Raw genomic sequence first — 50,856 nt, 5'->3', positions numbered from 1 at the left:
GTACCGCCGAAACCGCCGGTGCCTCCGCAACCCCCGACCCCGCCGGTCCCACCGGTACCGCCGAAACCGCCGGTGCCTCCGCAACCCCCGACCCCGCCGGTCCCACCGGTACCGCCGAAACCGCCGGTGCCTCCGCAACCCCCGACCCCACCGGTCCCACCGATGCCTCCGGTACCGCCGACTCCGCAGCCGCCGGTGCCTCCTGTGCCTCCGCAACCTCCGGTTCCACCCACGCCTCCGGTCCCTCCGGATCTGCCGGTGCCGCCGACACCTCCGCTCCCACCGACGGTGCCGGAACCTCCGACGGTGCCGGAACCTCCGGCGGTGCCGGAACCTCCGGCGGTGCCGGAACCTCCGGCGGTGCCGGAACCTCCGGCGGTGCCGGAACCTCCGAAACCGCCCGTGCCTCCGCATTCGCCAGTGCCGCCGACAACTCCGACGCATCCGTTGCCGCCGACACTTCTGACAACGCCTCCGGTGCTGCCAGTCGCGCCGACACCTCCTGTGTTCCCGGACCCACCGACCGCGCCGCACCTGCCAGCCCACCCGACCCCGCCGACTTTCCCGTGGCAGGATCCATCGACGCCGCCGGCTCCGTACGATCCAGCGCACCCGCAGTCGCCGATGCCACCGTCATCGCCTGCACAGCCCACGGAGCCCCCACGCCTGCCCCGGCCGATTGCACCATCCGACCCGTCTGGCTCTGGCTGGCCCGACTCGTCGCAGCAACCGGCGCACCCCCACATGCCACAGCAACCGGCACACCCCGATTCGATGCAGCACCAGGACCACTCCGGTTCCACGCAGCAACAGACCTACGCCGGTAACACGCAACAATCGGATCCGTCTTCGCCCCCGCCGATGATGCCCCCGCCGGTCAACCCACCACCATCGACAAATCGAAATCGGTCGACCAAGAACCTAATCCGGCATCGCGGCGTCCAAAATGGTGACGGCACTAGTCTCTTTGTACAGCCGTTCTCCGGATTCGGTGTGCCCGCGCACTTCGACCCGGAGACCGGCGCGCTGCGGGCGGTCGGCGGGGGTATCGGTCCGCAGGTCGGGGTGTACGGCGATCTTGGTGACGTATCCGTGGTGTTCTATCGCGGCGGATCCGGGCTTGCGCTGCGGGTCGGTGCGGACACGGTCAATCTCGACGACCCGCTGGTCGCCACCGAATGGGAGCCTCTCGGGAACCGACAAACCCGCTTCACCGTCACGGCCTCCGGCACTGTGGTCTGCCAGCTGCTGTACCGATCGCTCCCACCCGAACTAGACCTCGGCCGCCTGATCCACGACGTCTGCGCCACCCCGACCCGCCGCACCCAGATCTTCGCCCGCTGACCCACGTGCACCGGTCGAGCATGGGTGCTCGCCCGGATTCGCTGGTGGTGGGCAATACTCTCGGCGTGGGCGAAGCCGGCCCGGCTATAGCTCTCGCCAACTGCACTCGCGTCGGGCCAGCGGAGCTCACGCACACTTTCGACACCCTCATATGCCGACGCTCGGCACGACACGCCGGGCCGAAAACCAGAAGCGCTGCGCGAGAGCGGATTTGGAGCGGAAGTCGAACTCTCTCCGTCCGCGGCGTCGTCGATCCTCGCCCGCGCCTTACCCCGAATCCGTGGCTATATCGCGATGTGGCCGGGGGGAGTCGCGTCCTGTCCGAGTTCTACTCGACGTGTCTCGAGGTCGGGGTGGCGAAGAAGCTTGTCTACCAGTCCGGCAGGCCCGCCGACGCAAATCCAGTCGTCGTCGAACAATCGCGACACCAGCCAGCCGCGGTCGGTCGGAAAAATTAGGTCGGGCAGGCTACAGCGTTGACGCCAAGTCAGCTTGCGCCAGGTGAGCGCCTGCTCCGGCCCCGCCTCGACCAGCACGTAGTGCCAATTGGCATACAAGCTCACCCGGGGAGCTTCGGGGAAGACGACGTCGTCGGCGCCGTTATTGAGGTATCCCAACCACCAACGCTGGTTCGCCGACTCAGCGCGCAGAACCGACACCAGCGCTCGGTCCAGCGCTTGCCAGGCCACGTCGTCGTCCTCCGGCACGACAATCGTGGCGTAGCTGTCGAAGACCGGCGGGATCGCGGAGGTGATGGTCAGGCCGACCGACGTACCATCCGCGATCCATGCGCACTCCGCGTCGGTTCCGATTCGCCAGGAACCGCCGTCCGAGGTGGTGACTTCCACCCACCGATCATCGCCGGCTCCACGCGGAAGCGCCAACGAATTCGAGTGGGTCGGTCAGGCGGGTGCGGGGTTCGATGGAGCGGCCTGGTTGGAAGCAACTTCGTGATCGCCAAGCCCGTGCCTGCACTGCATCCCGGGTCGACTCGGAACCCAATTTGCGCGACTTCTTATGAATGCTGTTGGAAGACACGGAGTTCAGACCAGTACTCATGGCGTATCGCATCCCACAACCGCGAAAGTTTCGGGAACTGCTCGCGCATCTGGACCAGGTCCGGCGCGGTGGCCGAGGTAGGAGCAGACATCAGCGTTGTTGATTCCAAGATGTTGTGTACCAGCAATATTCGAATACCGTGCTGGTCAATCCGCCAGATTGCCTGCCAGTCGTCCACCTCGGTGTGATACTCGCTCATCTCGGAGTCCGGAATCGCCTACCAGTGGCCGCCGCTGTCAACGCCCGTACCTGTACCGGGAACTGGCAGAGCCAAACTCGGTGAGTTTGTCCAGCACCTCACGCAGCGTTTGTGCTGTCGGCCCGCCCTCTCCGCATAACTCGCGGTCCAGCGGTGGGAACTCGAGCCCTCGCGCGAATGCACGCTCGCGCGGTGTCAACGATTGCGGCGCGAGCCGACCCGCATGGACCAGCGTGTAGTACGCCGCCGTCTTCCACACGCATCGACCGACCTGGCAGGCGCGATGCTCGCGCATCTGCTCGTGCGCCAACTCGACATCGGCAGACGCGCAGACCCTCGGCGGCGTGACGATCGTGCGCTCGCTCATCACGCCGGTCCCATCTCGGCGTTGGCCCGGTGCGCGACCCTTGCCCATGTGGTTGCGGGGCAGACGGTTTCGAGATCGAAGTCCTCACACACCCGCGCCGGTTGATCGTCGACTTGAGCCAGGTCGTAGACCACGATCGCGGCCGCATCGAGCCCGGCCGCGATACCGAGGGCGTATCCGATCGGATCTGGGGTGTCATGCGGGGACCGCACCGTGTACACATATTGGTAGCCCAGCAACCGTGCGTGCCGCTGCACCGCTTCCGCATGCCGAGGCGCCTCCACGCCTGACACCTCGGCTCGCACGAGTCCGACCGCCTTCAGCGCGCCACTCTCGTTCCGCAATGTGTCTCGTTCTGTCGCATGCATTTTCGTCACCCTCGCGAACCGAAGGATTGTGCGACAGATCCAGATACTCGACAGTCCGGGAGTTCGGTAACCGCTGCGGGCGGTGTGGCGCGGGACGTTGTAATCGTTGAAGCGTTCAGGGGCATCGGCTCAGTCCTGTTCGTCGCACATCTAGGAGTATTGGTTTCCTCATTCCTGGTACGTATCCACCCTGGACCTGGGACGATGCGGAGCACAGAGCGGGAAGACGCAGGTTTGAGCGAGTTTTAGCGAGGGCGGCGGTGACCACGCAGTGGACCGGTGAAACTGTTCGAGCACTACGGACGGCGTTGCGCATGAGCCAGCGGGATTTCGCCCGACTGATTGATGCTGGGCAGCGGACGATTTCCGGTTGGGAGCGAGGGGAATCCAGCGTCAACGCTGCCGCGCAGCTTGCACTCGACACGCTTTGGGTGACACTGGACCCTGTGGCGCGGGCGCGCTTCGAAGTGTTGGCCGAGGAGACCGATGTGGACCGCAGACAATTCCTCATGACAACGGCAACGCTGGCCGCGACCGCCGGAACAGCCCGGCCGACGGTGTCCCCAGCGGCTATTGATCATCTTCGAACCACGGTTCATGCGGGAATGCTGCTGGACGATTCGCTCGGATCCGATGCTGCTAAGCCCCTGGTGGATGCGATGGCGCGTACCTGTCTGACTCTGTTGCCCACGTGTCCCGAATTACTGAAACCACAACTGTCTCAATTGACCGCCGAAGCTGTAGCATCCTCAGCCTGGGCCGCATGGGATCAGCGCGACGTGAAGTTGGCCGACGCACTATTCGCGCAGGCGTTCCAGCATGCCGAAAATGCGGGCGATACAGACGTCCAGGCCGGAATCTTGGTGCATCGCACCGACCTCGCCGTGTGGACCCGCCGCTACGCCGACGCGGCCGACTACGCCGATGCAGCATTGGATATCAAGGTCCGTGATCGCAGAATGGCGGACTACCGGGCGCTGCGATCTGCACAAGCGTTCGCACACGCCAATCGGCGACAAGACGCCCGAAGGCAATTGAAAGCCGTTTCCGGAGACCACATCACGGAGACAACACCGGACGATTCATACGCGTATTGGATGGCGGGATGGGTAACCAGCGATGTCACAGGCTCGGTACTGGAAGCGACGGGTGATCGGCGTGGTGCTGCGGAATCAGTCGAGGAATCGCTGCAGTTCATCCCTGAACACGCGAGGCGCCACCGAGCGTTGACGCTACTGCGCCTCTCCCGAATCGCCGCACCGCTGGATCTCGATCGATCTGTGGCAGCCGCGAAGCAGGCGTTGGCACTCTCCCGGACGAACACCTCACCGAGAGTTCGGGAGAAATATGCAGAGACTCGGCGGCTGCTGGCGCCCTGGAGCGACACCCGCGCAGTCCGCGAACTGGACTCCATCGCAACCCCCGCCTAATTATGCGCCGCTGGATTAGTGATTTGCACAGTAGGGTCTTTGCGATCAAGACGTATTATTGGCCGTGGTGAGGGGAATTGTGCAGTTGTCCACATTGTCAGAGATTGTCCGGTAGCCCGTGACGTCGTGGGTCGTTTCCCTCGCGACGGGTTCGAGTGGACGGGGCCAAGCGCGAGCCGGTCTGGTACAACACCTTTGCCGATTCCCAGCGTGGCTTCTGCGGTAGCTCCGGGAGTTCTGTTGCCGCCCAGGACGACGGTGACGCGGAGCTGGTTGGTGTCACGATGATGTGCCTCGATGATCGCAGCGGGTTGGTACCCGAGCGACAGAGGTTCCGCTCCAACGCCGTTGCGTGACTTCCGATCTCGGCGCACAGGACTGAGCAGGATATCGACGAATGTTTGCTACGCTGTGCGTGGTTCGCCTCGGGCGAGATCAGGTCGCGTAAGGAGTCTTGGGGGCGGGTCTCGTGGCGCGTGTCCAGTAGTTCAGGTTCACCTTCATTCGACGGGAAGTCTCGATGAAATCACATATGCGTTCAGCTTTATTCGGCATCGCAGCCGTCGGGTGCACAGCCTTGGCAACAGTTGGTAGCGCACCCGCAGCATTCGCGGTTCCGGCCCCCGGGGCTGTGGAACTTTGCCGGTTCACCTTCCTCACCCCCGATGATGCTCAGCGCACGGCATCCACTGTAGTGAGTGCGGAGCCCGGCAATTCAGGCATCCTGAACTTGTACGTTCACACGGACGCACAATCGGATACAGAGTACGAGCAGCGCTTCTCGTTCACTTGGTCCAACCTCGACACCGGTCGCAGCGGAAACGCGGAAACCACTACCCGCGTGCAGGGACCGGACAACGAGTACCTCCTGCGCAATACCTTGACGGAATCGGGCCGCCTCGCCTTGGTGCTGAGGTCGAGCAATCGGGGGCTGGGTGAGCTCAGCAACCACTCCACCAACGGCGATTGCAGCGCGGAATACACCGCGTAAGGAGTAGCCGAGTCCTGTTGGTCAACATGAGCATTGCCTTGACCGGCAGGACTCGATCGTCCAGCTGGTACCTGACCAGCTCCGCCATTTGCCAGGTGATCTCCGAGTTGGATTCCGGAGCGGATGGCATTTATTACAATTCCGATATTACAATTCCGAGCCGGTCTTCACCCCGGACGGAGCCGGAATCGTGTTCACCAGCAACCGAGGCGGGAAGAACCGGTCCGAGATCTATGAGATCGACGCCGACGGTAGCCACATCCGACCACTCACCGACGATTCGACCGGGCACCCGCCGTTCTGCCCCGACCACATGAGGATCCTCTTCACTCGTTTCACCCGTGATTCAGCGCCCTTCTTCATCTCCAGATCACACTGTCGCCGATGCCGGTGACTTCCCGAGGCTAGTGATGTTGTTCGCGAATCCCGGTGCGTTGCTCGACATTACGAACATGCCTGCCGGATGAACACGCGGGCGGCCAGGTCGGAATTGCCCATGAGCATCGTCCCGAGCGGCCTTCCAAAGCTCTACCTTCAGGATCGGTTAAGCCCCGGGCTTTCCGGAATCGTGTGTCGCGGCGCTGTGCCAGGATAGGAACGGTAATTGCTCGGGCACTGTGCGCGGTCCGCGGCGCGGTGCGCAGATGAGGGAGATTGCGGCGACGTGACCACACCTGACGGCGAGGCCCCCGACAACCGGGCGAACGAGACGAACCACGAGCAGGCCGTACCCGACGCTTCCGGCGACGCGGAATTCATGGCCGAGTTCATGAAGGCCTTCGAAGCCACCGACAACGACCGCACCGAAGACACCCACGGCGAAGACACCCCCGTCGACGAGGACGCCCCCGATATCGGCTTCACCCTCGACGAACCCCCGGTCGACGTGGCCGAGCAGGCTAAACAACTCATCCACCGCATCGCCCGCGCACTCGCCTCCGGTGGCCCGCAGGGCTGGCACCGCCTCGACGCCGTCTTCGTCATGACGACCACCGCCGAATTCGCGCTGGTCACCTTCGCCGACAACGAGCAGCGCGAGGCCCGTGCCCAGCCCGCTCCCGAGGTGCTCACACTGGTTCGGGAACAGCGGCACCTCGCGGCCCAACTGAGCGACGGCCCCTGGTGGCGGCTGCTGATCAACTTGGCGAGCACCGGCGAGATCGAGGTCGACTACGACTACGGCGACGAGCCCTTCCCGGACGACCACCTGTTCCCGCCCGAGGTCTATGCCGTGGATCTGCAGGCATATCCACGCCAAAAGCTGCCGGTATGGCTGGCGGCGTATGTCGGCCACGCCGACCGGCAGTCGCGCCCGGCGCTCATTGCGGCCGCCCAGGCGCGCGCGGACCGGGAAGCCGGCGTGCGACCGGTGCTGTCGGAGCAGGACTTTCCGGCCTTCCCGGTGATGTCGGCCCGCTGGGCGGTCATCGCGGCCGCCTTCGTCGCCGCCGGATCCCAATGGGGTCCAAGGGTTTTGCCTGCACTCGGCTGGTTCGAAGGGGCCAAACGCAGCGGGTCGACGCTGTACGCGTTGCCGGGCGGTCGCGCCGTACTTTCCGGTGGCGTGTGGAACGCGCCCGAACTCGATGCCGTCTACAACGCCGGTGCGCCGATGCCGCGGCTGTACGCCGGTGCGCCGGAGTGGATCGCCAATCCGGTGCTGAATCCCCGTGCGGCCAGCGGGTTGTTGTCGTTCTGCTATTGGTGGGACGGCGGCAGGTGGTATCGCGGTGACTCGCCGTCCGCGGTCGCGCTCAGCGATGCGGTGCCTGGCATCTGGACCTCCGATACCGTGGCCGGTGTGGTCGCCGGATTGGTGGCCGACGAGCCGACCGATGGGCAGCGCGCGGCGGTGGCCAACCTGGTGTCGGCCGCGGAAATCGGTGTCGTCACCCGCGATACGCTCGTCGAGGTCTTCGGCGACGATGGCACCTTCGATATCGACAGCGCCCTCTACCAGCTCACGCTCGCCGGTGTGACGATCACACTGCCGGAGCCGATTTCGCGGGAGGCCGCGATCGCCCAGGTGCGGCAGTACATCCTGGATCAGGAGATGGACACCACCGGCTATCCGCTGGAGAATCTGCGCGCGGATCGGATCAGCGTCGGCTGGATGGTGTACGTGCCGACCGAACCCGGTGAGATCTCGATCGGTCGGGCGATCTTCTATGTCGCCGATGACGGTGTGCTGGAACAGTCTTCGTCATCGGTCGCGCCGTCGGTCTATGCCGTCGAGTTCGAGCAGCGCTTCCAGCAGCGGCACGGATCCGTTCAGGCCTGAGGGCTGCCATCGGTGCTCCAGCGATAGCCGAAGCCGCGGATGGTGGTGATCAGACCGGGGCGATCGAGTTTCGCGCGCAGCCCCGCCATGTGCACATCCAACGCCCGCGATACCGAGGCCGACGAATCGCCCCAGATGCGGTCCATCAGCTCTTGGCGGCTCACGGCGGTGTCCGGCCGCTCCGCCAGGATCCGGACCAGCTGGAACTCCTTGTGGGTGAGCATGATCGGCACACCGGCCACTTCGACCTGCCGGGCCATCAGGTCAACTCGCACATCCTGGGAAACGACCGCCTCGACGGGGGAGGTGTGGATGACGACGCGCCGGGTGACCGTCTCCAGTCGCGCGACCAGCTCCGCGATGCGCGGCGGTTTCACCAGATAGTCGTCCGCACCGGAGCGCAGCGCGAGCACAATGGTGCGCTCCCCGGCCCGGGCGGTGAGGATCAACACCGGCACCGAGCTGACCTCGCGCAGTCGTCGCAAAACCTCCAGACCGTCCATATCGGGCAGTCCGAGATCGAGGATCACCGCGTCGTAGTCACGGTGGGTGCGCAGTAGGTCCGCGCCGCGGCGCTTGCGGTCGACGACGTAACCGCGGGCGGTGAGCGCGGCTTGTAGCGCGTCGCCCACCCCGTCATCGTCTTCCACCAGCACAAGCCGCACGCGCCGATCCTCGCAAAGCGAAGGTTCGACGCGCAGGCGTTTGCGCATTGCCATCCTCAATGGACGCTCACCTCGGCGCCGGTCTCGGCCTCGGCCTCGATCGCGGAGTTCTTCGAGGTCTCGCGCATGAAGTAGTAGATCGTCAGCGAGATCGCGATACAGGCCGCGACGTACCAGAAATACAGCGATTCGTGATCGGCCTTCTTCAATGCCAGCGCGATGGTTTCCGCGGTACCACCGAAGATCGCCACGGTCAGCGCATAGGGCAGGCCGACGCCGAGCGCCCGGATCCGGGTCGGGAAGAGTTCGGCCTTCACGATCGCATTGATCGAGGTGTAGCCGGTGATGACCACCAGGGCCAGCATCATCAGTCCGAATGCGCCGATCGGATTGCGGGTGTGCGCGAGCACGGTCATGATCGGCACGGTCAGCAAGGTTCCGGCAATGCCGAAGAAGATCAGCAGCTTGCGCCGCCCGATGCGGTCGGACAGCGCTCCGGCCAGCGGCTGCAGCACCACGAAGACCAGCAGTGCGATGAAGTTGATCCAGGCCGCGGTCGGCTTGGAGATATGCGCGGTATTGATCATGAATTTCTGCATGTAGGTCGTGTAGGTGTAGAACGCGACGGTGCCGCCGAGGGTGAGCCCGCAAACGATCAGACATTCGCGCGGATACTGCGCGAGCACGCGCAGCGAGCCGCGCGCCGGGCGATCGGATTCGGCCCGGAACTGTTCGGATTCGTCCATGCTGCGCCGCAGCCACATGATCAGCAGGGCACCGCCCGCGCCGATCAGGAAGGGAATACGCCAGCCCCAGTTGTTCATCTGCGCGTCGCTGAGAATGTGCTGCAGCACGATCTGCACGCCGAGTGCGACCAGCTGACCCGCGACCAGCGTGACGTACTGGAAGCTCGAATAGAACCCGCGCTTACCCGGCGACGCCACCTCGGACAGATACGTTGCGCTGGTGGCGTATTCACCGCCGAGGGACAGCCCCTGCAACAGCCGCGCCAGCACCAGCAGCACCGGGGCGGCCAGGCCGATCGTCTGATAGCCGGGCGTGCACGCGATCAGCAGCGAACCCGCGGCCATCACCGTCACCGAGAGGGTCAGTGCCGCACGACGTCCGAAGCGGTCGGCGTAGCGGCCCAGCATCCAGCCGCCGATCGGACGCATCAGGAAGCCGACCGCGAAGACGGCCGCCGAGTTGAGTAGCTGTGCGGTGGAATCGCCCTTGGGGAAGAAACTGTGCGCGAAGTACACGCTGAACGCGGCGTAGACATACCAGTCGTACCACTCGGCGAGATTGCCGAGGGAGCCACGCAGCACGTTGGCGATGACCCTGCGCTCGCCTACGGGTTGTGTCGTAGTCATTGTGAATCTCCTTCTGGCGCCGCACTTACCGGCGTAGTAATGGCGACTGTGAGCGCAGTCACAGCGCATTGCCAGGGGGCTGCCGATGTTCTAACGGTCCCTTAGGAAAAATGTTGCACCGTTTGCGTTCCGGTAATTCGGCTGTCGCGGTGGCAGATCCGCTGGTCGGAGCCTGGATCGAATTCTTAACAGTCCCTTTAGCCAGTCGCACTTGGTAGCCGGTTACGGATGGTGAGATGCGTGTCACTATCGGAAAGGGCTTAATGCTGCACAACAGGAATGAGAACGACAGCGATGAGCGACGAGCAGATCGGAGGCGCCTGTCGCGCGGACGTACTCACCGCCGGGACGGCCGGGCAACGCGCCGAGGCGCTGATCCATCGCATCGCCGACCAGCTGGGTGAATTGGGACCGCCCGCATGGCGGCAGCTGCACGCGGTATTCGCGCTGACGGTGACCACCGAGTGGGCGCGGGTGGAGTTCACCATCGCGCAGCGGGTGAGACGGGTCGAGGTGCCCGATGCCGTGCTCGAGCTGGTCCGGCAGCAGCGCGCCGAGGTGGCCGCGGCGGGAGCGGGAGCCTGGTGGCGACTGTTGTTGTGGTCCGACGCATCCGGTGAGCTCGAGGTCGAATACGACTACGGAGATGAACCTTTCCCGGCCGATCAGCTGTTCCGGCCCGAGGCGTATCGTGCCGACCTCGCGGTCTACCCGCGTCCGCGCCTTCCGGTGTGGCTTGCAGCCTATGCCGGTCATGCGGGCAGGCAGGCCCGTCCGCCGCGGCGGGCCGCGATCGGGGCGCGCGCCGATCTGGCCGCAGGGGTCGCCCAGCAGCCCGTCGAGGACGAACTCCCGCTCTTTCCGCAGTTGTGGGCGAGGTGGGCGACGATTGCGGCGGCGCACGTCGCCGTCGGATCCGATCACGGCCCGCGCATTGTCGCGACGAATGGCTGGTACGAGAGCGCCAGGAACGGCGGCAGCGGCTCCACCCTGTACGTTCTGCCGGACGGCCGTGCCGTCTTGTCCGGCGGGGTATGGAATGCGCCCGCGCTCAACGCGGCTTACAACGGTGGCATCGATCTGCCGAATCTCTATGCGGGCGCACCGGATTGGGTGACCAACGCCGTGCTGAGCCCACGCGCGGCGGTAGGGCTGCTCTCGTTCTGCTTCTGGTGGGACGGCTCTGGATGGTTCCGCGGCGAATCGCCGTCGGTATCGGAGTGCGGTGCGGCGATGCCGAATATCTGGACTGCGGGCACCGTGATCGCGACCGTGACCCGACTGCTGTCGGATGTGCCGGATGCCAATCACCGGGCGGCGGTCGCGCGGTTGCTGGCGAAGGCCGAGCGAACCATTGGGCCGGGTGGCGAGATCACCTATGAAGTTGTTGTCGACGGATTCGGCGCTGGTTGTGACATTGAAGGCGCGCTGAGACAGTTCGCTACGGCTGGATTGCTGGCCGAAAGCCAACCGCCGCATCGGGGCGTCGAGTTTGCTCGCGCTTCATGTGTCGGACGATCTGTATTCGTGTAATCATCGAATTACGTTGCGGCGGAGGACTCGAAGGAGGCTCGAGATGACGGACAAGGTGCGGGTGACCTCGAAGGGCCTGCGTACCACTGCGGGACACCTCGACGACATGGCCGGAAAGATCGAGGAGATCCGCGACCGACTGGTGGCGTCGAATACCGAACACTGGGGCAAGTGGGGCACCGACGATTTCGGTAGGGCCTTCGCCGGAGACAAGGGTTACAAACCCTCGCACGACAATCTGATGGAGAACCTCAACGGGAAGATCGAACTGCTGCAGAGCTATTCGAGCGGCCTGCGACAGAGCGCGGATCATCTCGACGCGATGGAACTCGACAACGAGGCGGGCTTCCAGTCCTGATCGTGGTGGGCGATGGGCTTCCGGGGCAGTGGGGTGAGTTAGAAAAGGGGTGCAGGGTGGACGAGCTGACGAGGGCGCATTTCGTCGATCTGATGGAGGATCTGAAGGCCAGCGTCGAATCGGTGGTGCGCGCGCAGCAGGAGCACGCGCTGCTCACCGCGACCGCCACCGCGGCGGGCAAGCGGGTCACCGTGGTCGTCAACGCCAACGGTGTGGTGATCCAGACCAAATTCTCCGCCGATATCGCCGAGCTCACCTATGCCGAAATCGCGACCGCCATCACCAAGGCCGCCCAGGACGCGGCCGCGCAGATGCAGCGCCGGACCCGCGAGATGATCACCGAATTGAAGAGGGACCAGGCACGGCTGCCGAAGCTGTCGGAATTCCTGCCGGGTGTCCCCGATATGGAGAATCTCATACCGCAACCACCGGAGGTCTCGACCGCGCCGCCGAGCGCACGCGCTGCCACGCCAGCACCCGAAAACCTCGGCGGGGGAATGAAATTCACTGATGTCGTGCAGTTGGACCACGGCTCGCAGGCAGGTTCCGGACCGGGTGTCGCCGAGACCGGCTGGTGAATTCCGTCGGAGCGAGGGGGGAGGCTGCTAGATGTCGAATGACGGCATTACCGAACTATGGGATTGGATGCCGCACTGGATTCTGTCCGCCCTCAACTTCTTTCAGGGCTACCCGGACGGCCACCAGGGTGATCTCTTCGATCTTGGTGATGACTGGCACCGGTCCGGTGACGCGCTCAAGGATCTGAAGCAGCAACTGAAGGATGTCACCGACGAGACCTTCAAGTGGTATGAGGACGGCGAGGGCGCCGAGCAGATCAAGAAGGAATTCGATTCGCTGTTCAACGGGCAGACCTCGGTCGATAAAACCGCCGAAGGGTTGCACGATCTCGGCAAGTACACCCGCCACGGTGGTACCGAGATCGAATTCACCAAGATGATGGACGCGGTCTTCGCGGGCATCACCGTGCGCGCGGTGTTCGAGCTGATGCCGGAGTGGCCGTGGGGCGATGCGCTGATTCCCGTGGTGATCGGTATCGGCCGCACGGTGCTCAGCGCGTTCAGCCGGGAGGCGCTCGGCAAACTGGCGGCCGCTGCGGCGGAGAACACGCTCAAGAACATCCTGGAGAACTACGTCAAGAAGATCGCCATCCAGACGCTGAAGGAATTGGCGACCAAACAGGGCCTCAAACAACTCGGGCTGGCCGCGGGCAAGGCTGGTCTGCAGGGCGCCCGGATCGATGCGGGCCTGCAGGCCTTGCAGATCGCGATGGGGCACCGCGACGACGGCTTCGATCTGAAGCAGACGCTGCGGACGGGTCTGGAATGGGGTGCGGGCGGACTCCTCGGCGCACCGGTGGGCATGGCGGTCGGCAACGCGATGGCCAAGGCCGCGCTCTCGGATGCGGTGCGCATGATGGGCCACGACAACCCTTGGGCGCGTGCGTTGTTGCGGCCCGAGGTTCGGTCCATGGCCAGCGGGGTGTTCGGCGGCGCCCTCGGGGGTTCGGCGGGCATGTACGGCGCCGGAATCGCGTGGCAGTTGGGGGAGCACCTGGCCAACCCCAACGATCCGAACTACAAGGGCATCGACTGGACCTTCCACCCCGGCCTGATCGCGGCGGGTGCGGGCATGGGTGCACTGCACGGCGTGAAAGGTGGCTCGGAACAACGGATTCAAGTGCTGGCGGCCAGCGAGAATATGGCCACCGCCCGCGGCGACGGTTCGGCTGCCCGGCCCGCGCCGCCAATGGTGGAGGCGACCGCGCGTTCCGAGTCCGCCAAGGTCGTCGATCGGATCGGCAAGGCCGTCGACACAGCCGCGACACCCGAGCAGCGCGAGCGTCGGGTCCAGGCATATCAAACGGCCAAGGAGGTCTACGCCACCGGGAACGTCGGCGGTCGACCGGTCAGCGAGATGGAGCGATTGTCCGCGCTGCAGCGGCTGGAGGCATCCACCGATCCGAGCGCGACCGGCGCATCCGCCGGGGCGAACGCGGGCGGTACCGGGGCGGGGCACGCGGGAACCACTGCGGCGGCGAATTCGGGAACTTCGAATACTGAGGCTAGAACTTCCGCGGGTGCCGCGGGTGAACGCAATACCGGTGCAGGTTCACCCGAGCGCTCCGGCGCGCGGCAACCGGTCGCGGGCGAGCGGAGCACCTCGCGAGCGGGTGCCGCTGGAACCGAAAACCGCGACCGCGTGACGAATATCGAGGCCGGTAAGCAGGAATCGGCGCCGATGACGCGGGAGGAGTTGCGCGCCACGGCCGCCGAGGGGCGGGAAGAGATCCGTGCAACCGCCGAAGATGCGCACGAGAACCTGCGCACCTCCGCTGCCGAGTTGCGGGAGGACTTGCGCACTTCCGCTGGCGAGACGCGGGCCGAGATCCGTGCCTCAGCAGCCGAGACGCGGGACGAGATCGGCAACGCCGTCGACGAGGCGCGCGCAGAGCAACGTACCGAGCGCGAATCCGGCAGCACACCAAAGGAACCGCGCCCCGAAACGAATGGAGAGACCGAGCGAGGCCGCACACCCGAGTCGGAACAGCGCGGCCAGCGATCCGAGATGGAAACCGGTCGCGGCGAATCCCGCTCGGAGCAGCGCGGTCCTGTCGGCGAGGGTGAATCCGGTCGGGCCGCAGGCGAATCGGGGCGGACGGACAGCGACGGGTCACGTGCCCGCGCGGCAGAGGCGATGCCGGGGGATCCGGGTGCCGCGGTCGTCGAGCCGCGCACGGCGGAACGCTCGGGTGTCGCCGAAGCCGAATCACCAGGTCCGGAAGGAAGATCGGGTGATGGCTCCAGCCCCTACGTCGACGAGGGACACACATCCCGCCCCGCCGACGCACCGGAATCGATCCGGACGCCCGAACCACGCACCGCCGCCGCCAACACCTGTGTTGCGGACGCCGTGCACTGGTTCGAGCAGGCACAGGGGCGGCCGGTGCTGGACGGCCCGATACCGGAGCCGAAGAGCCTGGCAGGCGTGCCGCTCAGCGAATTGCGCACCGCCGTGCGCGGGGAGTTCGAGGGCTTCGTCCCCCGTGACTCGTCGCGGCCGGGGCACGCACAGATCGTCAAGGCGCTCATGGACTCCGGCAAGGGCTCCAGCGCACTCGTGGTGGAGCAGCGCGCTCGCGTGAACGAGGGCGGCGCGGGCGCGCACGCCTACGCCGTCACCTTCCTGGGCGAGATCAACGGCGCCCGCACTTTCGAAGTCAATGGTGAGCGCGCGCGGTACATCGGAACCGACCGCGGCAAGGAGTGGTTCCGCGATGCCACCGGCAAGCGCAAATCCCTGACCGAGCTGGCCGGTGGCGCGCGGCGTGCGGACGCCGTCGCCACCGAGGCCGTGATCATGCGTGGCGGTGAGGTCGTCAGCGGCCTCGGCCACCCGGAGGCGGCTCGCCTGGACGGTGACTTGCTGGTCGGCGCCAAGCCGTCCAGGCAAGCCGAGATCACGCAATTGCACTCGGAGGTGCGTGCGGCGGTCGCCGAGGAGGCGCGTGTCCGTGGCGAAGCGAACCGGCTGCGGGATGAGGCCCAGCAGGCCAGAGGTGACGGTCACCACGAGCGCGCGAACCGCCTCGACGAGCAGGTGCAACGGTTCGACGAGCAGGCTGACGCGGCACGCGAGTATGCGGAGCGTTCGCGCGACCGCGTCATCGAACTCGAAACTTCCAAGCTGACCGAGGAATACGCGGCGCAGCAGGCGCGCATCAATGAACTGCACCAGCAACTGGCCGACACCCTCGGCACCCCCGAGGAGGTCCAGCAGTTCCGCGCCGATCTGGCGAAGCTCGACAATCTCGAGGCGGCGCTGCAGCAGCGCGACCGGGTGCAGATCGCGCACCAGGAGGTGCACAACCTCGAGCAGCGCGTCGAGAACGGCCGCATCGCCGTCCGCGAACTCGAGCAGGCCCTGCGCGAGGCCGAGGCGCAACCTGCGGATGCCAGGGCCGCCGAAAGGGAACGGACGGCGGCCGTGCGTGCGGGCAGACTCGAACTCGTCAAGGCCGAGCACGGTCTCGAGCAACTGGAGCAGGCGCGCGTCAGGATAACCGATCTGGTCGGCACCTCGGGCGAGCTGCTCGAGCGGCGCGATGCGCTGACCCAGGAGATCATCGAGGCGACTCGCGCCCGCGATCGACTGGCCGCGACGTTCGATGTGCGCGAACCGGTGGAGTTGAGCGCACGCTATCGGGGCGAGCTGTCACCGGCCGCGGAGCAGGTGCACGAATTGCGTGACACCATCGATCGACTGCGTCAGGCCGAGGCCGAGGCCGACCGGATCAACGAGCGCCGCGCCAGTCTGCAGGCGCTCGATGAGTTGGGCCTACTGCCGATTTCGGAACGTGTCGGGGTGGTGCCCGCGGCCGAGCCGTCGCGGGTCTTCCCCTATGAGCGCATCGTCGTGGTCGGCGCCGAGACCGATCCGGCGGCCTACCGCCAGGCATTGCAGCGGGCGCTGCGCACCGGCACCGATGTGGAACTGCTCATGCGCCTGGCGAAGTCGGACAAGATTCCGATGGATATCGAGTTCATGCGCGTCGTCGTGGACGAACAGGTTCGACCCGAGCAGACCACCACCGATCCGGTCACGACCGAAAAGGCAGGCGCGCGACCGGATCCCGCGAAACATCCGCGGCCGTGGGAGAAGACGAAGTGGACCGAACCGCAGCCGCCGTTCCTGTTCAAGGTGTCGCTGGTGCCGGTCTTCGACGAAATCATGTCGCCGCTGCACCACTTTTCGGCGGGCGAGGTGCCGGAGTTCATGTATCCGGAGAACCTGCCGTTCTCCAAGAACGTCTTCGATGTTCCCGACGGCGTCCACGCCTACCACTCCGATGTCGGCATGTACGCGTTCCATCTGCGCATCCTCAGCCTCGGGATCATTGACCGGGTGCCGAATCATCCGTGGGTACGGGATTTCGTGCAGAATCGCCCGTGGATCGGCAAAGCGGTGCTCAGCGCCACCAAGTGGCTGCCTGCCAACGTCGAACACGGCCGAGGCATACACCTGCCGCTGTCGGTGGAATTCGTGAACAAGCATCCGCGTGTGGCCTGGGCGCTCGGCGGTGTGGCGAAGTGGATCCCCAGCGTCACCGAGGGGCGCTGGATCCAACTGCTGCCCGGTGTGCGCGGCACGCGCACGCACGCCTGGTTCGACCATGCCCAAGCCGATCCGCAGCCCCTGATCCGCCGCGACCTGACCCACGAGCCGACCACTCCGGGATCACCACATCTCGACGGCAGCGCGGTGCGCCCCTATTCCGGCGAGAGCGTCCATATCTCGGAATCGTTCATGGAGCGCTCGCACGCGAACGATGCTGTCCGAGAGCGGATCCAGGAATGGACCGAACAGCGATACGACGACTACGAACACAATCGCGTCCATGAGGGCGACAGCAATATCCACCGGATCGCCGACGAGGCCGCCAAGAATCCGGACCGCTACTCCGGCGGCGACCCCAAGCGCTGGGTGCGCGGTAGCCGTCAGGAGTGGATCCGTGATCCCGACGGCGCCACGCTGGCCAAACATCCCGACGGCTCGACCTGGCTGCGTGACGGGGATGGCAATGTCCGGCCGCGTGCGGAGATCGAGGCGAACCTGCGGCGGGCCCGCGACTATCTGATGCGCAATCCGGAACTGAACCGGATCGCCGACGTCGCCGAGATGTGGGACCGGCTGATCGACGGAAAACCCTTGCGGGAAGACGTGATCGGCCTCGAGGCGGCGCTCGCGGGCGCCGAACACCTGGCGCTGGATCGCAACACCACCGCCGAACAGGCTGAACGCAAGGCCAAGGAGCTAGGTTACGACTGGGAGGCCAACCGGCCGCATCTGACCGGCGATCGCGCCGAGCGCGGCCTGTGGGGCAAGCTGACCGGCCGCCGCGCGACCACCGTCGGCTTCACGGTCGAACTGGATCCGAACGCACCCGATGCCGCGCGCACCCGTCGCTTCGGCACCACCGCGTACTACGGCAGACAGGGCTTCGACCAGGTCAACGGTCAGATCCGGGACATCATGCACGGCTGGCCGGAGGCCAAGATCGTCGAGGCACAGGCCGAGGTGACCCGGATGGCCAGGGAGGCGACCCGCGACTATCGCGGCGACCACGGGCTGGCCAAGGGCGGTGTCCACATCTCGGCACGGGTGACGGGCGAGGCCGGTCACCAACGGTTGAGCGTAACGGTCGAACACGAGGGCGGCGGCCGCCCAAAGGACCCGACCAGCTACCGTCTCGACCAGTCCGACCGCGGCGAACTGCCGCCCGGCAAGCGCGGAACCGCCACCCCGGTCGGCGAATTCCGCGGTGATGCCCGTGCGCCGGGCGCGGATCCACTCACGCACAAGGAACTGGTCGACGCGATGCGCGACAACCTCGGGCTGATCACGCCGGAGGACATGGCGTGGAATCGTGATGGTCAGCATTTCGTGTTGTCCGATGGGCGCGAGATCCATGTCGGTGTCGGGGAGACGCGTGATGGTGCGGTTGCCGAATTCCACGAGCGCCTGGATGGTTCCGGTTATGACGTGATCGTGTCGTCGCGGGCGCGGTCGCAGGATGTGGCGCGGGCGGTGGCGCATGAGTTGGCCGAGATTCGGTTGGCGGAGGATCCGGCGGTCCTTACCGATTCGGTCAGCGAGCGTCCGGCGGAGTTGACTTCGCATCTGGGTGGTCGGTTTGCGGAGCTGAAGGTGCTTGCCGCGCATATTGATCGGGCGGTCCTTGATCCGGCGCGGGCGGGTGAGTTGCCTGGATTGCGTCAGGATATGGCGGATCTGATGGACCATCTCGGTCTGCGCGACGGACCCGAGGCTGCCGATCGATGGGCGCTGTTGAACGAGCACGATCCCGGACTGGTGCGACGATTGCAACTCGGCCTCGGTCCGGACGGCCTGCTCGGTGCGCGACCCGTCTTCGACCGAAATCTCACCGACTCGGCGTTCGACGACGCCCGCGCCACCCATCTGGACCGGCTGGAGCAGCAGATGGCGGGGGAGTTCGCCCCGGATGTGGTGCGGGCCGAATCGATGGCGTTGGACGGCCGGATGCGCGAGGAGCAGGCGCGGCGGATCTTCGACCCGATCTTCACCGGGCGTGAAGGCGGTGCGGCGCGCAAGACCATCCCGACAAAGGAACTGCTGCGGGCGCTCGATCCGATCAACGAGGCGATCAATAGTCCGGGCCTGAGCGCGTCCGAGCGGGCCCAGGAGCTACACAGTGCCATCGACGGATTCCGTGAGGCGATGCCGCAGGAATTCCGGAATGCCTTGGGGCCGGAGGGTTTCGAGCGGATGCACAGTGCTGCCGATGCGTTGGCGAACGGACCCGACCGGATCGCCGGTGTGCTGGACCACGCGCACGGCGCGGTCGAGGTCGGTGGCGAGCGAATGTCGCTCAGTGACTTTCTGCATGGTATCGATCGTGCGAATCGTGGTGCGGCCGAGCATGGTGTGAATTTGGAATATGCGGTGGTTGTGCATGATCCGGTTGAGGGGCGGTCGGCGGTGGAGGTGTTGCCGCGTCCGCGTCCGCAGCATCGGTTGCCGTTGGATCAGAATAGGTTCGGCGAGGATAACCATCGGATTGTGTTGCGGCCCAGGCCGTCTGTGCCTGCGGCGGAGCGGGGTGGGCACACTGTCGATGTCGGTGTCGGTCGTAGTGCGTTCGGGGTGGAGATGACGCCTGCTGCCGATCGTGCTGGTGGTGGGCTGATTATCAAGACCGAGTTGGCCGATGATTTCGCGGTTGCTGGTCAGCGGCGTCGTAATCTCGGCATCCTCGACCCGGGTCCGCTGACCGAACCGGGCACCGTCATGGTCTTCGGCGACCTGCTGGCCCATGGCGGCGCATTGGGCGACGGTGAGAGCGGAGCGGTGGCTCGGGTATTCATCAACAATGTCAGCGCGGAAATCCCGCTGGAGGTCGAGGATCGGATCTACGACGGAATCGCGAAGGGGCTCGCTGAGGGCCTAGTGCCCGGCGGCCGGATCGAGCTGCAGTGGGATATGAAGCCGGGGAAGCCCGGCGGTACGACCGGCGATCGCGGTCATATCCATGGTGACCTGCTATGGGCCGCGATCCGGCGACTGCCGCCGGATGTCGCGGGCCGATTCCGCATCACGGAGAACATCGAGTTCCCATATCCGGGGAACGAGAACTACGACTACACCCCCGACGCAGGTGCCAGCAATAAGATCAACACCGACAAGTTGGCGGAGTTCGTTCCGCCACGGCCCGATCACCGCGTGATCATCACCTACGAGCCGCATGGAGCGACACCGGTCGACGGACGGCACGGTACTGCCGCCCCGGTGGGCGAGTTCCACGGTGCTGCCCGTCCGGCGGAACAGGATTCGCTGACGCACGGCGAACTGATGGGGGAGGTCGGCGACAATCTGGGGCTGATCACGCCGGAGGACATGGCGTGGAATCGTGATGGTCAGCATTTCGTGTTGCCCGATGGTCGCGAGGTCCATCTCGGGGTGGGCGAGACCCATGACGGTGCGGTTGCCGAATTCCGTGAGCGCCCGGATGGTTCTGGTTATGACGTGATCGTGTCGTCGCGAGCGCGGTCGCAGGATGTGGCGCGGGCGGTTGCGCACGAGTTGGCCGAGATCGTACTGGCCGAAAACCCTGAGGTGCGCACCGATTCGATCGATGAGATCCCCGACGAGCTGACCTCCCATCTCGGTGGTCGCTACGCCGAGTTGAGGGTGCTCGATGCGCAGCTCGCGCGTGCCCTGGAGGATCCCGCTCGCGCGAGTGAATTGCCGGGGCTGAGGCGGGATCTAGCCGATCTGATGAATCGCCTCGGACTGAGACCGGAGTCCGAGTTCGGCGACCGCTGGGCGCTGTTGACCGAATACGACCCGGACCTGGCCGACACGATCGAGCGCCATCTCGAAGCGGCGTCCGCGCGGCCTGCGGAGATCGGGCTGTTGCGCGCGGAGTTGCGAGCGGCTCTCGGGGAGGAATCTCACGCGCGCCGAACCTCCGCCGAGCTGCATGCACAGGCCGACGCGGCCGGCGTTCCCGAGCGCGCGCAGGAACTGCGCGAGCGTGCCCTGATGCACCAGGAGCGGTCCGACCAGGCCCGCGCCCGAGCGCAGGAGGCGCGAGCCCGGCTGATCGCACTCGAGCGCGCCGAGGACGCCGACGCTATGGCGGCGGTGGAGGCCCGTCGTAATCGGCTGGAAAAGCTGGCCGGCAAACGTCTCGAGGACGAACCTCCGACCGGACACCCCTTCGATGTACCCGGTAGCGAATCGTTCGGGGAGCCGGAGTTCCTGGCGCGACCGCTGCATTTTCACAAGGGACTCCTGATGGCTCATCTGCTGGAGCGTCCTCCTGGGTCGAGTGAGCATGCCCTCGGGGCATCGCCGCACGGCGAGAACGACCTCCCCGGTACCGGCGAGCATGCCGCCGGTGATTCGCCGCTCCCGGATTCGGACATCGGTATTCTCGAGGACCCGCAACGGCTCCATGAATTGTGGTCGAGCCTTTCGCAGGCGGAGAAGGAGGAGTTCTATCACGCCGACCCGTTCATCGGTAATCGGGACGGGATCCCTCACGCGGACCGTGACCCCTATAATCGCCGAACCCTGGACTGGCTGCGAGACCTGGCCCGGGACGAGAACGATACCGAGCGCCTGAAACAATACAACGAAATAGCGGAAATGCTCGACCCCGCGAAACTGGAGGAAGGGCAGCCGCAGCTTCACTTGTCATATATCGACCACAATGTGCGTTTTGCGTACGCCCTCGGTGATCCGGATCTCGCCCATAATGTCGCAATCGTGATGAAGCCGGCCGTGGGTGCCTGGAACAGGAATGGCGTACGTTATGCCGGTGAGACCCTGGCACAGATACGGCAGGCGGCGCATTTGGTCGATCCGGAGTCGGAGACATCGGTGATCTTGTGGGGCGGTTACGATAATCCGCCTGCTCTGGTCGAAGCGGCCTTTTCGCATTACGCCGAAAACGGCGCGGACGCCGCGCGCCGCTTTCACGAGGGACTGCGGGTCACGCATGAGGGGCCACCCTCGCGCAACACGACGATCGGCCACTCCTATGGGGGTGTTATTTCCGGCCACGCCGCCGGCCGTGGAAACGGCCTGAACACCGACAATGTGATCTTCCTCGGCGCACCGGGGACGGGAGCTGCACACATCGGTGAACTCAGTCTGACCGGCGTCGGCCCCGAGGACACCGGCAAACACGTGTTCGCTACCGTGGCTCAATACGACTCCATCCAGTTGTTTCCGGATGTGCACGGTCCGGACCCGACTGACCCCGCCTTCGGCGCCACCGTGTTCGCTACCGACTCCACTCCGAGTGCACACCGATCGGGATGGAATCCGAAGGATCACACGGCGCCCGTTTACCTCGGCCGCGACAACCGATCCTTCCGTAACGTCGGACGGATCGTCACCGGATACGCGGACGAGTTGGAATGAACGGACCGGTGTCGGGTAGAACTCGATCGAGCGAGGAAACAGACGAGGATGGTGATATGCCGGCAGAATTCACCCAGGCGGCAGCGCGGGATCAATTGCATCGGTACGTCCTTCGCACACTGCGGGCACTTCCCGCGGAACTGTCGCTGTCGCTCCATCACCCGGAATTGCCTCGGGCGCGTCTGCACCGTGGCGTCACGCTGCCCTTCGCCGACGACGGTCGAGACGTCGTCTCGGAGTACCTCACCATCGGGTACTGGGTGATCGGAACCACCCCCGATACCGTCGGATGGTACTTCGACTCGGTCGTGCGATCCTGGAACGAATTCGGGTGGCCTACGAGAGTGGATCAAAATAGTTCCCGGACGCGCGCGGCCGATACCCGCACTCCTGATGACTACCAACTCCACATCCAACGAAGTGCCAACGGATATCTCAGCTTGTCGGGCTCGACACCACCCTTCCCCGTCGGCTCGATCGCGGGAGATCCGCTTCCGCAAGTCATCGAACACCCGACCGGGTAAACCCGCTTGCGGAACGACAGGAGGCGGTGATGGCCGAGATCGCAGGAGCACGAGAACAGCTCGACGAGGCAGCGACGTGGCTGGGTGCGCAGATCCGCACGCTGGCCGGACACCTCACGCCCGGGCACGACCCGGATGTGTATATGCCTTCCGACCCGATGATCGTCGACTGGCACGAACCGCTGAAGTACCAGTATCGGATGGCCGGCCGGGTGGACCGGCCCGCCGAGCAGTACGACCCGACGGTGGTCACCAGGGCAGCGGAACTGCTCGGCGGTGTGGGCTGGGACGTCGGCGTCGAGGTTGCGGCGTCGGCGACGGGCGGGCAGCTGACCACCGTTGTCGCGTCCCAGGACGGATACCAGCTGATGGTGCGCATCGAAGAGGGCTACGGCACCGTCGTTTACTCCGGTGAGACGCCGGCGATGGCCCTGTTCACTCCGGAACCATTCGTGCGCCCCGACCCGGTGCTGACTCCGGAGACGGTGCGGCGCGGCTACCTGCTCTGCTACGAATGCGATGGCTTCGGTTGGTGCCCGGTCTGCGAGGGCCGCGGCTGGACCCTGGACGCCGACGGTCGGGAGCGGTGCGTGGAATGTCTCGGATCCAAGTACTGCCCGGTCTGCCGCGGTGCGGGGGAACTGGAGGCGGCGCGGCTGCAGGATTGGCAGCGCGACCAGTATCCCGAACTCCGCGACCGGTCCTAGCCACGTCATCGAAACGAAAGGACAACCGTGCCGACGCTGTTGCCGCTGGCCCGCACCAATGCCGAGGCGCACCTGTACCTCGAGCTACAGCCGTGCCCGAATTGCGGCGAGCCGCGCTGCAAGTTCCGCAGTTCGGTGGTCAGCCAGGACGGTGTGCTGGCCAGTCGCTACACCGGCGAATGTCCGCGCTGCGGCCTCGAACGCAGCTACGAATTCCGGCTGCCCGAGGAGATTCTGCCGCCGCCCGCGTCGACCGTCCGCTTCGGCGGCGACCAACCGTCCGAACTGATCGACCCCGGCATCTGGCTCTGGTACGCCGACGATCTCGCTCGCCGCATCCCGACCGATGCCTCGGGATTCGATGCAGGGCAACGCAGGTCGGCCAAGCACACGGTGGCTACCGCAGTGGCCGCGGTCGAGGAGGTGCTGAAGTTCATCCCGTCGGGCGCGGACGAGGTCCCCGCCGACGAATTCACCTCACCCGAGGGGCAATCGGTGCGCGCCCAAGAGCCGGGCCGATTCCAGCGCGAACGTCTAGAGGCCATTCGCGACTACTACGCCACGGAGTTCACCAAATGGTAGCTCGAAGTGAATGCCGCGAAGTCTTTACGGTCCCTTAAGGAGTTCGCACCTCGGACCGCCACGTAAGCCGAAGCACGCGAGGATGATTCACGATGAGGACACTGACCGTTCATCCCGGTCGTGGGATGATCGATGTCGTGTGTGCGTGGATGAGGGGCGACGCGATGGGGGCGAACACCGCGCGTCGAGGCAGCACCGAGCGGGACAGGAGTTGACCGATGGCTGGCGAAGGTAGCAACCCGTGGTTGGACCTGAAGCACCAGGCGGAGAGCGGCGTGTTCAAGATCGATCCCAAGGTGGCGCCCGATGCGGTGCAGTACATCGCCGACGCGATGACCTTCTTTGACATCGCCGCCGGAGATACGAAGGGGCCGTACCGGCCCAGCTTTGCCCAAGGCATGAATCAGTACAAGGACATGCAGACCGTCGACCATTTCGGCAGCTTGAATTCGGGCAAGATCCTCTCGGACGCTTTTGCCACCGTGGCGGGTGACCTGATCAACAAGAAGCTGCCCGAGTACCAGAAATCGCTGCAGGCTCTCGGTGAGGCATTCATCATCGCCGGACACATGGTCACGAAGTCCGAAGAGACATCGAAATCGATCTTCAAGGACATCAAGGACAAAACCCCGCCCAAAATCCATGACGACGCCACCCAGATCATGCAGCGGAAGTTGCAGAGCGGCGCGGGTGGTCAATACACCTGGGTCGATGTCGATCCCGATATGCCGAAGGCCGACGGTGGCAAATTCGATGGCAAACCGCTCGAACAAAACGGCCCGGCGACCCAGGTCGTCGATCCGCATCTGGAGCCCGCCGAATCCTTCACCTACTACAAGGCAACCCAGATGTACTGGGCGCTGGTGGATAAGCCCAACGGACTGCTGTCGATGGGCGGTGACTGGATCCGGATGGCGGCCCGCCTCGAAACCGGTTTCGCCGAGTTGGCCAGCAATATCGATCTGCTCGTCAAGGAGCGGTGGAAGGGGGAGGGCTCCAACGCGGCGAAGGGCGCGGTCGATAAATACGTCGGTGCGAGTAAGCAACTGACCGGCGATATGCGCAAGGTCGGCGGGCTATTGGTCGATGGGGCGATGTGGACGATCAATTTCCGCCAGACCCTGCCGCAGCCGGACACCAAAACCGGACAGTACGCGGCCGTTACCCCCGAACAGGAAAGCGCGGCCGCCAAAACGGCCCAGGATGGATTCCGAGCCTGGTACCGGCATGGCGTTCTGTCCAGCACGGTGCTGCCGGTCTTGCCGCCACCGACCGGAATCCCCGGTATGGACCCCAAGACCACCCACCCCAGCGATCCGCGCAACGGCAGAACCGGTGGCAGCAACGGTGGCTCGGCGGCCGATAGCGCGGCCGCACGGCAGCGCGCGGCGCAGGCGGCCGCCGAGCAGCGCAAGGCGTTCGATCAGGCGCAGGCCCAGGCCAAACAGCAGCAGGCCGAGCTCGAGAAGCAGCGCCAGGAGGCCGAACATCGAGCCGCGCAGCAACAAGCCCAGCAGGAGCAGCAAGCCGCACAGCAACAAGCCCAGCAAGCCGCGCAACAAGCCGCCTCCCAGGCACAAGACGCGCTGAAACAGGGTTTGGACAGCGCGAAGTCGGCGGCGGATCAAGCCGCACAGCAGGCACAGGCCGCGGCGGCCAAGGATATGCAGTCGGCCGGGCTGGCCGGGCTGCCCTCGGCGCTATCGGCCTTGGGCAAGGACGCGCTCAAGGCGGGTGGTGGCGCGGGTAAGGGCGCCGGTGGTGGCGCGGGCGGCGGTGCTGGCGCCGGTCTTCTTTCGCCGAATAGCCTGAGTTCCAAACTGTTCCCACGCGCTGCAATCGGTGAAGCCGCCGGGGCCGCGACCGCCGCACGCGCGGGCCTGGCGGCCGCGGGGCAGCCGGGCACGCCCGGCGGTATGGGACCCGCCGGCCACGGTGCCGGTGGTCAGAACAAGGAACACAAGCGGGCCGCGTACCTGGATTCGGTCGAGCACATCGAGGAGGCGCTCGGCGACGCGCCCGTCGTCGTCAAACCTGTTGTGGAGCAATGAATCGGACCTGGAAGTTCACCGACCTCGAGTTCTACGCCCTCTGGTTCGCGGAGCTCGGCGAGGCGCTGCCGTGGCCCTTCTGCTTCACCACGGACGTGCCGACCGAGGAGCAATTCGAGGCGCTGAAGTTCGAGGCGCTGGAACGGGTCGGCCGCAGCCTGAACGGTTCGTTCGACGATGCCATGGCCGCGATTGTGAATCCCGATATCTGGATCGCGGTGAACGGTTGGGATGGGCGGGAGCCGCGTAAGCCGGTGACATTGCTGCGGGTGCTCGCTGTCCGGCGAGCGACCCGCGGCTATGTCGTTACCCAGCTGCCGGGCAAAACCTATTGGCATGCCGGAGGTTTCACCGTGGCCGAATGCGACGCCGTCGCGCTGGGCGATGCCGTCGTCGCGGCACTGCCCGAGACCGATGCGGGCAAGCTGTCCGATGTGGTGCTCGCCAGCGCGGACCGCGACGATGAGCTGGACTATTCGTTCGGCAAGTCGGCGGTGCACGACTCCTTCGACGATCCGGTCGCCGAGCGGGCCAAACGCTTTCTCGAAACGCCGACGCCGAGCATCGGAAGCATCGACATCGTCCAGGGCCGTTCGCGATTCGGCCCGCGCGGGGTCACCCGGCATCGGCTGGAATGGCGCGATCTGGACGAGGACGGTCGCTACGCGATCGATGATCAGAGCCCGCCGGTGGCCGTTGCCGCCGATAAGCGGCGGTTGACCACGATGATCAACGCGCGGATCGCCGCCATTGTCCGTGCGATCAAGGATGAGCGAGTCTGAAAGGCGGCCGCCATGGACGAAACGCAACCGGGCCTGCCCGAATGGACCGCGACCTCCCGCAGCGGCGCGATCTCCGTGCGCACCACCGAACAGGGTCTGCCGCTCGGCATTTCGATCGAGCCCGCCGAACTGCGGCGGGATCCGCAAGGGCTGGCGGCGGAGGTGTTGCGACTGTGCAAGCAGGCCGCCAATCGGGCCGGGATGGTGCGTAGGGCCGAGTTGGCGGCGGCGGGGGTTCCCGCCGATATGTTGGCGCTGACCGGGCTGCTGACCGCCGAAGAAGTGGCACGCCAAGAGTTGGCGCAGGAGCAGGAGTACGAGACCGAGCCGGACAGTTGGTTGCGCGAGGTGTAGTCCCCGTTGTGCGAGAGGAGCTTTCGGCATGTACGAGACCATGGACGAACTGATGGCCAGCGTGCAGCGGCGGCTGTACCGGATTCGGGATCTGACCGACGATATGGCCGGGGTGCGCGGCCGGGAGACCGCGCCGGACGGCTCCATCACCGTCGAGGTCGACGGCAACGGTGCGCTGCTGGATCTGCAGTTCTCCCAAGCCGTTTCGACCATGACGCCAGCCGAGTTCGAGTCGACACTGGTGGCGACCGCGGCCGCGGCGGTGCGGCGCGCCTTCGAACGCCGTAGCGAACTGGTCACCGCGTTCAACGAGGAAGTTGCCGACTAGACACCCGACGTTCATTCGGTCCCCGTAGAACTTTTGTCAAGAACCTTAAGTTTGTGCAAATTTGCTTTCAGGCATTGCAGCCTGATTGATAGGTTCTATGAGTCGGTCAATTGCATTACTGGATCGGGGAATACGATGAGCGATGTCGTAGCAACACCTGATGCGATTCGCGCGTACGGGGACGCGGCGGTAGCGATGGCAACCGGGGTGGCAACCGCAGGAGCGTTCGATCAGGTCGCAACCGTTGCGGCGGCCGCGCCGGTTTTCGGCTTGATCGGCCAGGACTTCCTGATGGCCTTCGCCTACGCGCAGGCCAATCACGTGAGTTCGGTGTTCGAATTGGCCGGTGTGCACGCGGGTACCGCGCTGACGGCGCATCAGGGTGCCGCCGCCTACGAGGCGGCTGAGGCGGCGTCCGGCACCGAATTCGACACTGCTGGCGTCTGATAATGAACGCGCCGCTGGACCCGTCGATCGTTGATCTACTGCGTGGCAGTGCCCTTGCGCCGCTTATCGATCGTCCGGTCAATGACATTCTGCGGGATATGGGTCTCGGGCCCCTGCCCAATATCAACGGGCTGCCACCGCTGCCCGAATTGCCGCCCCTGCCGGTGATCGATCTGGCCGCACTGGCCCGCCCGCTCACCGATATGGCAAGCGGATTCGGCACCGGAACGCTCGGCGCGAGCGCGGGCGGTGGACCCGATCCGACCAAGGTGCTCTCCGATACCGCTCAGGCTGCGCAGACCGCGATCCAGCTCGGCACCCAGGCGCTGCAGACCGTGATGTCGCTGTGGCAGGGCTTGGCCGCCATGCAGGCGGCCAACAAGGGCGGACAGGCCGCGAAGAACGGCGCGGAACTGGCCGCCCAGAGCGGACACGAGAAGGCGACGCTGGTCGGCGGCGCGACCTCGGTGGCGACCGGTGGCGCGCTGCTCGCTGCCGTCATCGCCAAGTACATGGCCACGGTGACCGCGGCCTCGCCGTGGCTGGCCACCGGTGGTGGACAGGCGTTTATCGCGGCGGCGACGGTGGAGGCGATCACCGAGGGCGTCGCGGTGGTGACCAAGACGCGGATCGAAATGACCGCGCATTCGGCGAATATGACCGCGGCGGGCAAGAAGGTCAAGGTCACCGACGCCCCCAAGGGCGTCGACTCGATGCAGCAGGTGATGCAGCTGCTCACCCCGCTGATGACCATGGCGCAGACCGGCGCGCAGACGCTCACCCAGGTGGCCACCCAGAGCGCGACGCAGGCTCAGAAGTTGCAGGCCGACGCCACCGCGAAACAAGAGCAGGAACGCGAGGCCAAGGAGCGGGAAGAGGCCGAGCGCACCGGCGGTGGCGGTGGCGGCGGCGCGGGTGGCGGTGGTGGTGGTGTCGGCGGTATCGGCGCGGCACCGATTTCCACGCCACTGAGTCCGTGGACAGGTCCGCGCGCTGCCGGGCTCAGCGGTGTCGCCGGCTTCGGTCCATCCGGAAGTGGTTCCGCCGCAGTCGAACCCGCCGCCGCAGTGCGCGGTGCACCAGGTGCTCCGGGCAGTCCGGGCATGATGCCCTACGGCGGGGCTGGTGCCGCCGGTGCGCGCGGGGCCGGGGATGCGGGCGGCGATATGCCGACCTTCCTGGTCAATGCCGAACACGGTGAAGAGGTCGTCGGTCCGATCGAAGGGGTCTCGCTGCCGGTGGTCGGCGCGGCCGAACAAATTTCGGAGCCACCACCCGATAAAGAACTCACCCTCTAACGGTTCAGGAGGTTGCCATGGCAAGCGGCGGTACGGATTTCAATGGTGTGCTGTTCGATCCGGTGGCGGCCCGCGACGCCGCCGCCCGGCTGGACGGACTGGCGGCCCGGTTGGAGGCGGAGTTGCGAGAGGGCTCGCCCGCGCTGACGGTGCCGCCCGCGGGTACCGATGAGGTGTCGGTGCGCGCGGCACAGACGATGAGCAATGTCGCGGACTCCTACGGCCAGAGCGCGGCCGCCGGAATCGTGGAACTGCGCAAGCTGGCCGCGACACTGCGCTCGCAGGCCGCGCAGTTCGGTCGCGCCGAGAACGACAGCGCCGCCGACTTCGGCATCCCCGGCGCGGCCTGAGACAACATCGAAAACGACACGGAGCAACAATGATCGAACCACCGCAGCCCGGTTTCACCGGTGTGGTCTGGGACGCGCGCGAGCCGGATCGGCTGGCGCGGGAACTGTCCACCGGTCCCGGCGCGGTACCGATGGCCGAGGCCGGTGCCGCGTGGGCCCGGTTGGCCGCCGGTTTCGGTACGGCGGTTGCCGAATACGAACTGATCGTCGCGTCGATGCGCGGCGCATGGCAGTCCACCACGAGTGGCCCGGTACTGGACCGGATCTCGATACTGCGCGACTGGCTCGCCGATGCCGCGACGGCCGCCGGCAATAACGCGGTGCGCGCCGAAACTCAGGCAGCCGCCTATGAATTGGCCCGGCTGACCATGCCGCACAGCGCCGAGATCGCGGCCATCCAGGCCGTGCAGCGCATGCTCGAATCGATCGGCGGCGCACTCGGCGCACCGATCAAGGCCGTGGCGGCGAGTGCTGATACCGATGCCGATATGGCAAAGGCCGCCGCCTCGCGCGTGATGCAGACCTACGAGGCGGCGACCGAACCCCTTGCGACACCGTGGATTCAGCAGGAACCGCCGGTGATCGCATCGCCCGCGGCACTGGCGGCCGAGGAGGCGAGCACGACGGTATCCGCGGAGTCGGCCATATCCGGCATGCCCGCAATGCCTGTCGTCACGCCGGGCATGTTCATGCCGGGCGGGGTCGGTGCCATCGCAGCGGCCGCGAAACTACAGCCCTATCGCGCGCCGGTTCTCAACGAAGCTCCCCAACCGGTGGAAATGACGACACCGCAACCGGTTTCGACAACCACCAACGCGAGTTCCAGTGCACTGCCCATGGTTCCGGGGGCGATGGGGGCGGCCGGGTCGGGCGAGGACGAGGAGTACGCACCGCGCGCGAGTGCGGTGACCGGCGACACCATCGGCGCCGACCTCGGCATCGTCTCCGCCCCGGCCGTACTCGGCGCGCCGGAAGCGCCCGCCACGGCGACCGGCCGGACGGTCTCGGGAGGTGCCGGATGACCACCATGACCAACGACGGCCTGCTCGCGGTCGCCGAACGGCTCGGCGTGCAAACCCTACCGCTGGTGCTATCGGTTGGGCCGCAACAGGAGTCGTTCGACGAATGGACCAGGGCGCAGCGCCGCGCGCGGACCGAACTGGTCGGCGCCGGTGTACTCGATGCCGAGGGCGATGTCGAACCCGAACTGGCCGATGCCATGTTCACGCTGGCCCAGCCCGACCGAGAGCTGGTGGCCCGGATCTACCGCACCGCGCCCGATGCGACGCCCGCGGTGACCCGAATCTGCCTGGCCCGCCGCGGCGAACAGCATGCCGTCGCGGTGCGTACCGGCGACACCTTCGACGTGCGCGCCATATGGGCGGACGGATCGGGTCAGGCGCTGATGCGGCCGCTGGTCGACGCGCTCGGCCCGGCGACGCCCGCGGAGGTCGTCAATTTCAGTGCGTTGTCGAGCGAACTGAGCGAGCGGCTCGCGGCGGCACAGACCTCCGCGGATTACGCGGACGCGGTCTATGCCCTCGGCGTCGCCGACCGCGACGCCACCGCCTATGGGCTCGCCTTCGCCGCCTGCCACTGCTTCGCCGAGATCGTGGCCTATGCCCATCTCGACGGCACGACCACCCGGCCGCCCGGCGCGGTCGCGGTCTATGACACCGGACGCGGTCGCATTGTGGCCGCGCCCGGTATTGCTGCGGATCAGCTGGTCTGGTCCACGGTGACACCGGGCACCGATCACCGTATCGCGCAAGCGATTTCGGCATTGATCGAATCTCTGCCCGGGGGAAGGTGGCTTCCGCAGTAAACCTTCCGGCGATGTCACCCGACATCGTTTCCGGGCATTGGAATCACTACAGGAGAGGGTGTCCACGATGAGTGGTGAAGGTGTACACGTAGACGAGGCGACCGCGAAGAAGGCCGAGGAGTTCATGGCCGCGGCGGTCGACAACATGCAGCGCACGCTGAAGAAGATCGACGACGAGGTCGCCGCGGCGACCCACTGGGAAGGCGATGCGAAGGCGGCGTTCGTCGCGGCCTCCACCAACTGGGCCCAGCACTCCCAGGAGCTGCACAAGAAGCTCAACGCCATCACCGAGCAGGTCGGTCACGGTACCCAGCAGTACATCCAGATGGAGCAGCAGAACCAAGAGGGTTTCCAGCACATCAGCCTGTAATCGACTGCGCCGCAACAATAATCAGTCTTCGAATCGGAGGAACTCATCATGTCGACGATGGCATACGCCAAGGGCCCGATGATGGCCCTGTTCAACGACCTGGTCACGCTGCACGGCGACCTGGTCAAGTACGGCAGCGATATGGAGGACGCGGGCGGCGTGCTCAAGGTGGCGTGGGAGGGCAACGTGGCCCACGCCAGCTTCAAGACCGTCTACGACGCCTGGCACAACGAGTACGGCGACACGCTCACCTCGCTCAACAATGTCGCGGCGGCCGTGGAGAGCTCGCTGCATCGTGCGCTGGGCACCGACGGCAAGATCGGTGACGGCTTCGGGGCCTGAGTCCGCTCGATAGGGCCGTTGCGATCGCTTGCGGGTCGCTCGAAAAGGCCGTAGCGATCGCTTGCGGGTCGCTCGAAAAGGTCAGCCATCCGGCCGGTCCACCAGCGCTGTGCTCGCGGATCGGCCGGATTCCGTTCGGGGTCACCGTGGTTCGCGGTTACCGCGCCGCGGTCAGGGATTCGCCGATGTAGCGCATTTCGTCGGGGGTGGTCACCATTTTGACCGTCGCACTCGCCGTCGAGGTTCGCACCGTGATCATGTTGGGAGCCGAAATATCCTGTACCAGAACGATATCGGCATCGAACTGGCCGTCGGGCTGCTCCGGCGCACGGACATGCACGATGGTCGCGCCACCGGTCAGCGCGGTGGGTGCGATGCCATCGAACACCACGACGGTCGCGCTGGGAATGGGGCCGCCGCCCGGCTGCGGTGGCACGCTGTGCTGCCCCGCACCGGCGAACCGCGGGGCGAGCGAAAGCGAATGCGGTGCACCGACATTCGCGACCATGGACTGCCAGGCCTCGGGCCGGTCGGTGTGCACGATGGTGTGCGCGCCGAGGGCGATCGCGCGCAGGATCACCTGCTGGGCCAGACCCAGCCGCCCGATCACCTCGAGATGCCGGGTGCCGTCGCCGATCAGCGGCACCGCGATGCCCTGACCGAGATCGTCGGCGCCGATCAGCTGACCGCATCCGGCGGTCGGTACCGCGATACCGTCGAGCGCGGCGAGTGGGCCGCGGTAGTCGCCCGCGCTGTCGCCTTCGCGGCGGGCGGTGCGGGCGGGCAGGCTGTCCAGCAGGGCGCGGAACTGTTCACCCGGCAGGGTGCGCAGGCCGGGCACCGGCGGCTCGTCCGGTTCGGCAACGGTATCGAAGCGGACCAGTGCTCCCAGCGTGATCGGCGGGGAGTTGGACTCGCGCCCATCGCCGGGCCGTCGCGCACCGGGCCGCAGGCGCACGGTCACTGTGGTGGTCAGGCTCGGGGTGGCCCAGATATCGGCGAAGCCGCGCGATCCGATGAGCTCCGGACCGATCTCGTAGCTGGTGAGGTGAATGCCCTGGTGTACCAGCGACTTCGGCGTTTCGGCGAAGGCGTCCAATGCGATGCCGTGGGTGAGTCGACGCACCGCGCTGTTCATTTCGGTCGCGGTCAGCACCGATACCGAGATATCGCGGGCGGCCAGTCGATTGGCCACCCGGCGGGTCGCGATGATCGCGGTGCGCAGCGCGCCAGCGCCGCCACCGCCGCGATTGCCGACGGCCTCGGCATTGGCGAGCGGATCCAGCCGCAGCACCAGCCAGACCGTGCGATGCGCGATGGCGGGCAGTGGGCCGAGGATGCGGTCGTAGAGCTGGGCTACCGGGCCGCCGCCCGCGGTCCGCGCGCCGGTGCTGATCACATCGATGGAGGCCAGGTTGATATCGAATTGACTGAGGCAGCGACCGATTTCGGTGAGCGGAAGCACCTGGTCGGTGGACAGCGAACCGCGCCGCAGCAGGGTGAGCGCATCCGGCGGCGGGTCGATGCGCAGCATGGTGAGCAGCAGGTTGCCATCCCAGCGCACGCCGTAACTGCCGCCCTCGGGCAGCGGTACGTCGAAGGCGGCCTGGCCGGTATCGGCGGGGCCGGGCCGGGTGCGCCGCCACCGGAATGCGATCGCCCGCGCCAGCATTCCGGCGATATTGCGTGGCTCACGTCGCCGCACCGGTACCGCGCCGACAATAAGGACGATCGCGCCGACGGCAATGACGGCCGCGGTCGGCGCATGGCAGGCGGCGGTGATCCAGGCCGCGGTCGCGGCGAACAGTGCGAGCGGAATCATGCGTCGCAAAGGGATTTGGCGCAGCAGCCAGAATTCCGGATCACGCAGCGTTGTGTGCGTTGTGTTCACGGAGTTTTCGTTTCCGGTTTCTTTACGGTTCTTCGCTCCGGAGTTGGTATCGCGTTTGTTCACAGCCCCGTCCACGATAATCGGACCAGTATTGCGATAACACTACCGCGCCACCTGTTTGTTCGTTGGCACAGTGACGGTTTGCTGAATTGTCGCTGGATTGACACGGGCGCGCCGAACGATACTGTAAATATCCTGTTCCTTCCGTAGTCCGATGGAGACCATGTGCCTGCTCAGCTGACCACCAAGGCTCAGGTCAACGGCTACCGTTTTCTGCTGCGGCGGCTCGATCACGCGCTGGTGCGCCGCGATATCCGGATGCTGCACGACCCCATGCGATCTCAGCTGCGTTCGATGCTCGTCGGCGCGGTGCTCGGCCTGCTCGTGGTGGCCGGCGCGACCATCTTGGCGTTCCTGCGCCCACAGGGCGCGATCGGTGACGCGAATATCGTGATCGGCAAGGACAGTGGTGCCCTGTATGTGGTGGTGGCCGAGTCCGAGGACAAGAAGGACGATAAGCGCCTGCATCCGGTGCTCAACCTGGCCTCGGCCCGACTGATCACCGGGAGCAACGAATCACCCAAATCGGTGAAGGACGCGAAGCTTTCGTCGCTGCCGCGCGGCCCGATGCTCGGTATTCCCGGCGCGCCCGCGGCACTGCCGGGTTCCGAGCAGAGCGGTCGTTCCGACTGGTCGCTGTGCGAGACGGTGCAGCTCTCGCTCACCGGCAGCGCGGCCGCGGCCACCGGCGTCGAAACCACGATCTTCGCGGGCAAACCCCAACTGGACGAACGTGTTCGGACCCTCGGCCCCTCGGACGCACTGCTGGTCAAGCGCAATGACAAGACCTATCTGATCTACGACGGCAAACGCGCGGAGGTCGACCCGGCCAACTCGGTGCTGGCCCGCTCGCTGAATCTGGCCGGACTCAAGTCGCGGCCGGTCGGCACCGGCCTGCTGGATGCGGCGATCGCCGTTCCGCCGCTGGCCGTACCGGATATTCCGCAGGCCGGACAGCCGGGTCCGGCAAAGCTTTCCGATGTGCCGGTCGGCGGTGTCATCGCCGTCGGCGGCATGGGCCGCAACGATCAGTCCCAGCTGTACCTGGTACTCGCCGACGGCGTGCAGCCGATCACCGATTTCGCCGCACAGGTCATCCGCACCGCGAATTCCCAGGGCATGCGCGAGATCAAGGCGGAGCCGCCGGACGTGCTGACGAATATGCCAGTGCTGCACCGACTCGCCCTCGACCACTTCCCGGCGAACACCCCGAAGATCCTGTCCGCCGAGGATGCCCCGGTCACCTGTCTGAGCTGGGCGAAGGGACGCGGGCCCGATAACGAGGCGAACGAAAGTCCCACCGACCGTGCCGCGGTCGGCCTGCTCGCGGGCAACCGGGTGCCGCTGCCCGGTGCGGCCGAGCCGGTGAGCCTGGCAACCTCCGATGGGACCGGAGATCGGGTCGATGCCGCCTACATCCCACCGGCATCGGGTGAGTTCGTACAGGTAACCGGAACGGAACCGGGCAGTCTGCGTCGCGGTGGCCTGTTCTATGTGGCGGACAACGGAATCCGCTACGGCATCCCGGACGTTGCGACCGCGAAGGTGCTCGGCCTGAGCGATGACCCCCGGCTGGCCCCCTGGTCGATCATCGGCCAACTGGTGCCGGGACCGACGCTGTCCAAGAACGACGCGCTGGTCAAGCACGACATCCTGCCCGTCGGAAACTGATCGCGGTCCGGGTATTCCAGGCCCCAGCTATGCCCGCCGAGCCAGCTCCTAAACGCCGAGCGAGGCGAGCACGCTGCTCAGGGCTGCCTGCATATCCGGCGCCTCGATCCGCATCAGCACCGTCTCGTCCACCGCGCTCAGATCCAGCGAATCGTCATTGGCCAGCCGGAATTCGCGTTCCTCCTCGGCGGATTCGATAATGTTGCGTACGAAGCGACCATTGCCCGCGAGATCGATGCCGCGACGCGGCTGACCGCTCTGATCGACCCGCTCGGCCTCGTACAGCCGCCCGCACGCCTCGATCAGCAATTCCATTGCCCCATCGGACAGCTCCGAATCCCGCGAGCGCGCGATGAGGCTGCCGATCTGGCCGAGTTCGGTCGGGGTGTAGGACGGGAACTGCAGGCGTTTGGCGAATCGGGAAGCCAGACCGTCGTTCGCGGCGAGCAGTCGGTCGATCTCGCCGTCATAGCCCGCGATGATCACGACCAGCCGGTCACGGTCGTTTTCCATGCGGGCCAGCAGCGTATCCACCGCCTCGCGGCCGAAGGCGTCGCCGCCCTGCAGGCCGGTCTGGATCAGCGTGTACGCCTCGTCGATGAACAGCACACCGTCCATGGCGGTATCGATCAGTTTGTCGGTCTTGATGGCGGTGCCGCCGAGATTCTGGCTGACGAAGTCGACCCGCTTGGCCTCGACGACCTTATCGGTCTTGAGAAGTCCGACACCACAATAGATTTTGGCCACCACCCGGGCGATGGTGGTCTTACCGGTGCCGGGCGGTCCGGTGAACGCCAGATGGTTGCCGCGGGCCATGCTCGCCATGCCCTTCTCGGCCCGGATCTTGGCCAGCTGCGCGGTCGCCTGCAGCTTCGCCACCTGCGTTTTCACCGATTCGAGGCCGATCTGGGAATCCAGTTCGGCGCGCGCCTCGGCCAGAATCTTTTTCGCGCGGTCCTCGGCATCGGCGTTCTGCATGGCCTCGACCGAGGGCGCCGATGCCGGATCCCAGCGGTCGGTGCGCGCATCGATGGATTCCTTGCTGGTCACCGTGAGCCGGTAGGTGCGATCGCGCATGGCGGCGGTATTCGCGGCGAAATCCGGTGCCTGCGAATACACCTTCTCGAACAGGGCCTGCGCCTCGGCCTCCTTACCGGTCTCGCGCAGGCACAGGCCGCGGCAGAACATGGCGGTCGTGCGCGCCGCCGGAATCGGACCGGCCTCGGCCTGCTCCATGCGCCGGATGGCCTCGCCGAACAGGCCGAGCTGGGCGCAGGCCGAACCGACCATCACATGTGCGCCCGCCGCGAGATACGGATCGTCCCATTCGGCGGATCCGGCGAGTACGGCCATCACATCGGGCCAGCGCTGGGTGTTGAAATGCAGTACGCCACGGATGTATGCGCAGATCCGGTCGTCGATTTCGCGATCGGTATCGGAGAGCATCGAGGCGCGGTGCCCGGCGAGTTCGTTGAGCACGCGCTCGGCCTCGTCGTACTCCTTCTCCGAGATCAGCTGTGCCGCTTGGGCCAGCCAGATCTCGGTGTAGCTGGCCAGGGGATAGTCGATGTACAACCCGGCGAGGAAGCGTCCGGCCAATGCCCTTTGCGGCAGCCCGAGCCGCCGCTGTTCGCGGTAAAGCGTTGTCGCGCTGTTCTTGTACAGGTTGTAGAGCACCTCGGTGGTGACCTCACCCGCCGCGGCCCGGCCCAGCCAGGCGTCGCACATGGTCGGATCCCACTCGGTGGCGCGCTGGAACGCCAGTTTCGCGTACTCGAGATCGCGAGCCGATTCCTGTCCGTCGATGGTCAGGCCCAGCGACAGGATTCCGGCGTCGAAGGCCCGTTGTGCTTGGCGGTTGCCGGTCATTGCTGTCAAACCCCGAAGTCTTGGTTGGACTATCTATTTTGGTACGCGATTGGCCGCGTTCATCTTCCGACCAGCTTAGCGATCGCGTCGGCTCGGCTCGTCCGATACATTATGTTTGCTACCGATAGGTTGCAAAGTGTGTGACAACCGGATGCCACACGGGAGCGTTCGTGCGAGAGTGGAACCGAGTGTTGGTTCGACAAGTAGGGGACTGGGCGCAAGTGTTCGGATCTTTCGGTAAAGAGCTACGCAATTGACCGAGCCGTTGAGTGGCGGCACTCGCGCCGCCGAACCCGAACTGTGCCGAGTCTCTGTCATCGGTGGAAATACCCAGCTCGATGTCGGGCTCCCCGCGACCGTGCCGATCGCCACATTTATCGGTGATCTGGTCACCCTGATCGAATCTCGCAATCCCGATCTGGTGGAGAGCGATGACGGCGGCACCCCGCTGCATACCGAACACTGGACGCTGGCCCGCCTGGGCCGTTACGCCATCGCGCCGAGCCGCAGCCTCACCGAGGCCGAGGTGTACGACGGTGAGCTGCTGGTGCTGCGCGCGGTTACCGCGAAGGAATCGCCCGCGCTCTTCGACGATGTCATCGATGCCGTATCCCGGCTCACCGCAGCCGATTTCCGCGGCTGGTCGCCGAATGCGGCACGCTGGACCGGTCTGGTCGCCGCGGTATCGGCGGTGCTGCTCGCGCTGCTGCTGCTCGGTGCCGGGCGCGCGCACGGCGGTGGTCTCGCCGCGCCGTTCCTCGCGACCGGCGTCGGCATAGTCGCTGCGGCCGCCGCGGCGATCGCCGCGCGCAGGTACGCGGACCAATTGACCGCCACCTGGTTGTCGCTGTGCGCATTGCTGCTGTTCTTCGGTGGCGCAGCGCTTTTCGTGCCCGGCGATCTGGGCAGTCCACATCTGCTGCTCGGCTGCTCGGTCACGCTGGTGGCCGCGGCGGTGATCTATCGCGCCACCGCGACCGGTGCCGCGCTGGCGGCGGCCGCGGTGACCGTCGCGCTCTTCGGCGGCGTCGCCGCACTGTGCCGGATGGTCTGGGACTTCGAATTGCCGAAGATCTCCGCCGCCATCCTGGTGGTGGCGATCACCTTGATCTCGGCGGTGCCGCGGCTGGCGGCGGTGCTGGCCCGGCTGCCGATTCCGCCGGTGCCGACCGCGGGCGGTGCGATCGATCCGGCCGATCACGAACCGCGGCCCACCATCGAGGGCATCGGCGCGATCGGCGCCACCGCGCTGCCCTCGGCCGCCGGACTCGGTGAGCGTGCCAGGGCCGCCAATCAGTACCAGACCGGCATGCTCATCGCCTGTGCCATCGCGGCGGTGGTCGGTGCGCTCGGTGCCGCAGATCCGCTGGGATCCGCGCGCTGGCAAGGGATTACGCTGGCCGCCATCGCCGCGATGATCGTGAGTCTGCGCGGCCGTTCCTTCGCCGATCTGGTGCAGGCCGGTGCGCTTATCGCGGGCGGAGCCGTCATCATCATCGGCCTGATCACCGGCCTGGCCCTCGGCGATTCGGATCTGCTGTTGCTGGCCGGTGTGCTGCTGCTCGCCTTCGCCGCCGCGGTGGTGGTGTTCGGCGTGATCGGCCCGCACCTCGAGGTGACGCCGGTGACCCGGCGGGCCATGGAGATCACCGAATATCTGCTCATCATCGCGGTGATTCCGCTGGTGCTGTGGATCATGGGCGTGTATTCGATGGCCAGAAACCTATGACTGCTCGGGCGAGCAAGCCCGGCTGGCGGCGCAGGACCGGAATCATCTGCGCCGCCGCGGTTCTCGGCGCGGCCATCCTCGGCTCATCCGCGCCTGTCGGCGCGATCCCGCCGCCGACGATCGACTCGGGTGCGCTCGGACCGGCACAGGCACTCAGCGGGCGGCCCGCCCCCTTGGAGCCGACCGAGCAGAAGGTCGTCTGCGCCGAACTCTCGCTCATCGGTGGCGCCCCTGCGGAGCCGCCGCTGCCGCAGCGCGTGCTCGATCTGCCAGCGGCCTGGCAGTTCAGCCGCGGTGCCGGACAGAAGGTTGCGGTCATCGACACCGGTGTGAACCGGCATCCGCGCCTGCCCGCGCTACAGGCCGGCGGCGACTACGTCTCCGATTCCGACGGCACCGCCGACTGTGACGGTCACGGCACCCTGGTCGCCGGCATCATCGCGGCGCGGCCGAGCCCCGACGACGCCTTCGTCGGCGTCGCACCCGAGGCCGAGATCCTCAGCATCCGCCAGCTGAGCACGCACTATGAGCGCAAGGACCGCGCGGGCGGCGATCAGCCGCCCGATGCCATGGTGCGCTCCGGCTACGGCAGTGTGCTGGCGCTGGCCGCCGCGGTGGTCCGCGCCGTCGATATGGGCGCGACCGTCATCAATATCTCCGAAGTCTCCTGCAGCGCAGTGGGAACCGACACCGCCGACGTCCCGCTCGGTGCCGCGGTGAAGTACGCCTACGACCACAATGTGGTGGTAGTCGCGGCGGCGGGCAATGTGGAGAACGGCGGCGCATGCGAGAAGCAGAACGATGGTTCGGGCTGGGACAGCGTGCAGACCATCGCGAGTCCGGCCTGGTTCCAGCCCTACGTGCTGACGGTCGCCTCCATCGATCCGAACGGCTCGCCCTCGGCACTGTCCTTGCACGGTCCGTGGGTCGGCGCGGCCGCCATCGGACGCAATATCGTCTCGCTCGACAACAAGCCGGGCGGTACCGGACTGGTCAATGGCGCGATCACCCAGGAGGGCACCGGATCCATTCAGGGCACCAGCTTCGCCGCACCCTATGTCGCCGGGCTGGCCGCACTGGTTCGGTCCCGGTTCCCGGAACTCACGGCCGGACAGGTGATCGAGCGGATCACCCGCACCGCGCACGCGCCCGGTCCGGGTCACGACGATCGGGTCGGACACGGCCTCATCGATCCACTGGCCGCGCTCACCGCGCAGCTGCCGGATAAGGCGATCGGAACCGGCGCGGACACCCCACGCGTCATGGCGGCCCCGCTACATCCGGCCGGACCCGATCCACTGCCGCGTCGCGTCGCGGTCATCGGCTCGGTCACCTGCCTGATCGTGCTGGGACTCGGTGCGGCCCTGTCGATTCCGTTCCGGCGGTCGCGTGACTCCGCCGACCTCGACTCCGAAACAGAGCTGTAGAGGGACCCATGGTTACCGAAGGTTTCGTGCGCCGCCCCCGCATCGCCCCACCGCGCGCGCCGGGCGGCGAGGTGGCGTTGAATTCGCCGCCGGAGATCCAGCGGGCCATGCCCGGACCGCTGATCATGAAATTGATGCCGGTGATCATGGTGGTCGCCGTCGTCGGCATGATCGCGATGATGGTGATGATGGGTCGCAACCTGCTCGCCAACCCGTTCATGATGATGTTCCCGATGATGATGCTCATGTCGATGGGCGGCATGATGCTCGGCATGCGGGGCAACGGCCCCAAGGGCGCTGGCGAACTCAACGAGGAACGCAAGGACTACTTCCGGTATCTGGACCAGATGCGCAAGGATGTCCGCCGCACCGGTACCAAGCAGCTGGAGTCGCTGTCCTGGAGTCATCCGGAACCGATCGATCTGCCGTCGGTGGTCGGCACCCGCCGGATGTGGGAACGTCGCCCGAACGATCCGGACTTCGGACATGTGCGGGTCGGAGTGGGCAGCCACCGGTTGGCGACGAAGCTGGCCCGCCCGGAGACCGGACCGCTGGAGGACCTGGAGCCGGTCTCCACCGTGGCGCTGCGCCGTTTCGTGCGTACCCATTCGGTGGTGCACCAACTGCCGACCGCGGTGTCGTTGCGGGCCTTCCCGGCCATCAATCTCGGTGGCGATACCGTGTCGGCGCGGATGCTGGCGCGCTCGATGCTGATGGAGCTCACCGCATTTCACGGACCCGACCATGTCGCGGTCGCCATTGTCTGCGCCGATCCCGACGGTCCGGTCTGGGCGTGGGCGAAATGGCTGCCGCATCTGCAACATCCGACCGTCCGTGACGGCATGGGCTCGGCCAGGATGATGTACGGATCGCTGGCCGAACTCGAGACCGCACTGGCCTCGGAACTGCTCGAGCGCGGCCGGTTCATGCGCAATCCGCAACCGACACAGGGCCGGTTGCATCTGGTGGTCATCATCGATGACGGCTACGTCAACGGCACCGAGCGGCTGATCAGCGAATCCGGCCTGGACTCGGTCACCGTGCTCGATCTGACCGCGCCGGAGAACGGCCTCGCCGCCCGGCGCGGACTGCAACTGGTGGTCGGTGATGGTGAAGTGAGCGCGAAAAGTGCCGCGGGCACCGAGAAATTCGCCACCGCCGATGTGGTGAGCGCGGCCGAGGCCGAGGCCTTCGCCCGCAGCCTGGCCCGGTTCCGGATCGCGACCGCCGCGCAGATCGTCAGCCTCGGCGATGACACCAGGACCGATCCGGGTTTGATGGCGCTGCTCAAGATTCCGGATGCCGCGCAGATCGACCCGTCGAAGGTGTGGCGTCCGCGCACCGCGCGCGAGCGGCTGCGCGTGCCGATCGGCGTCACCCCGGACGGTACCCCGGTCGAAATCGATATCAAGGAATCCGCCGAGAGCGGTATGGGCCCGCACGGATTGTGCATCGGCGCAACGGGTTCGGGTAAATCCGAATTCCTGCGCACGCTGGTGCTCTCGATGGTGACCACGCACTCACCGGACGCGCTGAACCTGGTACTCGTCGACTTCAAGGGTGGCGCCACTTTCCTCGGTCTGGACTCCCTGCCGCACGTCGCCGCGGTCATCACCAACCTCGAGGAAGAACTCTCGATGGTGGACCGCATGAAGGACGCGCTGGCCGGTGAGATGAACCGCCGCCAGGAATTGCTGCGCGCCGCCGGAAATTTCGCCAATGTCACCGATTACGAGAAGGCGCGCGCGGCGGGCGTTGCGCTCGATCCGCTGCCCGCACTGTTCGTCATCGTCGACGAGTTCTCCGAATTGCTCTCGCAGAAGCCGGATTTCGCCGATCTGTTCGTCATGATCGGCCGCCTGGGCCGCTCACTGCACGTGCACCTGCTGCTGGCCTCGCAGCGACTGGAGGAGAACAAGCTGCGCGGTCTCGACTCGCACCTGTCCTACCGGATCGGTCTGCGCACCTTCTCGGCCAACGAATCCCGCGCGGTGCTCGGCATCACCGATGCCTATCACCTGCCCGGCATCCCCGGCTCCGGCTATCTCAAGAGCGATGCCGATGATCCGCTGCGGTTCAACGCGACTTACGTGTCCGGCCCATATGTCTCGCCGAGCGGCAGCAGGCAGGTGGACGGCCGGGTGGTCGGCGGTCAGTCGCCGACGGTGTTCACCGCCGCGCCGGTCGAGATCAGGGAACGGCCGCAGCCGGTGCGCATGGAACTGCCCGATCTGCCACCGCCGCCGGGAGCCGAGCCGGAGGACGAACCGCACAGCGGTGGCGTCCCCGAGACGCTGCTCGAGGTGGTCGTGAAGCGACTTACCGGACACGGTCGTCCGGCGCACGAGGTGTGGTTGCCGCCGCTGGACGAGTCGCCGACGGTGGATATGCTGCTGCCCGATCCGGATTGGCGCTCCCCGGTCAACCGACACGGTCAGCTGTGGATGCCGATCGGCATCATCGATAAGCCCTACGAACAGCGCCGCGACGTGTTGACCATCCAATTGGCCGGTGCGCAGGGCAATGTCGCGGTCGTCGGGGGTCCGCAGTCCGGTAAGTCCACGGCCATCCGCACCATCGTCATGGCCGCGGCCGCGACCCACAGCCCCGAGCAGGTGCAGTTCTACTGCCTCGATTTCGGTGGCGGCAGTCTTGCTGGTCTGTCCGGTCTGCCGCATGTCGGCTCGGTTGCCGGTCGCCTCGACGGCGATCGGGTGCGGCGCACCGTCGCCGAGTTGACCACCCTGATGCGCCAGCGCGAGGAGCGTTTCGCCGCACTCGGTATCGAGTCCATGGTGGAGTTCCGGCGCCGCAAGTACTCCCAGATGGAGGCCAGGCTCATCAACGGGACCGAGGCCGACCCGAACGATCCGCTGGCCGCGGACCAGTTCGGCGATGTCTTCCTGGTCATCGACGGCTGGCAGGCCATGCGCGAGGAGTTCGACGCCGTCGAACCGCAGATCACCGCCATCGCGGCACAGGGACTTTCGTACGGCATCCATCTGATCATCGGCGCCGCCCGCTGGGGCGAGATCCGGCCCAATGTGAAGGATCAGATCGGCACCAGGGTGGAGCTGCGCCTCGGCGATCCGACGGACTCCGAAATGGGCAGGCGCACCGCGGCGCTGGTTCCGGTCGGCCGCCCCGGCCGCGGTCTGACCCCCGATGAACTGCATATGCTCATCGCGCTGCCCAGGCTGGATTCCGATTCCGATCCGCAGACCCTGGCCGAGGGCGCGGCCCAGGCCAGGGACCAGATGCAGCAGCTCTACCCCGGCCGTCGCGCCCCCGAGGTGCGCATGCTGCCGCAGCAGATCAGCCGCGAGGAGGTCGTGGCGATTGCGCGCAGACATGAGGTCGAACTCGGGCCGACGAAGATCCTCGTCGGACTCGGCGAGAACGAATTGGATCCGTTCGTGCTGGATTTCGGCCAGGAGCCACACTTCATGGCCTTCGCCGACGTGGAATGCGGCAAGACGACGCTGCTGCGCAATATCGCCATGGGCATTACCGAGAACGCGACTCCGGAGCAGGCGAAGATCATCCTGATCGACTACCGTCGCAGCCTGCTCGGCGTGGTCGACGAGGCCCATCTCGGCGGCTACTCCACCTCATCGCAGACCTGCGGCCCGATGGTCAACGAACTCGCCAGATATATGTCCAAGCGCATCCCCGGCTCCGATATCACCCCGCAGCAGCTGCGCGAGCGCAGTTGGTGGACCGGACCGGAGATCTACCTGCTCGTCGACGACTACGACATGATCACCGCGGGCATCAATCCGCTGCTCCCGCTGCTGGAATACCTGCCGCAGGCCCGCGATATCGGTCTGCACCTGGTGGTCACCCGGCGCACCGGCGGCGTTTCGCGCGCGCTCTATGACAATGTGCTCGGCGGTATGAAGAACCTGTCCGTCGACGCGCTGATCATGAGCGGACCCAAGGACGAGGGTAAGCTGATCGGCGATGTCCGCCCGATGAAACTGCCGCCCGGCCGCGGCATTCTGGTGTCGCGCAACCGAGGTCAGGAGATGGTGCAGATCGCCTATCTGCCGCCGCTGTGAGCCTCGAACTCGGGCTGCGGCTCCGGTACCCGGGTCAGCACCGTGGTGATCGGCTCGAATGTCCAACTGTCGGAGCGGCGTTGGAATAGGGCGCGGGACGGGCCCGAGGTGACCGGTCCCGCGATCCTGGCCAGGTGGAAGCCTGCTCTGCGGTAGTAGTCGTGCAGATCGGTATTGGTGGTCCAGGCGTCGAGCCGGACCCAATGGCGCTGTTGTTCGCGCGCGAGCGATGCCGCGTGGGCCAGTAGACGGTGGCCGATGCGCTGACCGGCGAAGCGCAGCTCGACGATCATGTAGTGCACGATCACCGCGTCCGCCAGTTCCCACGGTGACCAGAGCCCCGGATCGGCTTGGTCGTTGACGGTGATCGTCCCGGCCGGTTCCCCGGCCACCTCGGCGATCCAGGTTTCCCCTGCATCCAGGGACCGGCCGACCGACCTGGCGAAGATCTCGATCGGTAGGCCGCGTCCGGCCACGGTCCACTGATCGGAGCCGCGCGCGGTGAGCCAGGCGGTGCGCTGGATCCGCAGGCGGCAGATCAAGCCGAGATCACTGAGGGATGCCCGGCGGATCACGGTAGTCATGGCAATACCGTATTCATGGCGAAACATTTTTCATGGCAAGGAGATACCCGACCCGTAAGAGATGCCGAGGGTGTGTCGGATGACGTCGGTGCCCGCGGCGTCACCCAATTCGTAGGCGAGCCGGTTGCGGGTGGCGATCGAGCGGTGCCGGGTGGCCCGTGTGATGCGCTCGTGATTGGCGCCGATGCGCAGGTGATCCAGCAGAATGGTGCCGGTAGCGACGCCGAGCACGATCGCCTCTTCCGCGCTGGCCGGGCGGGCGACGAGGGTGTCTCGATGTGCGGTTTCGGCCTGTCCGCGGTCCGCGATTCGGCGTGTCGTGCCCTCGGGAATATCGTGCGGCGAATCGATGCCGGTCGCCTCCGCCAAGTCTCGTGGATAGAAGCTGACCTCCCACGACCACGGCTCGTTATCGAGATATTGGACAACCGTCCTGGCCAATACCCAGGAATCCTCCGGCACACCGAGCCACTGCGCCACCTCCGGACTTGCCGGTTCCATTTTCGCGCTGAATTCCTTGGTCGGCTCGCGGTGTGCCGCGCGCGCGATCTCTTCGAAGATGTCATGGGCCGACTGCGGCCGATCCGGGCGAATATGGTCGGTGACAACCGATTCCAGCACTTCCTGGTTTCGCACGATAGTGCCACGGGAAGTAGCCGTGTAGACCAGATTCTCGGCGACGAGCACCTGAATAGCGTTGCGCGCGGTAGTGATCGAAACCTGCATCTGATCGGCCAGCTCGGTATGGCTGGGCAACCGATCGCCCGCATTCCACTTGCCTGCGCGGATCTCCTCGCGGAGGAGGTCTGCGATCCGGTGATACGTCGGACCGTCCGCCATCTTGCTCCTCGGTCAGTCGTGCAGGTAACGAAGTGTACTCTTCGTGACTCCCTACGGCCGGGTAACGCTTGACAGGTGCCTTCAGAGGTTTATTGTAATGAACGTCCTGATCCAGCAGGTGTTGTGCGGCGATGACGGCGAGGCAACGTGGCAGGTTCGGATTCATCTACGGTTGTGATGGCTCTTCCCGGCACATCGCGATGTGTCGATTCGACGGTGCAGTCCCTGACTCCCGGGCTGCTTCCGACCTCGGATCTACTCGTTCGCGCGTGCCGTGGTCACCGAGTTGTCGGTGGCCCGCTCCTCTGGTTCGCCCGTGACCTCGCGGTGCTGCACGAGAGACGACTCGTCGGCCGCGGTGGTTCGGTGTCGACCGACCAGGCGACGATTCTCGAAATCGAGCGTCGGAGAGTCGAATTGGTCATGGCCATCGACGATTGGGTGGCGCGCAGTGTGCCGCAGCATCGGCTCGGCGCGACGCTACACACCGAAACGGTCGGCTCGGTCATCGACCGGATCGCGGAATCGTCGGTACGCGCCCACCACGCGTTGATGACACTGGACGCCCATGACGACCAGTTGCACAGCGCGTGGCATCATCTCGCCGAATTGGCTGACGCCTACGACGATCTGGTGCGCGACATACTCGCGGGACGGCGGCGACTCCCGGAGTGGTGACGACCCGGGTTGACGAGGGGCCGTGGCAGTTCGTGACGGACCGGCCACGGCCCCTTGTCGATTCGGTGTGCCGGGCATCGATCGCTCAGCGGCGTCGGGTGTGCGGGGACAGACACCACCGCCCGTCCTCGGCCTGACGGACCAAGTCGCCGTAGGCGATTGCCAGTTCGGCCAGTCGCGTCCATGCCACATGCATATGTTCTCCGGACAGATCCTCGGTCATCATCAGGTGGAACGCGCGATCGGCGCTGGCCGCGATGCGATCGATGGTGTCGCCGAGTTGGGCGTCGAGCAGATCGGCGGATCGACGCGGCAGGTGCTCGGTTGCCCAGCCATTGATATTGGCGACCAGTTCGGTTCGCAGACAGTCGATTACGGCGGTCGACTGCGGACGCTCGCGCCGGATGCGGTGCAATCGGACCAGATCGTGCGACCACCGGCACACATGTCCGCGCACCTGCTGACCGCTCATTGCGCACAGTAATTCGCTGGTGCTCGGCAGTGCGGCGTCCGCGGTCGGGCGGAAAAGCGTCGAACGGCTGCGGGACATCGGGTTACTACAGTGCGCGGGGGCGTTCACAGCGGTGCGGTGAGCTCGAGGTGGATACCGTCGGGATCGCTGAACGATAGGATTGCGATGCCGAATGCCTCGAGTCGAATGATCTCCCCGTGCTCGATTCCGGCCTCGGACAACCGGGTTTCGGTGCGAGCCAGATCGTCCACCGACGGCACACTGAAGCTGAGATGGTCCAGTCCGACGCGTTCGGAATCGAATCGGTCGGTTGCTGCGGCCACCGGGCGCAGGCCGAAAAGCATCCCGTTTGTCTGGAATACGACGCCGCCGTAGAGCTGGTCGGGATCGGTGCGCACCTGCGGATCATCCGGGCTGCCCGGTGATTCCGCGGCGATATGGAAGCCGAGCACATCCCGGTAGAACGCCTTGGACCGGTCGAGATCGGTCACGGTCAGGCGGACGTGGTGGATGCCGAAGGTTTCGACGAGCGTCATGGAAACTCCGCAGGGCAGGACGGATAGGTAGTACGAAGACTAGGGCGCTTATTCCGCGGATCCGAGTGTCGGATACGACATATTCAGTACTGTTTCCGACATGGATGTTGCGGTCTTCGTGCAGGACGGCGTTGCCGATCTCGGACTCACCGCCGTACTGCAAACATTTGCCACCGCCAATGAGCTACGCGGTGAACTGGCGACGGCACCCGAACCATGGCGGGTGCATATGGTGGCCGCAGGTGGGCAGGTGCGTACGGCGCACGGTTTCCTCGCGCAGACGAAACCGATGACCGAATTGCCCGATGGCATCGGTCTGATGGTCGTCCCCGCCTCGGGCGTCCTGGATGCGGAGGGTTTGATCGGACTGGTCTCCGCGCCCGCGAATCGGCCGGTGCTGCAACTGATGACGCGCGCCTACGAATCCGGTGCACACCTCGCCGCGGCGTGCACCGGCACCTTCTACTTGGCCGAGGCAGGCGTGCTGGACGGTGCCGTGGCGACGACGAGCTGGTGGCTCGGCCCGGCCTTCCGGCGCCGATATCCGCGCATCGACCTGGACGAGAGCCGGATCCTGTGCCGCGCGGACCGGCTCACGACCGCGGCGGCCACACTGTCGCATATCGACCTCGCCCTGTCGCTGATCGCCGCGCAGAGTCCGACACTGGCCGAATTGACCTCCAGATACCTGGTGGTCGGCGATCGGCGCAATCAGCTCGACAGCGCGATTCCCGAGGTGATCGCCCGCAACGACTCCCTGGTCGCCGCATTCGAGCGCTGGGTTCGCGACCACATCGCCGAACAGTTCCTGATCGCCGACGCGGCACAGCGGCTCGGCGTCACCGAACGCACCCTGCAACGCGCGACCCAGGCCGAAATCGGCATGTCACCACGAGATTTCGTGCACGAGGTGCGGCTGGAACGGGCCACCCAGCTACTGCGCACCACAACCCTGACCATCGAAGCGGTAGCCGTCAAGGTCGGCTACCTGAACGCGGGCACCCTGCGCGGCCTGTTCCGCCGTCGCCGCGGCCGATCCATCGCCGAGGTGCGGGCGTCTCGATTGTCTTGGTGAAGTGCATGATTGCGGCCTTGGCGAATACCAGCGAGTCCTGCGAGTGCCCTGTCGCGATACCCGGCGCGGTTATCGACCTGGGCCGAGCCGTGGAAGCGTGTGCGCTGCACCGCCGGTGCACCTGGTGCCCGTCTGTCCGGCGCTGAACGATCCGCCCATGGGGCGACCACCACTCGGCCGCGCACGCGGAGGCGCTCATTGCGGGTCGCGGCTTCGCCCCGACCGCCACTCGGCCGCGCACGCGGAGGCGCTCATTGCGGGTCGCCGCTTCGCCCGCCACTGCGTGCACGTCGGAGCGAGTCTCGAGAACTCGCCGCGCTGATGGCGCGCAAATTCAACCCAGCCGGTCAGCCACCGTATCTGCGGTGGTCTATGCCGAATTCGTCGGCGACCGTCGCGGCGAGTTCGACGTAGGCGCGCTTGGTGGTCTTGTGCAGGCGGTGCAGATCGATTTCGGCGCCCTCGGACAGGTGCGAGTCGTACGGGATGATGTGCACGGCGCGGCAGCGCGACAGGAAGTATTCGCGCAGCTGCTGGATGCCCACATTCGGTGAACCCTCACGCGGCAGGTTGATCACCACGACCGCATTGCGGACCAGGTGGTCATGGCCGTGCAGGGACAGCCAGTCGAGCGTCGCCGCGGCGCTGCGCGCGCCGTCGATCGCGGCCGAGGAGATCAGCACCAGCGAATGCGCCAGGTCGAGCACACCGCCCATTGCCGAATGCATCAGTCCGGTACCGCAGTCGGTCAGGATGATGTTGTAGAACCGCTGCAGGATGCGAGCGACCGCGCGGTACTCCTCGTCGTTGAATGCCTCCGACGCTGCCGGATCCCGTTCGCTGGCAAGCACTTCCAGTCGGCTGGTGCCCTGCGAAGTATGTCTGCGCACATCCGAGTAGCGCTGGATCGCCGGATCGAGCAAAAGATCGCGCACGGTCGAGCGGGTCTGCAACGGCACCCGCTGCGACAGCGTGCCGAAGTCCGGATTCGCGTCGACCGCGATCACCCGGTCACCCCGGATGGAGGCGAAGATCGACCCGAGACCCATTGTCGTCGTGGTCTTTCCGACACCGCCCTTGAGCGAGAGCACCGCGATCCGATAGTCACCGCGCACCGGCTGCCTGATTCGTGCGACCAGTTCCTGCAGCCGCAACTCCTCCGCGGACAACCCGGGATTGATCGCACCGCCCGATACGTGATGCACGGCCTTGCGCCACCCGCTACTCGGCGACTTCTTGGCCCGCCGCAACGGCACATCATCGAGTGAGGGCTGCGGTCCATGCGGATGCTGCGCACCCTGCTGATATGGCTGCGGCATTCCGCCCGACTGCCCATACCCCGGCACGGCAGGCGGCTGCCCGTATCCGGCCTGTTGGCTCCCAACAGGTGGCTGGCTGTATCCGGTCTGTGGATCTCCGGCGGGTGGTTGGCTGTATCCGGCGTGTGGATCTCCGGCGGGTGGTTGGCTGTATCCGGCGTGTGGATCTCCGGCGGGTGGTTGGCTGTATCCGGCGTGTGGATCTCCGGCGGGTGGTTGGAGGTA

General features: G+C 66.1%; 41 protein-coding genes and 1 pseudogene. 29 read left to right on the top strand and 13 right to left on the bottom strand.

What is annotated here, in order from left to right:
• Together ACWEO2_RS19285 and ACWEO2_RS19280 are read left to right on the top strand one after the other, a co-directional pair.
• Positions 1-827 (top strand): annotated as a pseudogene (locus ACWEO2_RS19285) (hypothetical protein); the annotation flags it as partial.
• 166 nt (positions 828-993) lie between these two features.
• The gene (locus tag ACWEO2_RS19280) at positions 994-1,344 is read left to right on the top strand and encodes a hypothetical protein (RefSeq protein ID WP_452406555.1); all 351 of its coding nucleotides are present in this window, start codon (positions 994-996) and stop codon (positions 1,342-1,344) included.
• Positions 1,345-1,628: 284 nt separating this feature from the next.
• Here ACWEO2_RS19280 and ACWEO2_RS19275 read toward each other — a convergent pair whose 3' ends face one another.
• The 4 genes from ACWEO2_RS19275 to ACWEO2_RS19260 all read right to left on the bottom strand — a co-directional run bounded on the left by ACWEO2_RS19275 (position 1,629) and on the right by ACWEO2_RS19260 (position 3,313).
• Positions 1,629-2,192, bottom strand: a complete 564-nt coding sequence (locus tag ACWEO2_RS19275) for a hypothetical protein (protein WP_452406554.1) — start codon at positions 2,190-2,192, stop codon at positions 1,629-1,631.
• Positions 2,193-2,359: 167 nt separating this feature from the next.
• Complete coding sequence (locus ACWEO2_RS19270; protein ID WP_452406553.1) at positions 2,360-2,602, bottom strand: hypothetical protein; 243 nt, start codon at positions 2,600-2,602, stop codon at positions 2,360-2,362.
• A gap of 37 nt (positions 2,603-2,639) precedes the next feature.
• Positions 2,640-2,969, bottom strand: a complete 330-nt coding sequence (locus ACWEO2_RS19265) for a hypothetical protein (protein WP_452406552.1) — start codon at positions 2,967-2,969, stop codon at positions 2,640-2,642.
• Positions 2,969-3,313: a hypothetical protein gene (locus ACWEO2_RS19260; protein ID WP_452406551.1), complete on the bottom strand. Its 345-nt coding sequence runs from the start codon at positions 3,311-3,313 to the stop codon at positions 2,969-2,971. The genes ACWEO2_RS19265 and ACWEO2_RS19260 overlap by 1 nt, the downstream gene beginning before the upstream one ends.
• Positions 3,314-3,597: 284 nt before the next feature.
• Here ACWEO2_RS19260 and ACWEO2_RS19255 point away from each other — a divergent pair, with 284 nt between their 5' ends.
• The 3 genes from ACWEO2_RS19255 to ACWEO2_RS19245 all read left to right on the top strand — a co-directional run bounded on the left by ACWEO2_RS19255 (position 3,598) and on the right by ACWEO2_RS19245 (position 8,039).
• A complete protein-coding gene (locus tag ACWEO2_RS19255; protein WP_452406550.1) occupies positions 3,598-4,767 on the top strand; it encodes a helix-turn-helix domain-containing protein in 1,170 nt (389 codons plus the stop codon).
• Positions 4,768-5,287: 520 nt separating this feature from the next.
• A complete protein-coding gene (locus ACWEO2_RS19250; protein WP_452406549.1) occupies positions 5,288-5,758 on the top strand; it encodes a hypothetical protein in 471 nt (156 codons plus the stop codon).
• A gap of 664 nt (positions 5,759-6,422) precedes the next feature.
• On the top strand, positions 6,423-8,039 hold the full coding sequence (locus ACWEO2_RS19245; RefSeq protein WP_452406548.1) for a hypothetical protein: 1,617 nt from the start codon (positions 6,423-6,425) through the stop codon (positions 8,037-8,039).
• On the opposite strand, the gene ACWEO2_RS19240 is transcribed toward ACWEO2_RS19245, so the two are convergent.
• Positions 8,030-8,704 (bottom strand): response regulator transcription factor, encoded by a 675-nt coding sequence (locus tag ACWEO2_RS19240; RefSeq protein WP_452406547.1) that lies wholly within the window; start codon positions 8,702-8,704, stop codon positions 8,030-8,032. The two genes, ACWEO2_RS19245 and ACWEO2_RS19240, sit on opposite strands and share 10 nt — an antisense overlap.
• 56 nt (positions 8,705-8,760) lie before the next feature.
• Complete coding sequence (locus tag ACWEO2_RS19235; protein WP_452406546.1) at positions 8,761-10,077, bottom strand: MFS transporter; 1,317 nt, start codon at positions 10,075-10,077, stop codon at positions 8,761-8,763.
• A 294-nt stretch (positions 10,078-10,371) separates the two neighbouring features.
• Here ACWEO2_RS19235 and ACWEO2_RS19230 point away from each other — a divergent pair, with 294 nt between their 5' ends.
• The 18 genes from ACWEO2_RS19230 to ACWEO2_RS19145 all read left to right on the top strand — a co-directional run bounded on the left by ACWEO2_RS19230 (position 10,372) and on the right by ACWEO2_RS19145 (position 32,419).
• Positions 10,372-11,610 (top strand): hypothetical protein, encoded by a 1,239-nt coding sequence (locus ACWEO2_RS19230; RefSeq protein WP_452406545.1) that lies wholly within the window; start codon positions 10,372-10,374, stop codon positions 11,608-11,610.
• Positions 11,611-11,653: 43 nt separating this feature from the next.
• Positions 11,654-11,968: a hypothetical protein gene (locus ACWEO2_RS19225; RefSeq protein WP_452406544.1), complete on the top strand. Its 315-nt coding sequence runs from the start codon at positions 11,654-11,656 to the stop codon at positions 11,966-11,968.
• A 56-nt stretch (positions 11,969-12,024) separates the two neighbouring features.
• The gene (locus ACWEO2_RS19220; protein WP_452406543.1) at positions 12,025-12,546 is read left to right on the top strand and encodes a YbaB/EbfC family nucleoid-associated protein; all 522 of its coding nucleotides are present in this window, start codon (positions 12,025-12,027) and stop codon (positions 12,544-12,546) included.
• Positions 12,547-12,577: 31 nt separating this feature from the next.
• Complete coding sequence (locus tag ACWEO2_RS19215) at positions 12,578-22,459, top strand: alpha/beta hydrolase (RefSeq protein WP_452406542.1); 9,882 nt, start codon at positions 12,578-12,580, stop codon at positions 22,457-22,459.
• A 56-nt stretch (positions 22,460-22,515) separates the two neighbouring features.
• Positions 22,516-22,983, top strand: coding sequence for a hypothetical protein (locus ACWEO2_RS19210; RefSeq protein ID WP_452406541.1), 468 nt, complete (start codon positions 22,516-22,518; stop codon positions 22,981-22,983).
• A 29-nt stretch (positions 22,984-23,012) separates the two neighbouring features.
• Positions 23,013-23,690 carry a hypothetical protein gene (locus ACWEO2_RS19205; protein WP_452406540.1) on the top strand — a complete coding sequence of 226 codons (678 nt, stop codon included), beginning with the start codon at positions 23,013-23,015 and terminating at the stop codon, positions 23,688-23,690.
• Between the two features lie 27 nt (positions 23,691-23,717).
• The gene (locus ACWEO2_RS19200; protein WP_452406539.1) at positions 23,718-24,272 is read left to right on the top strand and encodes a hypothetical protein; all 555 of its coding nucleotides are present in this window, start codon (positions 23,718-23,720) and stop codon (positions 24,270-24,272) included.
• Positions 24,273-24,490: 218 nt separating this feature from the next.
• Positions 24,491-26,323, top strand: coding sequence for a hypothetical protein (locus ACWEO2_RS19195; RefSeq protein WP_452406538.1), 1,833 nt, complete (start codon positions 24,491-24,493; stop codon positions 26,321-26,323).
• Entirely contained in the window at positions 26,320-27,105 is a 786-nt protein-coding gene (locus ACWEO2_RS19190) for an ESX secretion-associated protein EspG (RefSeq protein WP_452406537.1), read from the top strand. Before ACWEO2_RS19195 ends, ACWEO2_RS19190 begins: the two co-directional genes overlap by 4 nt.
• A 12-nt stretch (positions 27,106-27,117) precedes the next feature.
• Positions 27,118-27,459 (top strand): hypothetical protein, encoded by a 342-nt coding sequence (locus ACWEO2_RS19185; RefSeq protein WP_452406536.1) that lies wholly within the window; start codon positions 27,118-27,120, stop codon positions 27,457-27,459.
• A gap of 28 nt (positions 27,460-27,487) precedes the next feature.
• The gene (locus ACWEO2_RS19180) at positions 27,488-27,787 is read left to right on the top strand and encodes a YbaB/EbfC family nucleoid-associated protein (protein ID WP_452406535.1); all 300 of its coding nucleotides are present in this window, start codon (positions 27,488-27,490) and stop codon (positions 27,785-27,787) included.
• Positions 27,788-27,922: 135 nt separating this feature from the next.
• A complete protein-coding gene (locus tag ACWEO2_RS19175; RefSeq protein WP_452406534.1) occupies positions 27,923-28,234 on the top strand; it encodes a type VII secretion target in 312 nt (103 codons plus the stop codon).
• A gap of 2 nt (positions 28,235-28,236) precedes the next feature.
• Entirely contained in the window at positions 28,237-29,532 is a 1,296-nt protein-coding gene (locus ACWEO2_RS19170; protein WP_452406533.1) for a hypothetical protein, read from the top strand.
• 17 nt (positions 29,533-29,549) lie between these two features.
• A complete protein-coding gene (locus ACWEO2_RS19165; RefSeq protein WP_452406532.1) occupies positions 29,550-29,882 on the top strand; it encodes a PE family protein in 333 nt (110 codons plus the stop codon).
• A gap of 29 nt (positions 29,883-29,911) precedes the next feature.
• Complete coding sequence (locus ACWEO2_RS19160) at positions 29,912-30,904, top strand: PPE domain-containing protein (RefSeq protein ID WP_452406531.1); 993 nt, start codon at positions 29,912-29,914, stop codon at positions 30,902-30,904.
• Positions 30,901-31,707: an ESX secretion-associated protein EspG gene (locus ACWEO2_RS19155; protein WP_452406530.1), complete on the top strand. Its 807-nt coding sequence runs from the start codon at positions 30,901-30,903 to the stop codon at positions 31,705-31,707. The genes ACWEO2_RS19160 and ACWEO2_RS19155 overlap by 4 nt, the downstream gene beginning before the upstream one ends.
• Before the next feature lie 67 nt (positions 31,708-31,774).
• Positions 31,775-32,077: a WXG100 family type VII secretion target gene (locus tag ACWEO2_RS19150; protein WP_452406529.1), complete on the top strand. Its 303-nt coding sequence runs from the start codon at positions 31,775-31,777 to the stop codon at positions 32,075-32,077.
• A gap of 48 nt (positions 32,078-32,125) precedes the next feature.
• Positions 32,126-32,419: a hypothetical protein gene (locus ACWEO2_RS19145; protein ID WP_452406528.1), complete on the top strand. Its 294-nt coding sequence runs from the start codon at positions 32,126-32,128 to the stop codon at positions 32,417-32,419.
• 157 nt (positions 32,420-32,576) lie between these two features.
• On the opposite strand, the gene eccE is transcribed toward ACWEO2_RS19145, so the two are convergent.
• Positions 32,577-34,310 (bottom strand): type VII secretion protein EccE, encoded by a 1,734-nt coding sequence (gene eccE, locus ACWEO2_RS19140; protein WP_452406527.1) that lies wholly within the window; start codon positions 34,308-34,310, stop codon positions 32,577-32,579.
• Positions 34,311-34,535: 225 nt separating this feature from the next.
• On the opposite strand from eccE, the gene eccB reads away from it, so the two are divergent.
• Entirely contained in the window at positions 34,536-36,041 is a 1,506-nt protein-coding gene (eccB, locus tag ACWEO2_RS19135; protein WP_452406526.1) for a type VII secretion protein EccB, read from the top strand.
• 48 nt (positions 36,042-36,089) lie between these two features.
• Here eccB and eccA read toward each other — a convergent pair whose 3' ends face one another.
• Complete coding sequence (eccA, locus tag ACWEO2_RS19130) at positions 36,090-37,910, bottom strand: type VII secretion AAA-ATPase EccA (RefSeq protein WP_452406612.1); 1,821 nt, start codon at positions 37,908-37,910, stop codon at positions 36,090-36,092.
• Positions 37,911-38,163: 253 nt separating this feature from the next.
• Here eccA and eccD point away from each other — a divergent pair, with 253 nt between their 5' ends.
• From eccD to eccCa, 3 genes are read left to right on the top strand one after another with little or no spacing between them, the layout of a single operon-like run.
• Positions 38,164-39,639 carry a type VII secretion integral membrane protein EccD gene (eccD, locus tag ACWEO2_RS19125; RefSeq protein ID WP_452406525.1) on the top strand — a complete coding sequence of 492 codons (1,476 nt, stop codon included), beginning with the start codon at positions 38,164-38,166 and terminating at the stop codon, positions 39,637-39,639.
• Positions 39,636-41,066 carry a type VII secretion-associated serine protease mycosin gene (gene mycP, locus ACWEO2_RS19120; RefSeq protein WP_452406524.1) on the top strand — a complete coding sequence of 477 codons (1,431 nt, stop codon included), beginning with the start codon at positions 39,636-39,638 and terminating at the stop codon, positions 41,064-41,066. The genes eccD and mycP overlap by 4 nt, the downstream gene beginning before the upstream one ends.
• Positions 41,067-41,074: 8 nt before the next feature.
• Positions 41,075-45,127 carry a type VII secretion protein EccCa gene (eccCa, locus tag ACWEO2_RS19115; RefSeq protein ID WP_452406523.1) on the top strand — a complete coding sequence of 1,351 codons (4,053 nt, stop codon included), beginning with the start codon at positions 41,075-41,077 and terminating at the stop codon, positions 45,125-45,127.
• On the opposite strand, the gene ACWEO2_RS19110 is transcribed toward eccCa, so the two are convergent.
• Together ACWEO2_RS19110 and ACWEO2_RS19105 are read right to left on the bottom strand one after the other, a co-directional pair.
• Positions 45,109-45,711 (bottom strand): GNAT family N-acetyltransferase, encoded by a 603-nt coding sequence (locus ACWEO2_RS19110; protein ID WP_452406522.1) that lies wholly within the window; start codon positions 45,709-45,711, stop codon positions 45,109-45,111. The two genes, eccCa and ACWEO2_RS19110, sit on opposite strands and share 19 nt — an antisense overlap.
• A gap of 30 nt (positions 45,712-45,741) precedes the next feature.
• On the bottom strand, positions 45,742-46,551 hold the full coding sequence (locus tag ACWEO2_RS19105) for a GntR family transcriptional regulator (RefSeq protein ID WP_452406521.1): 810 nt from the start codon (positions 46,549-46,551) through the stop codon (positions 45,742-45,744).
• Positions 46,552-46,917: 366 nt separating this feature from the next.
• Between ACWEO2_RS19105 and ACWEO2_RS19100 the strand changes: the two genes are divergently transcribed.
• A complete protein-coding gene (locus ACWEO2_RS19100) occupies positions 46,918-47,229 on the top strand; it encodes a DUF4254 domain-containing protein (protein WP_354951822.1) in 312 nt (103 codons plus the stop codon).
• 85 nt (positions 47,230-47,314) lie between these two features.
• Here ACWEO2_RS19100 and ACWEO2_RS19095 read toward each other — a convergent pair whose 3' ends face one another.
• Positions 47,315-47,779 carry a hypothetical protein gene (locus tag ACWEO2_RS19095; protein WP_452406520.1) on the bottom strand — a complete coding sequence of 155 codons (465 nt, stop codon included), beginning with the start codon at positions 47,777-47,779 and terminating at the stop codon, positions 47,315-47,317.
• Positions 47,780-47,805: 26 nt separating this feature from the next.
• On the bottom strand, positions 47,806-48,237 hold the full coding sequence (locus ACWEO2_RS19090; protein WP_452406519.1) for a VOC family protein: 432 nt from the start codon (positions 48,235-48,237) through the stop codon (positions 47,806-47,808).
• 100 nt (positions 48,238-48,337) lie between these two features.
• Between ACWEO2_RS19090 and ACWEO2_RS19085 the strand changes: the two genes are divergently transcribed.
• A complete protein-coding gene (locus ACWEO2_RS19085) occupies positions 48,338-49,312 on the top strand; it encodes a GlxA family transcriptional regulator (protein ID WP_452406518.1) in 975 nt (324 codons plus the stop codon).
• A 347-nt stretch (positions 49,313-49,659) separates the two neighbouring features.
• On the opposite strand, the gene ACWEO2_RS19080 is transcribed toward ACWEO2_RS19085, so the two are convergent.
• A partial coding sequence (locus tag ACWEO2_RS19080) for a nucleotide-binding protein (protein ID WP_452406517.1) occupies positions 49,660-50,856 on the bottom strand: 1,197 nt, incomplete at its 5' end.

The organism is Nocardia sp. NPDC004278, from assembly GCF_053602975.1.
This window is presented reverse-complemented; position numbering and strand designations above follow the sequence as displayed.

Coding starts and splice junctions, on each gene's coding strand:
- ACWEO2_RS19270 (WP_452406553.1), bottom strand. CDS start 2,602: ATGAGCGAGTATCACACCGAGGTGGACGACTGGCAGGCAATCTGGCGG.
- ACWEO2_RS19265 (WP_452406552.1), bottom strand. CDS start 2,969: ATGAGCGAGCGCACGATCGTCACGCCGCCGAGGGTCTGCGCGTCTGCC.
- ACWEO2_RS19250 (WP_452406549.1), top strand. CDS start 5,288: ATGAAATCACATATGCGTTCAGCTTTATTCGGCATCGCAGCCGTCGGG.
- ACWEO2_RS19235 (WP_452406546.1), bottom strand. CDS start 10,077: ATGACTACGACACAACCCGTAGGCGAGCGCAGGGTCATCGCCAACGTG.
- ACWEO2_RS19230 (WP_452406545.1), top strand. CDS start 10,372: ATGAGCGACGAGCAGATCGGAGGCGCCTGTCGCGCGGACGTACTCACC.
- ACWEO2_RS19225 (WP_452406544.1), top strand. CDS start 11,654: ATGACGGACAAGGTGCGGGTGACCTCGAAGGGCCTGCGTACCACTGCG.
- ACWEO2_RS19215 (WP_452406542.1), top strand. CDS start 12,578: ATGTCGAATGACGGCATTACCGAACTATGGGATTGGATGCCGCACTGG.
- ACWEO2_RS19210 (WP_452406541.1), top strand. CDS start 22,516: ATGCCGGCAGAATTCACCCAGGCGGCAGCGCGGGATCAATTGCATCGG.
- ACWEO2_RS19205 (WP_452406540.1), top strand. CDS start 23,013: ATGGCCGAGATCGCAGGAGCACGAGAACAGCTCGACGAGGCAGCGACG.
- ACWEO2_RS19195 (WP_452406538.1), top strand. CDS start 24,491: ATGGCTGGCGAAGGTAGCAACCCGTGGTTGGACCTGAAGCACCAGGCG.
- ACWEO2_RS19190 (WP_452406537.1), top strand. CDS start 26,320: ATGAATCGGACCTGGAAGTTCACCGACCTCGAGTTCTACGCCCTCTGG.
- ACWEO2_RS19185 (WP_452406536.1), top strand. CDS start 27,118: ATGGACGAAACGCAACCGGGCCTGCCCGAATGGACCGCGACCTCCCGC.
- ACWEO2_RS19180 (WP_452406535.1), top strand. CDS start 27,488: ATGTACGAGACCATGGACGAACTGATGGCCAGCGTGCAGCGGCGGCTG.
- ACWEO2_RS19175 (WP_452406534.1), top strand. CDS start 27,923: ATGAGCGATGTCGTAGCAACACCTGATGCGATTCGCGCGTACGGGGAC.
- ACWEO2_RS19170 (WP_452406533.1), top strand. CDS start 28,237: ATGAACGCGCCGCTGGACCCGTCGATCGTTGATCTACTGCGTGGCAGT.
- ACWEO2_RS19165 (WP_452406532.1), top strand. CDS start 29,550: ATGGCAAGCGGCGGTACGGATTTCAATGGTGTGCTGTTCGATCCGGTG.
- ACWEO2_RS19160 (WP_452406531.1), top strand. CDS start 29,912: ATGATCGAACCACCGCAGCCCGGTTTCACCGGTGTGGTCTGGGACGCG.
- ACWEO2_RS19155 (WP_452406530.1), top strand. CDS start 30,901: ATGACCACCATGACCAACGACGGCCTGCTCGCGGTCGCCGAACGGCTC.
- ACWEO2_RS19150 (WP_452406529.1), top strand. CDS start 31,775: ATGAGTGGTGAAGGTGTACACGTAGACGAGGCGACCGCGAAGAAGGCC.
- ACWEO2_RS19145 (WP_452406528.1), top strand. CDS start 32,126: ATGTCGACGATGGCATACGCCAAGGGCCCGATGATGGCCCTGTTCAAC.
- eccA (WP_452406612.1), bottom strand. CDS start 37,910: ATGACCGGCAACCGCCAAGCACAACGGGCCTTCGACGCCGGAATCCTG.
- mycP (WP_452406524.1), top strand. CDS start 39,636: ATGACTGCTCGGGCGAGCAAGCCCGGCTGGCGGCGCAGGACCGGAATC.
- eccCa (WP_452406523.1), top strand. CDS start 41,075: ATGGTTACCGAAGGTTTCGTGCGCCGCCCCCGCATCGCCCCACCGCGC.
- ACWEO2_RS19110 (WP_452406522.1), bottom strand. CDS start 45,711: ATGACTACCGTGATCCGCCGGGCATCCCTCAGTGATCTCGGCTTGATC.
- ACWEO2_RS19105 (WP_452406521.1), bottom strand. CDS start 46,551: ATGGCGGACGGTCCGACGTATCACCGGATCGCAGACCTCCTCCGCGAG.
- ACWEO2_RS19095 (WP_452406520.1), bottom strand. CDS start 47,779: ATGTCCCGCAGCCGTTCGACGCTTTTCCGCCCGACCGCGGACGCCGCA.
- ACWEO2_RS19090 (WP_452406519.1), bottom strand. CDS start 48,237: ATGACGCTCGTCGAAACCTTCGGCATCCACCACGTCCGCCTGACCGTG.
- ACWEO2_RS19085 (WP_452406518.1), top strand. CDS start 48,338: ATGGATGTTGCGGTCTTCGTGCAGGACGGCGTTGCCGATCTCGGACTC.